This is a genomic window from Pigmentiphaga aceris (assembly GCF_008119665.1).
GTDB classification, from domain to species: domain Bacteria; phylum Pseudomonadota; class Gammaproteobacteria; order Burkholderiales; family Burkholderiaceae_B; genus Pigmentiphaga; species Pigmentiphaga aceris.
In genome coordinates, this window is sequence record NZ_CP043046.1 from 747184 (window position 1) to 804854 (window position 57671).

General features: G+C 61.3%; 31 protein-coding genes, 1 tRNA gene and 1 pseudogene (2 of these 33 only partly in view). 25 read left to right on the plus strand and 8 right to left on the minus strand.

Annotated elements, in window-relative coordinates; translation table 11 throughout:
• The 3 genes in view from FXN63_RS03155 to brxL are tightly spaced (at most 2 nt apart) and all read left to right on the plus strand, a layout consistent with a single transcriptional unit that may run on beyond the window.
• On the plus strand, window positions 1–409 hold the end of the coding sequence (locus FXN63_RS03155) for a DUF262 domain-containing protein (RefSeq protein WP_148812765.1). The gene continues 1280 nt to the left of window position 1, outside the view; 409 of the gene's 1689 nt are visible here — the last part of the coding sequence; its start codon lies off the left edge, out of view; it ends in the stop codon at window positions 407–409.
• Window positions 406–2739 carry a BREX-1 system phosphatase PglZ type B gene (pglZ, locus tag FXN63_RS03160; protein ID WP_148812767.1) on the plus strand — a complete coding sequence of 778 codons (2334 nt, stop codon included), beginning with the start codon at window positions 406–408 and terminating at the stop codon, window positions 2737–2739. The genes FXN63_RS03155 and pglZ overlap by 4 nt, the downstream gene beginning before the upstream one ends.
• Window positions 2740–2741: 2 nt before the next feature.
• Window positions 2742–4787, plus strand: a complete 2046-nt coding sequence (brxL, locus tag FXN63_RS03165) for a protease Lon-related BREX system protein BrxL (protein WP_148812769.1) — start codon at window positions 2742–2744, stop codon at window positions 4785–4787.
• A 309-nt stretch (window positions 4788–5096) separates the two neighbouring features.
• Here the strand turns inward: brxL and FXN63_RS03170 are convergent, their stop codons facing one another.
• From FXN63_RS03170 to FXN63_RS03180, 3 genes are all read right to left on the minus strand, one after another.
• Window positions 5097–5810: a DUF6088 family protein gene (locus FXN63_RS03170; protein ID WP_148812771.1), complete on the minus strand. Its 714-nt coding sequence runs from the start codon at window positions 5808–5810 to the stop codon at window positions 5097–5099.
• 235 nt (window positions 5811–6045) lie between these two features.
• Window positions 6046–7692 carry an acyl-CoA synthetase gene (locus tag FXN63_RS03175; protein WP_187395085.1) on the minus strand — a complete coding sequence of 549 codons (1647 nt, stop codon included), beginning with the start codon at window positions 7690–7692 and terminating at the stop codon, window positions 6046–6048.
• 100 nt (window positions 7693–7792) lie between these two features.
• Window positions 7793–8209 (minus strand): TIGR02594 family protein, encoded by a 417-nt coding sequence (locus FXN63_RS03180; RefSeq protein WP_148818872.1) that lies wholly within the window; start codon window positions 8207–8209, stop codon window positions 7793–7795.
• Window positions 8210–8574: 365 nt separating this feature from the next.
• On the opposite strand from FXN63_RS03180, the gene FXN63_RS03185 reads away from it, so the two are divergent.
• A complete protein-coding gene (locus FXN63_RS03185; protein WP_148812775.1) occupies window positions 8575–11250 on the plus strand; it encodes a DUF4214 domain-containing protein in 2676 nt (891 codons plus the stop codon).
• Between the two features lie 129 nt (window positions 11251–11379).
• On the opposite strand, the gene FXN63_RS03190 is transcribed toward FXN63_RS03185, so the two are convergent.
• Entirely contained in the window at window positions 11380–12036 is a 657-nt protein-coding gene (locus FXN63_RS03190; RefSeq protein ID WP_148812778.1) for an SMI1/KNR4 family protein, read from the minus strand.
• A 160-nt stretch (window positions 12037–12196) separates the two neighbouring features.
• On the opposite strand from FXN63_RS03190, the gene FXN63_RS03195 reads away from it, so the two are divergent.
• Window positions 12197–12460, plus strand: coding sequence for a hypothetical protein (locus FXN63_RS03195; RefSeq protein WP_148812780.1), 264 nt, complete (start codon window positions 12197–12199; stop codon window positions 12458–12460).
• A gap of 34 nt (window positions 12461–12494) precedes the next feature.
• Window positions 12495–13169: a histidine phosphatase family protein gene (locus FXN63_RS03200; RefSeq protein ID WP_187395086.1), complete on the plus strand. Its 675-nt coding sequence runs from the start codon at window positions 12495–12497 to the stop codon at window positions 13167–13169.
• A 19-nt stretch (window positions 13170–13188) separates the two neighbouring features.
• Here FXN63_RS03200 and FXN63_RS03205 read toward each other — a convergent pair whose 3' ends face one another.
• On the minus strand, window positions 13189–13809 hold the full coding sequence (locus tag FXN63_RS03205) for a 3'-5' exonuclease (RefSeq protein ID WP_187395087.1): 621 nt from the start codon (window positions 13807–13809) through the stop codon (window positions 13189–13191).
• 229 nt (window positions 13810–14038) lie between these two features.
• On the opposite strand from FXN63_RS03205, the gene FXN63_RS03210 reads away from it, so the two are divergent.
• On the plus strand, window positions 14039–18424 hold the full coding sequence (locus tag FXN63_RS03210) for a DUF4214 domain-containing protein (protein WP_148812786.1): 4386 nt from the start codon (window positions 14039–14041) through the stop codon (window positions 18422–18424).
• 57 nt (window positions 18425–18481) lie between these two features.
• On the opposite strand, the gene rtcR is transcribed toward FXN63_RS03210, so the two are convergent.
• The gene (gene rtcR / locus FXN63_RS03215; protein WP_148812788.1) at window positions 18482–20089 is read right to left on the minus strand and encodes an RNA repair transcriptional activator RtcR; all 1608 of its coding nucleotides are present in this window, start codon (window positions 20087–20089) and stop codon (window positions 18482–18484) included.
• 228 nt (window positions 20090–20317) lie between these two features.
• Here rtcR and FXN63_RS03220 point away from each other — a divergent pair, with 228 nt between their 5' ends.
• The 5 genes from FXN63_RS03220 (at window position 20318) to rtcA (ending at window position 25556) form a co-directional block, all read left to right on the plus strand.
• Entirely contained in the window at window positions 20318–21892 is a 1575-nt protein-coding gene (locus FXN63_RS03220) for a vWA domain-containing protein (protein WP_148812790.1), read from the plus strand.
• A 364-nt stretch (window positions 21893–22256) separates the two neighbouring features.
• Window positions 22257–22348 (plus strand) — tRNA-OTHER (locus FXN63_RS03225).
• A 74-nt stretch (window positions 22349–22422) separates the two neighbouring features.
• Window positions 22423–23661, plus strand: coding sequence for an RtcB family protein (locus FXN63_RS03230; RefSeq protein WP_148812792.1), 1239 nt, complete (start codon window positions 22423–22425; stop codon window positions 23659–23661).
• A gap of 19 nt (window positions 23662–23680) precedes the next feature.
• Window positions 23681–24508, plus strand: coding sequence for a nucleotidyltransferase domain-containing protein (locus FXN63_RS03235; RefSeq protein WP_148812794.1), 828 nt, complete (start codon window positions 23681–23683; stop codon window positions 24506–24508).
• Window positions 24509–24518: 10 nt separating this feature from the next.
• Window positions 24519–25556 carry an RNA 3'-terminal phosphate cyclase gene (gene rtcA, locus FXN63_RS03240; RefSeq protein ID WP_148812796.1) on the plus strand — a complete coding sequence of 346 codons (1038 nt, stop codon included), beginning with the start codon at window positions 24519–24521 and terminating at the stop codon, window positions 25554–25556.
• 18 nt (window positions 25557–25574) lie between these two features.
• On the opposite strand, the gene FXN63_RS03245 is transcribed toward rtcA, so the two are convergent.
• The gene (locus FXN63_RS03245) at window positions 25575–26258 is read right to left on the minus strand and encodes a metallophosphoesterase (protein ID WP_148812798.1); all 684 of its coding nucleotides are present in this window, start codon (window positions 26256–26258) and stop codon (window positions 25575–25577) included.
• Window positions 26259–26589: 331 nt separating this feature from the next.
• Between FXN63_RS03245 and FXN63_RS26980 the strand changes: the two are divergent.
• From FXN63_RS26980 to FXN63_RS03270, 5 genes and pseudogenes are all read left to right on the plus strand, one after another.
• A pseudogene (locus FXN63_RS26980) lies at window positions 26590–26921 on the plus strand (chloride channel protein); the annotation flags it as partial.
• A gap of 295 nt (window positions 26922–27216) precedes the next feature.
• Window positions 27217–28329 (plus strand): TIGR03032 family protein, encoded by a 1113-nt coding sequence (locus FXN63_RS03255; RefSeq protein ID WP_187395088.1) that lies wholly within the window; start codon window positions 27217–27219, stop codon window positions 28327–28329.
• A complete protein-coding gene (locus FXN63_RS03260) occupies window positions 28326–34361 on the plus strand; it encodes a Calx-beta domain-containing protein (RefSeq protein WP_148812802.1) in 6036 nt (2011 codons plus the stop codon). The genes FXN63_RS03255 and FXN63_RS03260 overlap by 4 nt, the downstream gene beginning before the upstream one ends.
• Before the next feature lie 243 nt (window positions 34362–34604).
• The gene (locus tag FXN63_RS03265; protein WP_148812804.1) at window positions 34605–41789 is read left to right on the plus strand and encodes a DUF4214 domain-containing protein; all 7185 of its coding nucleotides are present in this window, start codon (window positions 34605–34607) and stop codon (window positions 41787–41789) included.
• A gap of 312 nt (window positions 41790–42101) precedes the next feature.
• On the plus strand, window positions 42102–47117 hold the full coding sequence (locus FXN63_RS03270; protein WP_148812806.1) for a DUF4214 domain-containing protein: 5016 nt from the start codon (window positions 42102–42104) through the stop codon (window positions 47115–47117).
• Window positions 47118–47179: 62 nt separating this feature from the next.
• Here FXN63_RS03270 and FXN63_RS03275 read toward each other — a convergent pair whose 3' ends face one another.
• Complete coding sequence (locus tag FXN63_RS03275) at window positions 47180–47854, minus strand: GntR family transcriptional regulator (protein ID WP_148812808.1); 675 nt, start codon at window positions 47852–47854, stop codon at window positions 47180–47182.
• A gap of 148 nt (window positions 47855–48002) precedes the next feature.
• Between FXN63_RS03275 and FXN63_RS03280 the strand changes: the two genes are divergently transcribed.
• The 8 genes from FXN63_RS03280 to FXN63_RS03315 all read left to right on the plus strand — a co-directional run.
• On the plus strand, window positions 48003–49118 hold the full coding sequence (locus FXN63_RS03280; protein WP_187395089.1) for an ABC transporter substrate-binding protein: 1116 nt from the start codon (window positions 48003–48005) through the stop codon (window positions 49116–49118).
• Window positions 49119–49120: 2 nt separating this feature from the next.
• The gene (locus tag FXN63_RS03285; RefSeq protein WP_187395090.1) at window positions 49121–50017 is read left to right on the plus strand and encodes an ABC transporter permease; all 897 of its coding nucleotides are present in this window, start codon (window positions 49121–49123) and stop codon (window positions 50015–50017) included.
• A gap of 24 nt (window positions 50018–50041) precedes the next feature.
• Window positions 50042–50851, plus strand: a complete 810-nt coding sequence (locus FXN63_RS03290; RefSeq protein WP_148812812.1) for an ABC transporter permease — start codon at window positions 50042–50044, stop codon at window positions 50849–50851.
• Window positions 50852–50855: 4 nt separating this feature from the next.
• On the plus strand, window positions 50856–51965 hold the full coding sequence (locus tag FXN63_RS03295) for an ABC transporter ATP-binding protein (RefSeq protein ID WP_148812813.1): 1110 nt from the start codon (window positions 50856–50858) through the stop codon (window positions 51963–51965).
• Between the two features lie 15 nt (window positions 51966–51980).
• Window positions 51981–55451, plus strand: coding sequence for a molybdopterin-dependent oxidoreductase (locus tag FXN63_RS03300; RefSeq protein WP_246165016.1), 3471 nt, complete (start codon window positions 51981–51983; stop codon window positions 55449–55451).
• Window positions 55452–55684: 233 nt separating this feature from the next.
• Window positions 55685–56203 carry a sigma-70 family RNA polymerase sigma factor gene (locus FXN63_RS03305; RefSeq protein WP_148812815.1) on the plus strand — a complete coding sequence of 173 codons (519 nt, stop codon included), beginning with the start codon at window positions 55685–55687 and terminating at the stop codon, window positions 56201–56203.
• Window positions 56182–57195, plus strand: coding sequence for a FecR domain-containing protein (locus FXN63_RS03310; protein WP_148812817.1), 1014 nt, complete (start codon window positions 56182–56184; stop codon window positions 57193–57195). The genes FXN63_RS03305 and FXN63_RS03310 overlap by 22 nt, the downstream gene beginning before the upstream one ends.
• A gap of 93 nt (window positions 57196–57288) precedes the next feature.
• Window positions 57289–57671, plus strand: partial view of a TonB-dependent receptor gene (locus FXN63_RS03315; protein ID WP_246165017.1) — the start only. Its footprint extends 2173 nt past the window's final position; only the first 383 of its 2556 coding nucleotides appear in the window; its start codon is at window positions 57289–57291; its stop codon lies beyond the right edge, outside the window.

The following is a 57671-nucleotide window of genomic DNA, read 5'->3' on the forward strand; positions in this document are numbered from 1 at the left end:
CTACCTCATGGCAGCCCGGCGCAGGAGCTATCTCATTCTGCGTTTGGACTCATTTCTTTCAGACGGCGCAGCTACGTACAACCCTGCGGTGCTTACCATCGAACATGTCTTGCCTCAGACGGTGGCTGCGGGGGCGGGGTGGGCAACGCAGTGGCCAAACATCGCCGACCAAGTACATTGGCGGCATCGCTTGGCCAACCTAGTGCCTCTGACCCGGCGACGCAATTCGCAAGCGCAAAACCATGATTTCGAGCGCAAGAAGACGGCCTACTTTGGCGGAAAACAGAGCGTCTCGTCGTACGTACTCACCACTCAGGTGCTCAATACGCCGAGTTGGACGCCAGCAGTCGTTGAGCAACGCCAACGGGACCTGTTGGAAGTACTTTCCAATTCTTGGGATTTGAAATGAGCCGGGCGCCTCAGCGGTCGCCATCGACTGACTCAGTCGGCACCGCGCTTGCGACCATAGTGCGGTCCGCAGCAAAGGGCAACTCTCACGCCGCAGTACCTGCCGCCGCCATTCTGTGGCCGGATAAGGACGGCCACTGGCTTGCCGCAATGCCAGCGCTGAGCAAGCTGATGCCTAACCTGTGCATGCTCGGGGCATACGCGCCTGAACAGCGCAGCGGCCCGGCCATCTGGCTCAAATGTGCCATCGCCGGGCTGTTGCCCGAGGTCAAACTCGATGGCGTGCCGGTGGTCTACCTGCCGGGCGTCAGTCGCGCCGAGTTACGCGCCGTCGAAAGCTGCCCGCACTACCTGCAGCCGCTGGCTGAGTTGCAGTACCGCGGCGTGTTCTGGAGCCAGTCCAATGCCAAAGACTGGACGCCTGGGGCCTTCCTGGCATCGAAAAATGGTGGCTTGGGTCTGGACGTGACGCAGGACAAGGCGACCCAGGAAGCACTAGGTCAGGCACTGCAAGCCGGTGTGCTGCTGGCACATGGCGTGGCAGAACTTGAAGGCCGAGCCATCAATGCCGAGTGGTTGCTGGGCTTGATGGCACCCAACCCAACGCGCGACCTGCTTTTGTGGATGAACGAGCCCGAGGCGACCCGCCGTGAGTGGGGCGACGTGCTGTGGAACATTTTTGCCAAACGATGCAAGGCGGACTTCGGCTTCGACCCCATCGCCGACGGCGTGCTGGTGGCGGCCGAACGGCTTGCCAAGGCAGAAGGCAAGTGGTCTGCGGTCTCCCAACTCTACCGGGACTCGTTCAGCAGTTTTCCGAACGTCTTCGGGCTACTTGCGAAGGTGCAGCCACCGCAGTTGGGTTTGTTTCCAGACCAAAGCCGGTTGGCGGGGTATCCGCAGGTCAATGAGCAAAGCGAAGCCGCGCTGCGCTACGCCTTGTTTGCTTGCGCCAGCATGGATGCGCCTCAAGCCCGCGCGACTGTGCTGGCCGCGGAAGAGGAGCACGGCGTGCGGCGTGGGTGGCTATGGGCCCGGATGGGGCGTTCACCTTTGGTGGCGGCCTTGGCGCACTTGGCAAAGGTGGCGGAGCGAAGCGCCCTTGCGCCGATTGGCCAATCCCCGGCCGAGCTGGCCAGCAGTTACCGACACAACGGCTGGGAAGTGGACGACGCGGCGCTGAACGCGATGGGCTCCGTTCATGCCAAGGCGGATTCGGACGCAGTTAAAGCAACGTTGCGAGCGGTCTACCTGCCATGGCTGGAGGAAGCAGCACTTCGCCTGCAGGAGGCGGCTATGGCCGTAGGTGGCTTGCCTCCGCTCGCCAAGCAGGCCGACGAGCCTGTTGCTGGTAGCTGCACAGTTTTTGTCGATGGCCTACGGTATGACGTGGCAGCGCGGCTGAGTCAGCGCCTTGCGGCCCTTGGCAAGGTCGACCTGTCGGCCCACTGGACAAGCCTGCCGTCGGTGACGGCCTCAGGAAAGCCCTGGTGCTCACCGGTGTCCAGCTACGTCGTGGGCGCGGCGGACGCTGTCGACTTCGAGCCAATCTCCGGCCACAACTTCCGCAAGCTGCTGGCCGAGCATGGCGTGCAGCCCTTGGGCAAGCATGAGAAGGGTGACCCGCTCGGGAAGGCCTGGACCGAAGCCGGCGACCTGGACCACTATGGCCACGAGCACGGCGTGCGCTTGGCCCGTGACCTTGACACCCAGCTGAACCAGGTGGTCGAGCGTGTCGAAGAACTGATAGAAGCTGGTTGGAATAGCGTTCGTATCGTCACCGACCACGGCTGGCTGCTGATGCCAGGTGGGTTGCCGAAATCCGAACTGCCCAAACACCAGGCCGAAACTCGCTGGGGCCGCTGCGCAGTGCTGAAGGACAGCGCGCACGGCACCCCGCTGACGTTTGGCTGGGACTGGTGCAAGGATGTTCAGGTGGCGTATGCCCCGGGGGTTGCGTGCTTTAGTGCCGGCACCGAGTACGCCCACGGTGGCATCAGCCTCCAGGAGTGCTTGGTGCCGATGCTGCAGCTTCAGGTCGCTGGAGCCAGCGGCGAGGCTGCATCGGTCACGATTCGGTCCGTGGTGTGGAAAGGGCTTCGCTGTTCTGTCGTCGTGGAAGGAGCTGCACCGGGCCGGCGCGTGGACATTCGGACCAAGGCTGCATTGGCCTCCAGTTCGCTCGTGTCCAGCACCAAGGCTCTCGAAGGCGGCAAAGCCAGTCTGGCAGTGGCAGATGATGATCACATGGGCGCAGCGGCCGTGGTGGTGGTGCTCAGTGCCGACGGTGAGGTTCTGCAGAAGCGGGCGACCGCGGTGGGAGAAAACTAGACATGCAACTCGACGACCTGGACCGCAAGGCCACGCAAGCGTTTGAAGGCTATGTGGTGCGCAAGGACCTGGTGCGCACCTTTAGCCGCCAGTTTCCGGTGCCCACCTACGTCGTGGAATTCCTGCTGGGACGCTACTGCGCCACCACCGACGAATCTGAAATCCAGGAAGGGCTAGACATCGTTCAGCGCCAGCTGGGTTCACGCACAGTCAAGGCCGGCGAGGAAGAGCTTTTCAAAGCCAGGGCCCGCGAGTCGGGCTCCGTAAAAATCATCGACATCGTCACTGCGCGGCTCGACTCCAAGACGGATTCGTATGTGGCCACCTTGCCCAGCTTGCGCTTGAACGATGTGCGGTTGACCCCGGAAATGGTCAAGGACAACGAGCGGATGCTGACGGGTGGCTTCTACGCCGAGGTCACGCTAGGCTACGACGCTTCCATTGCCCAGGAAAAGGGTGGGCGACCGTTCGGGGTCGAAGCCTTGCGAGCCATCCAGCTTTCTAAACGCGAGGTGTTGGATGTTCTGGCCAAGGGCCGCGAGAGCTTTTCGACCGCCGAATGGCGAGACCTTCTACTGCGCAGCGTGGGCTTCGAGCCCGGAACGCTGTCCGAGCGGACCAAAGACGCGTTGCTGCTGCGGATGGTGCCGTTCGTAGAGCGCAACTACAACATGGTCGAGCTTGGCCCTCGCGGCACAGGCAAGTCGCACCTGTTCCAGCAGGTCTCGCCGTATGCCCACTTGATTTCGGGCGGCAAGGCCACTGTCGCGCGGATGTTCGTCAACAACTCGAGTGGTCAACGTGGCCTCGTGTGCCAGTACGACGTGGTGTGTTTCGACGAGGTGTCGGGCGTTTCCTTCGACCAGAAGGACGGCGTCAACATCATGAAGGGCTACATGGAGAGCGGCGAGTTCTCGCGTGGCAAGGAAAGCATCCGCGCCGATGGGTCCATCGTTCTAGTCGGCAACTTCGATGTCGATGTCGAGCATCAGCAGCGTGTTGGTCATCTTTTTGGACCCCTGCCGCCAGAAATGCGCAACGACACAGCCTTCATGGACCGCATTCATTGCTTCCTGCCAGGATGGGAAGTGCCTAAGCTGAATCCCGGGCTATTCACTGAGCACTTCGGCCTAGTGAGCGACTTCCTTTCCGAATGCTTCACCCAACTGCGTGGCCAAAGCCGCGTGTCGGCCTTGCAAGGGCGGGTTTACTGGGGCGGCGCGCTCAGCGGGCGGGACATCAACGGCGTGAACAAGACGGTGAGCGGGCTGCTCAAGCTGCTTTACCCAGACGCGGAGGCTCAGGTCAGCGAAGAGGACCTGGAATGGGCGGTTCGCTTGGCGTTGGAGGTGCGGCGGCGCGTCAAAGAACAGCAGAAACGCATCGGCGCCGCCGAGTTCCGTAACACGCATTTCAGCTACACGCTTGGCACCGAAGGGGTCGAGAAGTTTGTGTCGACGCCAGAGCTTCAGAGTCAAGGCGGAATCGGCGATGAGCCACTCGAGTGCGGACAGATTTGGACGCTGAGCCCTGGCGGTCAGGATGAGCATCCAGGCTTGTTCCGGCTCGAGGTTACGGAGGGGCCGGGTAGCGGTGTCCGGGTGCTCAACAACCCGGTGCCGTCCGCATTCAAGGAGTCCATCCGGTGCGCCGAGCAGAACTTGTATGCGCGGGCGCAGCAACTGGTCGGTGACCGAGACCCGAGGTCGCACGAATTTTCGGTGCAGCTTCGCGGGTTCGACGCTGCGAAGTCGGGCGCCAAGACCGGTATCGGCGCGTTGATTGCGCTGGCCGGCGCGTTGCTGAAGAAGTCTGTCCGCGGCGGCTTGGTAGTGGTCGGTGAGGTCACTCTCGGTGGCACCATTGAGCCGATTCACAACGCCGTGACGCTGGCTGAACTCGCAGTCGAGAAAGGGGCCAAGTCTCTGCTGCTGCCGGTGTCTTGCCGGCGCCAGCTGTTCGACCTGTCAGACGAAATGGCAACGAAGCTGGACATCGAGTTTTACCAGGACGGCCGCGACGCGCTGCTGAAGGCGCTGGTCGATTGACCAGTTCCGCCAATCAAACCAAGGGAGCGAGTGCGGGCAAACCGCACATGTTTCCTGCAATCCAGAAAACATGAATTTCCATGGATAAAGATCAACACAGTAAAGCCAGGAATCTAGAAGATTCTCGCATAAGTATTTGATTTATAATAAATTTTTATGCATTCATCGACATCAATCAACATACATACATGCGGATTGAGCATCCGCGTGTCGGTGGTTCGATTCCGCCCCAGACCACCAAGAATTCAGTAAAAAGCCCAGCTTCCGAGTTGGGCTTTTTGCATTGGATCTCAGCAAGAGGCTGGGTGTTCAAGCAGTCTCTCCAATCGTGTGGTTTGCACGGAGACGCTCTGCGCTCACCTCGGCGCTTCTGAGCAGCGTAGTGGCTGCGGTCTTGGGATCGCATCCCAGTAGTTCGCGCACGAAGCTTTGTAGCCAAGTCGGCAACGTGCTGAATCCCTCCATCAGGTCGTTGCGTATGGCTTCGCCGTGGATGGGATCTGCCAGCAGCTTGCCCAATTTTCCGAGGATTCTCTGCCGGTCGGTGGCTAGGGTGTCTTTCAGCCAGTGCAGGGCCTGCACCACACGCATGGCTGGCCGGTCGGCCCAATACAGACGGCTGGGGGCAGTCTGTTTGAACTCAATGACGAGCTTGTCCAGCCTGATGGACCGACGCCTGGCGTCGGTGTAAATCTTGACGCGAGCGGGTACTGCGTCGGTCAGACCGAGGTCGTTCGCCGCAGTCATGCAATCGACTAAAAGCCGCAGTTGATCTCGACGGGCGATGGCATCCACGACAGCGCGATAGTCCGGGCTGGTGTGGCGTTTGGTAAGGCTGTTTATCGCCGGTCTGTCGTAAAGGCCTCTTTCAATGCGCCGCAGCTCGCCGTCACGTACCAGGCGTTGCAGTGCCTTGTCGACCGCGGCGCGGTTGCCGAACGCAGCGAAGTCCGTCGGCACCCAGACGTGGCTGGCCGCGCCAGCGTTGACAAGAGATAGGATCGCGGATTTGAGGTTGGACATGGTTGTCCGATATTGTAGTTTTTTTGCGGATACTACGTAGAGAGGTGTCCGAAATATGTGGTTAGTTTCGGTCATCTTAGCTGCACCTCTTCTCGTTGTCCGAAATTTGTAGATTTTATCGGACTTCGTTCCTCGGAAAATGAAAGGCAAATTCAGCTGCCGCTAGCCGCCTGAACTGCGCTTGCAGCCAGGCGGATCTACGCTGGAAGGTCAGAGGATTAAAAAGCCAGGACACTCACTCGGGCACCTCTTCCGAACTGGCCTTGCTGCGGAGCTGGAACTTCTGAATCTTCCCGGTCGCTGTTTTGGGCAGCGCTTCGAATCGAACTTCGCGCGGGATTTTGTATTTCGCGAGCATCGTTCGGCAGTGGTCGATCAGCGCTTCCGCCGTGACCTCGGCACCGGGGCGTAACTCGACAAATGCCACTGGCGTCTCTCCCCATTTGGCATCGGGTTTTGCGACCACCGCGCATGCCAGGACCGCGGGATGGCGATACAGCACGTCCTCGACCTCGATGGAACTGATGTTCTCGCCACCAGAGATGATCACGTCCTTGCTGCGATCACGAATCCTGGCATAACCATCGGGCTCCAGCACCGCCAGGTCGCCCGTGTGAAACCAGCCGCCCTGAAATGCGGTTTGGGTCGCTGCCTCGTTTTTCAGGTAGCCCTTCATCACGATGTTCCCGCGAAACATGATTTCACCGATGGTCTTGCCGTCGGCAGGCACCTCCTGGAGGCTCTCCGGGTCGCGCACTGTCATGCCCTCCTGAAGCGGGTAGCGCACGCCTTGCCGTCCATTCAAGCGAACTTGCTCACCCAAGCTGGCCTCGTCCCAGGACGGCTTCTGGACGCAGACGGCTGCAGGCCCGTACACCTCGGTCAGCCCGTAGACATGGACGAGTTCGATGCCGAGGTGCGCCATGCCCTCGATCATCGAGGCAGGTGGTGCAGCGCCCGCCACCATCGCGCGCACCTTGTGCGAGATCCCGAGCCGTTCTTCGCTCGGCGCTGCGATCAACAGGTTGTGCACGATCGGCGCTGCACTGTAGTAACCCACCTCGTGGTCCCGGATGGCCGCAAAGATCGCCTTGGTCTCTACCTTGCGCAGGCACACATGCACCCCGCCAAGAAGCGCCACTGTCCAGGGAAAGCACCAGCCGTTGCAGTGAAACATCGGCAGCGTCCACAGATAGCGGGCGAAATGCGGCATCGTCCAGACCGTGACATTGCAAACCGCGTTCAGGTAGGCCCCGCGATGGTGGGTGACCACGCCCTTCGGATCGCCGGTGGTGCCCGAGGTATAGCTGATGGCGATGGCATCCCATTCATCCACGGGCCCTTGCAAGCGGGGCATCGGCGGGTGAGCGGCCAGGAGCGCCTCGTACTCGATCTGGCCGACGCATTCGTGCGGACCGGCATATTCGGGATCGCACACGTCGATCACGACCGGCGCGCGCTTGTAGACCTGCTTGAGCCTGGCCAGTGCTTCCCGCATGACCGGCGCGAACTCGCTGTCTGTGATCAGCACCTTGGCCTCGCAGTAATTCATCTGCCAGGCCAGCAGGTCCGCATCGAGCCGGGTGTTCAGCGTGTTCAGCACCGCATTGATGCCTGGCACCGCGTAGTGTGCTTCGATCATCTCCGGGGTGTTGGCAAGCATGACGCTGACCGTGTCGCCTCGTCCCACGCCCGCTTCGCGCAGTGCGGTCGCCAGCCGGGCCGATCGGTCTCGGCATTGCGACCACGTGAAGCGGCGGCTGCCGTGCACCACGGCGGGCATGTCCGCGAAAACCTCAGCGCTGCGTTCGACAAAACTGGTCGGCGAAAGCGGCGCGAAGTTCGCGCTGTTTCGGTCGAGTCCCTGCTCATAGATACTCATTGCGATTCCTGGTGCGGTCGACGGCTTCTGGACTTTTTACACTGCGCGTTCGGGCCTTGGGTGCTTGCCATATCTGGCGCAAGCGTAGCCCGTGTCTAACTCAATCGGTGGATTGCTTGGGCCAGCGATAGCCCAGCACGGATGACCTCGCGTAAAAGTGCTCGCGGACTTCATCCAACTGATTTCCGCCAAGCAGGTAAATGTTCTGCTCGTCATGACGCAGAAAGAACCCTACGTGACCTTTCCAGCCAGTCGGATCATCGCGCGTTGTTACCACGATGCACCCTGGGATCGGCGCTTCCAGAGGTTCTCCCCAGTTGAGCCAAGAACGTGCCAGCGCCGAGTTGGTGCCTGGGATCTCTACCTGCGCTAAAACCCAGTTTACGAAAGAAGAACACCATGACGCTTTATCGTCATATCCCGCGATGTTCGTGTGATTGTGATATTCCATGACTCGCGGGTTGCTCTGACCTGCGGGGTATGTGCTGACACCGACTTCAGAGAACGCAACGGACATCCACGGCGCATGATTCACGATCCACTCCACCCATCTGTAAACAGGATGGACAAGACGTTTTCTCAAATCATGTTTGATTGACGAATGTCCGCTTTCGGCTGATGGTACCCGCCCACGGCGCATCGTTCCGAGCCCGGGCCATCAGAATTCAACTGAAAAGCTCAGCTTCCGAGCTGGGTTTTTTGCATTGTGCGTCGAGCATGAGCGCTAGCCTGATTGACTACCCGTCATCACTTCAGGGTGACCAGCCATTGTTCTTCGGGGTGAGCTGCACAACCTTTGCCTGCCCACCCTAATATCCAAATGGAATTTATCCGCCTGACAGGTTACTGACATGCTCCAGTCACCTTCCGCGGAGCACTTCCATGGACGAGTCAATCGCCGCCCACCACGCCACCATTGCCAGGCTTTACGCGGTGTTGCTCGACCGTGCGCCAGATGCATCCGGGATGAGGTTCTGGGCAACCGCAGCCAGTAACGGCGCGAGCATCACCGACATCATTGCAGGCATGATGGGAGGCGCGGAGGCGAGTGCGATGTATCCGCCCGGACAGTCCGCGGTCGATTTTGTTTCGACGGTCTATCGGGTTTTGTTCGACCGCGAGCCGGACCCATCGGGGGTGGCGTTCTGGGCCAATGCCTTGTCCGCGCAGGGAGCACCAAGCGCTGCCGCAAATGCCTGGGTAATACAGCAAATTCTTGAAATATCCAGCCAGCCGCTGGGGCCGCGTCCAGATGGCATGAGCGAGAGCGCCTATGTGCAGACGCTTGCTGATCGTGCCATTCTGACGAACAAGGCCGAGGCGGGCGTGTACTTCGCCACGGTCTTGGGTAGCGACAATATTGCGTTGGCGCGCAGCATGCTTGCTGCGGTGACTGCGGATGCGGCATCGGTGCAGCGCGCCATGGATGTCGCAGCGGGTTTGTCGCCGGTCCAGCCGCCTGATCCTCAACCCGTTCAGCCTGCCGTACCTGCCATCACCAGTGCCGACAGCGTGTCGGTCATCCAGCAGAAGTTTGCTGGCTATGCGGGCACGAATGCACAGGTCGACGCCGCCGGGTTGACCGCTGCTCAGTGGAACGAAGTGGCCGCAGCCATCGGCAAGGTGGGCAGCAGCGGCATCACCGGCAACATGGTGTTGACCAACGCGGTGACGGGCGGCGATGCGCTGGCGCTGTTGGCCAAGTATTCGGGGACGACCGCGCAACTGGACGCCCGCCCGCATGATCTGGCCAACTTGCTGGTGCTGGCGGCGGATTCGCGTGTGCAAGGCCTGGCGAATATCACGCTGAACCTGCGCCACCAGGACGTCACCGAGACCGTGACCACCACCTTGCTTGCGCGCGCAGTCAATGCCGTGGTCAATGCAACCGGGGCGTCGACTGCAGAGCTTCGGGTATTGGGTGACTCGTTAAGCAAACTGGCTGATGGTGGCATCGTCGGTACCGTGGGAATCAACGAGAGCTTGAACGAGTCCCAGATCCTCACGCTGTTGGGCGTCAAGCTTAACGCCACCGCGCAGATTGTCGCGAATGTCACCAACGTCGTCGTGCCCGGGCTGAAGGCGCTGGTCTTGAAGGCCGAGCAATTGGCGGGCGGTGTGGTGACGGGGAGGTTGCAGTTGAACTCACAGCTGAGCGCCAGCGAGATCGGCACGCTGATCGACAAGTTTGGCGGCACCCTAATCGCAGCGGTTGCCACCGGCATGGATGCCGAGTCCGTCGCGAAGATGGCCCCCGCATTTGCAAAATTCTTCGCCAACGGCATCACTGGAGACTTGGTGATGGGGGGCGACTTGCCCATCGGCCAGGTCACGGGTCTGTTGTCGAAATACGGCGGCAACCAGGCCACAATCACAGCGCCGGCCTACACCATCGCAGAGTTGGACGGGCTTGCCAGTCATGCAGGTGTGCAGCTCCTCGTGTCCCCGACCGTGAAAATCCCGGCCGTGGACAATGACACGGCTGGTCGGCTCGGCCGCATTCTGGGCAAGAGCCAGGACGCCAGCGCCATCATCGAAAATGGTGTCGGTGACAGCAGGGTCCAGACCGTCTTGCTGGCCAATCTTGACAAGATCGCCGCCAATGGCTTGACGGGCACCTTCACGCTGACCAGCGCGTTGACGGACGCCCAACTGACGAGCTTGTTGGGCAAGACAGCGGTTGCGGCCACGGTGACGGTTGATGTGGGCGGGATGAACACTGCACAACTCGATGTCGTGAAAGCGCATCTGGACAAGGCCGACATCATCACTGGCCTGACGGTTGCTGCCAGTTCGCCCTTGCTGACCGACGTGACCAGTTTCACATCCCTGCTGGGCAAGGCCAGCGGCGCTGCGATCGACCTGCAAGGTGCGTCGCAGTCCTTGGTCGATGTCGTGATGGGCAAGTTGCCGAACTTCGTCAATGACGGTTTGCACAATGCCAACCTGACGCTGAGCGCGGCCACCTGGCAGCAGCTCGACGCGGCAGCGCTGAGCGCCAAGCTGACCAGCAACGCGGTGGTCAAGGTGCAAGGGACCTCGGGTGCCGACAATCTCGATTTCTCGCAGATGACACGACCGTTTACGGTCGAGGGCGGGGCGGGGGCCGATCAGATCCGGCTGGGTGGTGGCAATGCCACGGTATTGCTGGGTGGGCGCTCGGACAACAAGGCGGCGGATTTCAGTTCGAATACGGCACCGCCGCTTGGGATCGACAGCATTCTTGGCGTTCACAACGGTATCAAACTGCAGTTGTCGACCGCGATGGGGGCCTATGTCGATGAGTTGGCGCTGCAGCCCAACGCACAGATAAATAGGGACTCGGGGACGCTCACCTCAAACGTTGAGATTTCGTTCAATCAGCTTTATTGGGCTGCGAACGCACTAGGTGCACCGGCAACGACCGATAGCGAGGTGGTCTTACGGGTCATTGACTACATCGACGCTAACAACGTGACGCATAGCTACATCTTCGTCAATGACGGTACGCCAGGTATCGACGGGAATGACTTCGTTGTGCATGTCGTTGGCACCGGGACCATCACCGTGGCGATGTGAGCGTCAGCTTGGACGCGGTTTTGGCCCGCCTGTGAGCCATTGGTTGCGGCCCGCCGCGAGATCGGCACCCCGCCACTGCTTGAATGAGGCCTGCCCGAGGACTTCATGGATGGATGCGGTGGAGGTCGGCTACGCGTCGATCTCCCACCGCGGCACCACGCCGAATTCGACTGGTGCCGCCATCATGAATCCGGCTGCTCGCGACTCGGCATCTTCTTGCGCCAGCAGCGCGGGCACCATCTGAGGGCGTGCCTTGGGACCGGATTTGAACGGGCGCTGTGACACCTCTTCTTGTGCCGGTGTCAGCATGGCTTCTGTGTGCGCAGCAGGCAGCGCTGGCGTGCTGCGCACCAAGCTGGCGCGCACGAAAACCGACAGGGCATCGTCTGCTTTGCTTAGATGCGACAGGTCAGCGTAGCTTTCCAGATGCGTCGCCGCCACAAAATCGGCAAACGATGCATATTCAATACTGCTGGTGTCGCTGTCATGCCAGACTTGAGCCACGCCTTCACGTCCATCAGCAAGCTTCACCAGGCAATACGCATCACCTGCGCCTGATTCCGCGAATGGGAAAAAACGGTTGCCATGTTGCGCGGCCGGATTCAGCCATTCTTCCATGGTTTGCTGGGCGGACGCTGGTGAGATCCATTCAAAATCGTAGACCGGTGCCATGGCCCGGATATCGTCACTGTTTGTCATCCCCGCGCCATACCAGGCGGCCAGTGTATCGGGCAGTGTGAAACCGGCTTGGCGGGCGATATCGGTGAAGGTGTTCAGCAGCGTCAAACGAGTCTCCGAAAAGGGCCGTGCCGCATTCTATCGAGCGTGCATGGTTCGTCACTGGGCAGCGAGACGCTGAAATCGTCAAGAGTCGTTACCTCGGCAGCGTGAAGCATGCGGGCTACCGTGCAAGAATCGACCCCCCGATACTTCTTCTGGTGGTTTCATGGACCCTCAGTCTGACGACGATCTGGTCATTACGCCCATCCCGGCTCTGAGCCTGATTCTGCTGAATCTGGAAAAGCAGAAAGGCAGTCCGTTGACCGAGGATGAAGTCGTGGCGGCCCGCGATTCGGCGGTCTGCATGACCGTGTCGCGCAAGGTGCACGATGCCATGCAGGAGTCACGCGGTTATCGTGATCTGGATCTGGAAAACGTCTGGGAAGACTGGTTGGGTTTTCGGGCGTGGATGGCGCAAGCCGAGCAGTGATTCTTGTCTTTTCTCTTATTTTTTGAAGGTCAGCATGTCAGTTATCCACCTCGTCCGCCACGGTGAAAGCGAAGCGAATGCTGGCCTTGCTACCGATGACCCGGCGCTGATTGCGCTGACCGATACTGGCCGTCGCCAGGCCCGCGATCTGGCCGAGTGGTTCAGTGTGCAGCCTAACGCGGTGATGTCCTCGCATTACGAGCGCGCCAAAGACACCGCGCAGCCTTACGCCGAACGCTGGCAACTGCCCATTTCCCAGGATGCCATGCTGCACGAGTGCGTGACCTTGTCACCGCGCATCGTGGGCGGCACCGATGCCGCCGCGCGCAAACCGCTGGTCGACGCCTACTGGTCGGCTGCCGATCCGCTGATGCGCCACGGTGATGACTCAGAGTCGTTTGCGGAATTTGCCGCGCGGGTGGAAGACTTCCGGCAGCGGCTCGATACTGTGGCCGATGGCACGGTGATCTTTGGTCACGGCCTGTGGTTCGCGATGCTGCTATGGCAGTTGCAGGGCTTCACTTACGCCGATTCGCTGGCGATGTGTGCCTTCCGTCGTTGGCAAGTTGCGCTGCCAATGCCGAACTGCGGCGTGTATCGCCTGACTGGCAGTGGTGCCGACTGGGCGATTCGTTTCGACGATGCCTTGTATCGCCGCTTGCATCACGGTCAGACGCCGGTGGAAACGGATGTGATGGGCGGGGCGTGAAACCTGAGCGCGCAGATGCTTACGCGCCATTACTCAGGCGCTGTTTGCTCAGGGCGTGATAGATCAGCAAAGATGCATGCGCGTCATTGGCCGCATATTGCAGCTGTTGCGGCGTCAGCGTCTTGGCAGCCCAATTCGATGTCGTGGTCTTCTTCGACTTAGGCAGGCGTTGCCCCAGCACGATGGCCACGGCGGTCTTCAGGCCCACGGCGTCCTTGTAGCCTAGCGCGCGCAGCATGAAAGACACGTCGATTGTCTTGCCCAGTTGCAGGCCGAACTTGCGCAGCAGGCCGGGCCGGTCTGACGCGATGCCGACACCCACCTTGATGATCTCGTCGGACTCGATCACCACACGCAGAAAATCTTCCAGCCCCGGGGTGCTGGCCTGCACGATGAAGGCGTGATCGCGGGTGGCGAACTGCACCAGGTCCGGCCCGGTTTGCAGTTCACCCGTGACGAAAGTCGGCTTGCTCTCGGTATCAAAACCGATATGCGTGGCCGCCCGCAATTCGCGTTCGGCGAATTCAAGCTGGCTGGCGCTTTTCAACAGATGAATATTGCCTGGCGGCAGCGCCCGATAGACGGGCAGCGCGGCGATCTGTTCGCGGGTAGGGCGGGCGAGCGGTGGGGGTCGTTGCATGGAGGGGAGTATGCACCAGCAGGGCGTTTCCGACTTCATCGGCTCGGTGACCGACAAGATCATCGCCGACGCACGCGAATAACCGCTGCATCGCCGCATACACGGAAATACGGTCCGCCGCCAGGCATCGCCGTTCTCCAAACCTTTGATAGCCGGCCAATTGTCCAAATGGAACTTATCGCGTTGAGCGGTTACTCACTTGCTCCAGTCATCCTTCTCGGCGCATACCATGGACGAGTCAATCACCACCCACCAGCATACTGTTGCGTGGCTTTACGCGGCATTGCTCGACCGTGCGCCGGACGCGGGGGGGATGCAATTCTGGGCAGCCGCAATGGCGAACGGCGCGAGTCTGACGGACATCACTGCGGGAATCCTCGGGGGGGCCGAAGCGCGCTCGGTGTATCCACCCGGCCAGTCTGCCGTCGACTTCGTTTCCACCCTCTACCGTATACTTTTCGATCGTGAGCCAGACCCGTCGGGCGTGGCCTTCTGGGCCAATGCCCTGGCGGCACAAGGTGCGCCCGGCGCTGCAGCAAATGCCTGGCTGGTGAAGCAGATCCTCGACATCTCCAGCCAGCCCCTGGGCCCACGCCCCGACGGCATGAGCGAGGCCGATTACGCCCGGACGCTTGCCGATCGCGCGGTGCTGGCCAACAAGGCCGAGGCGGGTGTGTATTTCGCCACGGTGCTGGGCAGTGACGACATCGCACTGGCGAAGCAAATGCTGGCCAAGGTCACCGCCGACCCAGCGTCGGTCCAGGCCGCCATCGACATCGCAACGGGCACGCCGTCGCCCGAACAACCGCAGCCGCCGCTTCTCCCCGCTGCGCCGATCATCACCAGCCCGGCGCTGACCAAGGACGCAAACCCGGTGCTGAGCGGCGAGTCTGCCGCCGGCACCACCGTAAAAGTGATAGTGGGCGGCGCGACTTACCTCGTCGCGGCGGCCGACGGCACCTGGCATCTGGATCTGACGACGGCCGTGCCCACCGAAGGCACGCTGGCGCTGAACGCGAACGGCGACAACGTCGTCAGCGCCGTCGCCATGGGCGCAGGCGGTGAGTCGACCGCCACGACGCAGACCCTGGTCATCGACACCACACTGCCGCAGGCACCCGTCATCACCAGCGCCGCCGTGACGCACATCGAGGCACCGGTGATCACCGGCACGGCCGAGATCGGTGACGCCGTGATCGTCAGCGTCGGCGGCGCGACCTACGAGCTGGTGGCAGTCGATGGCACGTGGGAGGTGGATCTGGCGACGGCGTCGCCGATCAGCGGCACCCTTGCACTCGACAACCATGGTGCGAACCCCGTCAGCGTCATTGCGATCGATGCTGCCGGCAATGTGTCCTTGCCTGGTACGCAGTTGCTCGACATCGACCCGAACCACGCGCCGCAGCCAAGCATCACCCGTGCCGACAGCGTGGCGGATATCCAGCAGAAGTTCGCCGACTACGCGGGCACGATCGCGTTGGTCGACGCCGCCGGTTTGTCGTCCGAGCAGTGGAGCGCGGTGGCTGCCGCCATCGGCAAGGTGGGCAGCGGCAACATCACAGGGGCCATGGTGCTGGCCAGCGACGTGGCTTCCGGCGATGCGCTGGCGCTGCTGGCCAAGTACAGCGGCAGCGCCGCCACGCTGGATGCCAGCGTGCACAGCCTCGCGGTGGTGCAGACGCTGGCGGCCGACGCCCGGGTGGCGACGTTGACAGACCTGTCGTTCGCGCTGGCGGACGCTGCGCCGGGAAGCCTGGCGTCGCTCGTGACGAAAGCACCGGACGCCGTCATCGACGTGACTGCTGCATCGACCGGCGCGTTGAATTCGTTGGCCGACCTGATCACGTCCCCGGGCAGTCTTGCGTTGACCGGCACGCTGGCCCTTGCCGCCGCGGTCCCGGTCGATGCAATGGAAAGCCTGTTGTCGCGCTACACCGGGCAGGACATCCATATCGTCGGCACCGATACTTCCGCGGCGCAGCAGGCGCTGGTGAACAGTCACCTGGACCGGGTCGCCGATGGTTCCATTTCCGGCAGTTGGTCGCTGACAGCCGAGGCGGTGGATGCCGGTGCGGATGTGTTCTTCGCGAAGCTCGATCCGGCCGTCGCCCTGAGCATCCTGTTCGGCGATCTGTCTGCGGCGCAGCGCGAAAGCCTGGGTCTTCATCTGCGGACGCATACGGTGCCCGCCGCGACGACGCTGGTCAGCGCTGCGCCTGTCGTTGCCAGCGCGCTCAGCGCCGATGCGCTGGATGGATGGTTGAAGACGGGCAGCCTGGCCGTCGATGCAACGGACTTGAGCACAGACGGGTGGCGCGTGCTGGTCGATCGGATCGACAGCATTCCGGCAGCCGGACTGAGCGGGGCGATCAGTATTCCGACCGGCTTCTCGACCGACGCGATTCTGGCCCTGCTCGACCGCTATTCGGGCACCAGCGCGCAGGTCGACGTGGCTGGCATGGCTGCCGCCGACCTCGCCTTGCTGCAGCCCGTGCTGGGCAAGCTGTCCGGCAGCGGCCTGCTGAACCTGTCCTTGGATCTGGGCAATGCACTCATGACCGATAGTCTGAGCAGCGCCCTGTTTGCACGCGCGAGCGGGGTGCACGCCGACGCGACGAGTGCGACGATCGACGAGCTCCGCATGTTGGGCAATTCGCCGGAGAGGCTGGTCGATGGCGGTATCACCGGCACGGTGACCGTGAACAAGGACCTGAACCTCAACCAACAGCTCAATCTGCTGCGCGCCAAGCTCAGTGGCGACGCGCAGATCGCCGCAGAGGTGACCAACCTCGACGTGTCTGCGCTGAGGGCGCTGGTGCTCCGGGCCGACCAACTCGTTGGTGGGGTCATGACCGGGGGGATGCATCTGAATTCGCAGCTGACCGCCAGCGAGATCAAGGTGCTGATCGATCACTTCGGCGGCACCTTCATTTCGGCGCACGCCACCGGAATGAGCGCCGCCACCATCGCAGACATGGCAGCGTCATTCGAGAAATTCTTCGGCATCACGGGCACGCTGACGATGCCGGGCACGGTGCCGATCGAGCAGGTCGTCGGGCTGCTGTCAACATATACGGATGCCAACGCCACGATCGCGTCGCCGACATACGCGATCGCCGACCTGGACCAGCTCGCCAGCAACGCCAAGGTGTCGAGCCTGAGCGCTCCCTTAGTGAACATCGTGTCGGTGGATGGCAATACGTCAGCACAACTTGGGCGCATCCTGGCCAAGAGCCAGTCCGCCAAGCTCGACAATGCGTCGGGCGACAGCACAATCCTGCCGGTGCTGCTTGCCAACCTCGGTACGATCGCCACAGGCGGCATCACCAATTGGGGCGCATCCGACCGGATCGCGCTGGATCATGACACGCTGCTTCCCGCGAGCTTCACCACCTTCGTCGGGAAGCTGGCAACCGACATCAAGTTCTCGGTGAACGCTGCGCAGATGGATGCGGACCAGGTCGTCGCGCTGTTCCAGCAAAGTGGCAAGGTTGCGGCGCTCAGCAACCTGTCCGTGCCGGAAGGGGCGTTCGCCCGCATGCACGATGACGTGGCGCCCTTGTTCATGTTGCAGACCGGCATCCATGCCGATCTGACCGGTGCGCGCAATGCGCAGCTCAACAAGGTCTCGCAGTTCATCTTCCACCTTGCCGACAATGGCCTGACCGGGACATTCACGTTGACCGAGTCACTGGACGCGACGGCGCTAGATCGCCTGCTGAGCAAGTCCGCAGTCGCGGCCAACGTAACGGTCGACACGACGCGCATGGACAGCGCGCAGGTGAATGCGGTGTTGGCGCATCTGGACAAGGCCGACACCATCATCAGTTTGTCGGTCACCGCCGACTCGCCATTGTTGGCCGATCCGGATGTGCTCGCGTCGTTGCTGAGCGGGGGGAGCAATATCGCGGTCGATCTGCAAGGCGCATCTCAGGCCGTGATCGACGTCGTTCTGAACAATCTGCAGAGCGTTGCCGATGGCGGTTTGCAGCACGCCAATCTGACGATGAGCGCGGCGACGTGGCAAGGGCTCGACGCGGCGCAACTGAGCGCCAAGCTGAGCATAGACGCTGTCGTCCGCGTGCAGGGCAGCGCAGCGAACGAGACCCTCGACTTCACGCAGATGACGCGGCCTTTCACGGTGAATGCCGGGGCGGGGGCGGACACGATTCGCTTGGGCGGCGGGGTGTCGACCGTGGTTCTGGGTGGCCGGTCCGACACCAAGGCGGTGGACTTCAACTCCAATACCGCGCCGCCGACTGGCATCGACAGCCTGCTCGGCGTGCACAACGGCGTCAAAATGCAGTTGTCGCAGGAGGTGGGTGCCTATATCAATGGCGTGGCGCTGCAAGCTGGTGCTGTCGTCAAGCCGGCATGGTCTTCAATGACCGTATCGGCAGGCACGACGTTCGCGGACATCTATGCCCTCGCCACGAGCGTGAACGGATTGACCCCCGCTTCGACCGCCTCCGAGGTGATCGTGCGGGGCATTCAGTACACGCAGGGCGGGGTCGGGCACGCCATCATCTTCGTCAACGACGGTGTGGCCGGCATCGACGAGAACGACTTCTTCGTGCATGTGGTCGGCGGCGGACTCATGCAGTTGACGATGTGAACCCTCGTCGTTCCGGAAAGGGGTGATCGCGCTGACGCCTGCCGCCGAGCAGCGCGTTCACCTGGACTGCGTGACCGTCTCCCAGTTCAGCCCGAACTTCAGCAGGTACTTGCGCAGGCGGTCGGCGTCGTTGACGACCGCGCGTTGCGTGCGCGACTGGTTGAACAGCTTGCGGCCAGCGTCGGACAGCGTGCGTGATTCGCGGCAGTGGCGAACGACGGCTTCCAGTTGTACGCGATCAAACAGATCCAGGGATTCTGCAATGTCTGGCGGCAGCAGCGCATCAAGATCGATGTCGGATGTCTCCGCTGCCGTCCCCGTCTTTTCCCACAGCCAGTTCAATCGCTGAATTTCTGCATCGACCAATGCGGTCGAAATCCGGTCGCCGTCTGCCAGGGTGGCCATCCGTGTCACGCTGGCAAACAAGTCGCGGAAGTTGCCGCGCCATGGTGCCTGGGCTGACTTGGCGAATTGTAGATAACGCGTCTTCGCCTCCGCATTGAAGCGCACCGCGCGTCCGGTCTCGGTGGCCGCGCGGGCGATCAGGTAATCGACGTTCGGTTCGATGTCTTCGGGCCGTTGCGCCAGGCCCGGCAAGGTGTATGACCACAGGTTGATACGCGCAAACAAGTCTTCGCGGAAACGCCCTTGCGCGACGTTCACGCGCAGGTCGCAATTCGTGCCGGCAATCAGCTGAAATTCGCTGCTGACTTCTTTGTCACTGCCCACCGGCAAGAAGCGCTTTTCTTCCAGTGCGGTCAGCAGCATGGCCTGTTCATCCAGCCCCAGTTCTCCAATTTCATCCAGGAACAGTACGCCTTGGTGGGCAGTGCGAAGCAGGCCGGCGCGGTCAGCGGCCGCACCGGTGAATGCGCCTTTCTTGTGGCCGAACAGGGTGGACGCGGCACCGTCGCCACGCAAGGTGGCGCAATTCACTTCAACGAAGTCGCCTTGCACCTGGTGGCGGGATTTTTTCAGTTCGAACATGCGTCGCGCCAGATGCGACTTGCCTGCGCCCGTAGGACCGGTCAGCAGCACCGGGGCTTGGGAACGCAAGGCCACACGTTCGATTTCTTCGATCAGCGCGTTGAAGCGCTTGTTGCGGGTGGCGATGCCGCTTTTCAGGAATTCCAGCGCGTCGGTATGGGCTTGGCCGAAGCGCTGGGCCAGGCTGTCGTAACGCGACAGGTCCAGGTCGATCAAGGTGTAGCTGCCGGGGTGGCCGGCAGTCTGCTTTCTGGGTGGTGCAGTTTGCAGCAGCACGCCAGGAATCAAGCGCGATTCCACCAGCAGGAACATGCAGATCTGGGCAACGTGGGTGCCGGTCGTGATGTGCGCCCAATACTGTTCGTGCGCCGGGTCAAAGTGGTAGCTGTGCGCCCAGTCATACAGCGCCGCGTACATCTCGCCGAAATCCCAGGGGTCTTTCACGTCCATGGGAATCAGGTTCACGACGGTGTCGGGTGACACGGTGGCGATGTCTTCCACCAGCACCTGGGCCAGCGTCTTGTAGCGGGTCGGGTAGAACAGCTCCAGCCTGTCGATCAGCGTGTCTTCATGCTGGGTAAGCGACAGCGTCGGCCGCCACTTCTCCCAGCGGCCTGCACCCCCGCCCGAATCCAGCTTGGTACCCATGAACCCCACGACGACGTTTTTCTTTTCCATATCTGTGTAGATAAAAGACTAGCGAAAATTATAGTAAATCCTGGGTCGGGCGATACGGGTCATTTGGTGTCGATTTGGTACGCATTTGCGAATAACCCCGATATATCAGGCTTTCGAACCTATGGGTATGCGCCGTCGACCGAGCTGGCACACCCTTTGCAAAGTAGAAGGCAAGAGCAAGACAGAACAACACAAGAACAACAGTCGATATCGACGCGGAGAACAAGCATGGTCAATACGCAACTCTTTCAGACCCTTCGTGGGGTGATGCTGCCCGCCACGACTGCGCGCAATGCAGAGCAGGCACCGGCCTATGCGTTCGACGCGCGTCATCAACTGGCGCAGTTCGCGGCCACCGGTTGCCTGAACCAGACCTTCTACGCATCGGCCGATGCGCAACTGGATGCGGTGCAGGCGCTGGCGCAGGAAGTCGATGCCAGCTTCGTCGCAAAGACCGCCATCCATGCCCGTGAGCGCGGGCACATGAAAGACATGCCAGCCTTGCTGGCAGCCGGGTTGGCCGTGCGCGATGTGGCCTTGCTGAGCCAGGTGTTCCCGCGGGTGATTGACGACGGCAAGATGCTGCGCAACTTCGTGCAGATCCTGCGCAGCGGTGCGGTGGGCCGCAAGTCGCTGGGCACGCGGCCGAAGAAGCTGGTGCAACAGTGGTTGCTGACCGCAAACGAAAAGCAATTGCTGCATGCCGCAGTGGGCAACGCGCCTTCCTTGGCCGACGTGGTCAAGATGGTGCACCCCAAGCCCACGCAAGCATGGCGCGCGTCTTGGTTCGCATGGCTGATCGGTCAGGCGGTTGATGAAGCTGCTTTGCCACCGATTACGCAGGCCTTCGAGCGCTTCAAACGCGACATCGCAACAGGCGTAGTGGGCGAGGTGCCGGACGTGCCGTTTCAGATGCTGAGCGCGCTGAATCTGAGCGCAGAACAGTGGGCAGGCATCGCGCGCAAAGGCTCATGGCAGATGGTGCGTCAGAACCTGAACACCTTTGCGCGTCACGGTGTGTTCGAGATCCCGGGCATGGCTGAAGTAATCGCTGCCAAGCTGCGCGATCCGCAGGCAGTGAGCAAGGCGCGTGTGATGCCGTACCAGTTGATGGCCGCGTTCAAGACGGCGGGTGAATCGGTGCCGGCTGTGGTGCGCGACGCGTTGCAAGATGCGATGGAACTGGCGCTGGTCAAGGTGCCGACATTTGCGGGGAACGTGGTGGTGTGCCCGGACGTCTCTGGCTCCATGGGTTCGCCGGTGACGGGATACCGTGACTCGGCAACGTCGGCCATGCGCTGCATCGACGTGGCTGCGCTGGTGGCAGCGGCCGTGCTGCGCAAGCATCCGCAGGCTCGTGTCGTGCCGTTTGCCGAGTCGGTAAGGAAGTTTGCGATGAACCCGCGCGACTCGGTGATGACCAATGCGCAAGCCTTGGCCAGCTTGGGTGGTGGTGGCACGAATTGCAGCGCGCCGCTGGCAGAACTGAATCGCCAGCGTGCCGCCGTCGACTTGCTGATCCTGGTCTCGGACAACGAGTCCTGGGTCGATGCCAACGGGCGTGGCGCAACGCAGACCATGCGCGAATGGGAACTGCTGAAACAACGCAACCCGAACGCCCGCATGGTGTGCATCGACGTCCAGCCCAATGCGAGTACGCAGGCGGCAGAGCGCCACGACATCCTGAATGTCGGTGGTTTCTCGGACGCGGTGTTCACCACCATGGCGACCTTTGCCAGCGGCAAGATGAACGCCGACCACTGGGTCGGTGAGATAGAAAACGTGTCGCTGACTGCGCAATAGCGCAACTGCGATATCGAGCACGGGTCGTCGTGCGACGAATGCCGGTGGGACTACATTGAAGGTCTCACCAACGCCTTGTCGCTGCACGCCGATAGCAGTCCGCGCGAATGCGGGCAGGACTACATCGGGGATCTGGAGGCGCAATCCTTGCGCCGGGAAACCGGCACAGATCGAGTCCTGCCGACTTTAGTCGCGCACCTACTTTTTCGATGTCCTGCTGCGAATGCAGGTGGAACTACAGACATCACTCTCGGGGTCGCGGGTTCGAATCCCGCCGGTATTGAAAGATGCCGTAGCTCAGTGGATAGAGCACGATGTTTCACCACTTTTGTCGCAGCAGGGCATCACCCGTTTTCGCGGTGAATGCAGATGGAATTACAGGTAGACGCACGCAGCTTCGGCTGCGGGTCCGGCGAAGAATCGCCGGACGCCCGGGTTCAAATCCCGGTCCAGCAATGGATGGCGGAGCAACACTTTCATCGATTCTTGTCACCGCACTTTTAATCGCACGATCAACAAGAGGCAAATAAATGTCCAAACAAGTATCCAAGCAGCACTACAACATTGAAGAAGTCCCCGGCGGTGTGTCGGTGAAGATGTGGACCAAGGGCGTCCCGGTGGACGACAAGGCCCGCGAACAGCTTGCCAACGCGGCGCGGCTGCCGGTGGTGTTCAAGCACATCGCGGTCATGCCGGACGTGCACGTGGGCATCGGCGCCACCATCGGCTCGGTAATCCCGACCATCCGCGCCATCATTCCGGCGGCAGTCGGTGTGGACCTGGGCTGCGGCATGATGGCCGCCAAGACCACGCTGCGCGCGGAAGACTTGCCCGACAACCTGGGGCCTCTGCGCTCGGCGATTGAGGCGGCCGTGCCGCACGGGTTTTCTCCGAATCGCAACCGTCGTGACCCGGGCAGCTGGGACACGCCGCCCGATTCTGTAGACAAGGTCTGGGGCACGCTGGTCGATGAATTCGAAGCCTTGTGCGAGCTGCATCCGCGCTTGGAAAAAACCAACAACCGCAAGCACTTGGGCACGCTGGGTACCGGCAATCACTTCATTGAAGTCTGCCTGGATGAAGCAGGTTTCGTGTGGTTCATGCTGCACTCGGGCTCGCGTGGTGTGGGCAATGCCATCGGCACGCACTTCATTGAACTCGCCAAGAAAGACGCTGAGCGCAATCAGCGCAATCTGCCCGACAAAGACCTGGCGTACTTCGAGGAAGGTGCGCAGTACTTCGGTGACTACGTGCGCGGCGTGTCGTGGGCGCAGAAGTTTGCGCTGCGCAATCGGGAAGTGATGATGGCGAACCTGATCGCCACGGTGCGCAAGGTAATCGCCAAGCCGTTCGAATCACATGTGGAAGCGGTGAATTGCCACCACAACTACGTGCAGAAGGAACGTCACTTCGGCGAAGACGTGTTCATTACCCGCAAGGGTGCAGTCAGCGCCAAGCGCGGTGAACTCGGCATCATTCCCGGCAGCATGGGGGCGCGCAGCTACATCGTGCGTGGCCTGGGCAACCCGGAGAGTTTCGACAGCTGCAGCCACGGCGCAGGCCGGGTAATGAGCCGCACGCAGGCAAAGAAAGCGTTTACGGTGGCCGACCAGATCAAAGCGACTGCGGGTGTGGAATGCCGTAAAGACGTCAATGTGATCGACGAAATTCCGATGGCCTACAAGGACATCGACGCGGTGATGGCAGCGCAGAAAGACCTGGTGGAAGTGGTGCACACCTTGAAGCAGATCGTGTGTGTGAAGGGATAGAAAAAAAGTAGATCAGACCATGAACGAAGAAGTGCTGGTAAGTGCGCATCCAGTCTCTGACGAGATGCGTGCCGTCGTGTTGAAGCACCTGGCCGAGCTGGAAACGCAGCACCAGGTAACAGTGCTGTTTGCCTGCGAGTCAGGCAGCCGGGGCTGGGGGTTTGCGTCGCCCGACAGCGACTACGACGTGCGCTTCGTCTACGTGAATCGTCTGCCCTGGTATCTGACGGTCGACCCTGGTCGTGATGTGATCGAGTTGCCGATCAGTGGTGAACTGGACATCAATGGTTGGGACTTGCGCAAGGCCTTGACGCTGCTGCGCGCATCGAACCCGACCTTGCTGGAATGGCTGCGATCGCCGGTGGTGTACCAGCGCGCCGACCCGTGGTTTGATCGTCTGCGGCTGCTCGCCGAGACACATTTTTCGCCGGTGCGCGGTTATCACCACTACGTGTCGATGGCCAGAAAGAACCTGCGCGAACACCTTTATGGTGACGTGGTCCGGTACAAGAAATACCTGTATGTGTTGCGCCCGCTGCTGGCAGCGCGCTGGATACGCGAGGCACGTGGCGTGCCGCCGATGCGCTTTGCAGAATTGGCGGCGCAGACGCTGACCGACCCTGCGCTGCTCGATGAAATCAACGCCTTGTTGAAGGTGAAAATGAGCACCGGCGAAGCGGGCACCAGTCCACGCTGGGTGGGCATCCACGACTTCATCGAGCGTGAGTTGGCGGTGGCGATGGCCCACGTTGTCAGCGATGATCGCGAAGCAGATACCCAGGCGCTTGACCAATACCTGCACGATGCCGTGCTGCACGTCGATGCCCGGCACCGCAATAAAGATTGAAAGGCAAGCAATGATAGAAATAGATGGTTCCACAGGCGAAGGGGGCGGGCAGATACTGCGCACGTCCCTGGCCCTGTCCATGTGTACGGGCCAGCCCTTTACGCTGACGCGCATTCGGGCTGGCCGCAGCAAGCCGGGTTTGATGCGCCAGCATCTGACCTGCGTGATGGCAGCGGCTGAAGTAAGCGGAGCCGAGGTGCAAGGTGCCGCGCTCAACTCGCAGTCGCTGACGTTCGTACCGGGCAAGCCGCGCGCGGGTGACTACAGCTTCAGCGTGGGCACGGCCGGTAGCTGCACCCTGGTGTTGCAAACCGTCTGGCCGGCACTGTTGTTTGCCGAGGGTCCCAGCCGCTTGCTGCTCAAAGGGGGCACGCACAACCCCATGGCACCGCCTTTTCATTTCCTGGCGCGCAGCTATGTGCCACTGATGCGCAGGCTGGGTGCCGATTCAGAACTGAGCTTGCGTCGCCTGGGCTTTTATCCGGCAGGCGGCGGAGAAATCGTGGCAACCATTTCGTCTGCCAACGACACGCTGCATCCCTTCGACCTGATCGACCGGGGCGCGGCACAAGACGCGTACGCCGAGTGCTTCGCACCGGCCTTGCCATCAACGATTGCACGACGCGAACTGGATGCGCTGGGGGCCTTGCTGGGATGGCAGGGCGACCAACTGCGCGTAGGAGCCGCGCGTCAGCACGAAGGGCCGGGTAATGCCTTGCTGGCCACCCTGGCGTTCGAGCACCTGACGGAAGTGTTCACGCAATTCGGCGAGAAGGGTTTGAACGCCGAAAAGGTGGCAGGTGATCTGGCGCTGGAAGTGAGCACGTATCAGGCAAGCACCGCAGCGCTAGGTGAGCACTTGGCCGACCAATGGGCCTTGCCGCTGGCCTTGGCCGTGTGGAAACGCCAGCGTGCTGCGTCCTACACCTGCACGGCACTGACCGCGCATGCAAAGACCAACTTCGAGATGATTGCGCGGTTCTTGCCAGTCAGGTTTTCTTCCACACAGATAGACAGCGGGTGGCTGGTGAAGCTCGAACCCAACTGATTGGCAACCTGCGGCTGCTTAGCGGCGCGCAGCCTTCAGCGTATGCAAGTTCAGCAAGCTCAGGCTTCCCTGACCATTCAATCCGCTGGTGTCGATGAAAAACACGTTGCCCAGCGTCACCGTCTTTTGCACGGGCGTATGGCCGTGGATCAGCGCACGTAGGCCGCGCACCCGACCTGCATATTTGGTGTCGAAGCGAGCGCGTGACCACAGGCAGCAATGCACGTCGTCATCGCTCAGGCGTCCTGCGCGCATGGGTGCCCAATCGTCATACGGATAATCGGCATGCACCATGCCTACCGGTCCGTCCGGGGTGTCGATTTCAAAGGCCAGCGGCAAGGCCTGCAGCCGTTGACCGATCTCAAGCTGTTGTTCCGCAGAGCACGCATCCAGCCACCGGCCGCCATGCACCTGATGATCCACGCCAGGAAACGGATTGCCCAGCGCGCGTCGCCATGTCAGCAGTTCGTGATTGCCACCCACCGCGTGAAACCACGGGTGTGCGAGCCATTGCAGCACCTCGGCCGACTCTGGGCCACGGTCCACCATGTCGCCGACTGAAAACAGGCGATCTCGTGTGGTGTCGAAGCGAATGGACAGCAGCGCACTGGCCAGCGCCGAGAAGCGACCGTGGATGTCGCCGACCGCGATGTCGCGGCCGCGTGTGTTCAGGGCGTGGTGTTGAAGCGTCTTGGTGACCATGCCTGGATTTTAGTGTTTGACCGGCAGCTACGCTGGCCATCCCGGCCCAGTGGCAACAATGCACTGCCACGACCATGTCGTCTGCGGTCGCCATGCAAAAAAACCAGCTCGCCTTTCCTGATCTGCTGACTCGCCAATACCGAGCGAACCAGATTTTTTCTAGAACCTGCGTGCCGAAATTTCCAATGGGCAGGGTCGGGCATTCCGCAGTTCATCGCCGCACTCGATCCTGCAACGCCTGCATCGGCGCGCAGTCGTTTTGTTTCCTTGCGAATCAGTATTGCCAAGATCCTGCTGGCTGCTAATTGACTGGCCGCATGATCGGGAGGGGCCGGGCGGTATCTTCTCCCCCACGCTGTCCATTGGTGGCTGGGTGGTTACGACATGACATTGATGTCAAGCAGTCTGTACATTGCGTCTGCCTTGATCGTCTGGGCATGGCGGCATTTCTGGCGGCGGTCACGCAGGTGCCGCTGACTGCTTTCATCATCGTCATGGAAATTGTGGATGACACTCCAGGGTCTTGAACCCGATGGCCGCAGCCATGTTGCCAGCCTGTTGTTCCGTATGGTGGCGCGTCCGCTGTATGAAACTTTGGTTGATGCAAAGGCTGGAGGGGCAGTGGCAGACATCCAGGTATTTGCGACAAGCACAAAGTCCTGAACCTGCTGAAAATCCTTCGATTTTTCAGGTCATTTCCCTCTTGTGACTTGTTCTCTGCCAGCTATCGCATCAGGTGTGCGCTACGTCACACCGCTTACCAAAAAGAGTGTCGGTTAGGCACAACTGGTTGAGAAAAACCCTCTTTTTGCCGGACCGGCGAATATAAGTAGTTCCCACAATACTTGTCTTGCACACACTGCCATGTCTTATCGAGACCTGACAGATGACGCGGCGCAAGTGCTGTGTGCGGATCACTGAATATTTTGCCAGCGGGACAGACATGCCAGGTGAGGCTTTGGATTTACATATCGATGCTGGCTTCCTGGCATTGTTGGCGAGTCATAACTTGGCGGTTGCTGCAACGGTGGGGCCAGACGGGTTGATCGTCATCGGCCGTGATCGTGTCGGTCGGCCCGCCATCGAACATCGGGTGATTCACAATGCATTTGCATTGGCTGTCAGCGGATCTCGCCTGGCGGTGTCCCACAAGTACGGCATCACGGTCTACAACGATTGCCGAGCGCTGGCCGCGGAGCACCCCACCGCACCCGGTCGATACGACGCGTATTACGCGCCCTTGGTGACCTTCCACACCGGCGATTGCCTGGTGCACGACATGGTTGCCACCCGCAAGGGTCTGGTCGTGGCGAACACGCGTTTTTCTACCGTGGATTTGATCGACGGCCGCTACAACGCCAATCCGATCTGGCGTCCCCCCTTCATTTCGGTACCCATGCCTGAAGACCGTTGTCATCTGAACGGTTTGGCGCTTGACGGTGAAACGCTGAAGTATGTGACGGCTTTCGGACCCTTCGATACGGCCGGCGGGTGGCGCAGCCATCCGCAATTCCACGGTGTGCTGATCGACGCGGTGACGGGGCGTTGCATCGCCGAGAAGCTGAGCGTGCCGCACTCGCCGCGCATCATCGATGGCCATCTGTACGTATGCGAATCAGGTCACGGCACCTTGTTGCGTGTTGATCCCAGCACCGGCCAACGAACCGTGGTCTGCGAGTTGCCCGGCTTGCCGCGCGGTCTGGCCGCCCATGCGGGCATTGCATTCATCGGCCTGTCCTCGCAACGCCATTCCAGCAGTCTGCCGACGTTGCCCATCTTGGCGCGTCACGCCACACCAATCGCTGGCATCGCCGCCGTTGACTTGGCCACCGGCAACCTGCTTGGCATGGCGCGAATCCAGAATCCTGGCCGGGAAATCCTGGACGTGAAGCTCATTCCGAATTGCATGCTGCCTGGCGTTGGCGAACGCAACGACCACCACGAATTCCATCTGACAGAAAGCCCGGCAGGCGCCTATTGGCTGAAGTCTGCCAGCCGTCCCAAGACCGTGCCGGTTGCTGCACCCGCAGCACAGGCCAATTCCAATGACTCCTCGACGGAGCAAGCATGAGCTACAGCACCCAAACCGGAAATTTCCAGATCGAGAATCTGGGGACGAACCTGTTCGTCTCTGACGTGAGTGGTCTGACGGGGGGCGGGACGGCAGTGCTGCTCAGTCGTTACGCCAACTCACAGTCGTACTTCTATCTTGAGATGTATGACAGCGCAGGTGCGCAACTGGGCACGCAGTTGGATCTGAATGCGCTGGCGCTTTACGAGGCGTCCAAGAGCAACGAGTTCCGGGTGATGGGGCTGTCCAACGGCAATGTGCTGGTCACCTATAACAAGAGTGACACCAACGCCGCTAACGTCGGTGCCAACAACGCGTACTTCTTCGTGCTGGACCAGACTGGTCAGAAGGTCGTCAACGATGTTCAGATCAACACCAGTTCGGGGTCGAGCCTGACGCGTGCCGTTGATCCGATTGAGCTGGAAAACGGAAATATTGCGTTTTCATTCCAGCGCGCGGACAACGGCAGTTTCGGCACGCGTGTCTTTACGCCAAGTGGTAGCGCAGTGGCAGGCGAAAGCTTGGTTGCCAGTGTCAATGGGGTAACCAGCGCGATTGCGGCCAATACCGACGGCAGCTATATCGTGACCTACAATTACAACCTGTACGGTCCCGGAAATGCCTACTACAACCCGAAGGTTGACTACAAGATCTACTCCAGTACAGGCGTCGAACAGTCGTCCGGAAATTTGTATAGCGGCTCGCAGAACACCAACGGCCCCAGTACGGAAGTCATCGGACTGTCGAATGGGACTTACCTGTTCAACTACGGCAGTTATGGCAGCACAAATTCAAGTGCCAAGATTCTGACGGCCGCTGGCATCACGACCAGCACCATCAGCATTGCCGGCGGCGGCGTCGGCAATCTGGTGCCGGTCAAGAACTCCGATGGCACGGACGGTTTCATCACATACAGCGTGGTGGACACGCCACCGTTTGCCTGGGGTAACGATGGCCAAGGTCAGTCGCAGGTCACGCTGAACTATTACAACAATGCCGGTACGCTGGTGTCGTCTACGCCAAATGTGGCGTCGGGCCAGTATTTCTACGAAAACTACGACTCGTTCAGCTACCAATACGCCTTCGCGCCAAGCTTCCGGCTATATGCCGGACATGATCAGGGAACGGGGCTGATAATCACCGATTCGCCGAATGCGATCAGCTCCGGTGGCACGGACGGGCGCTACAACATTGGCGCTGTGCTGTTCGATCAGGCGAGCACGCCCCTGGTCACGTTGACGACCAACAACATCGCGATTGCAGAAGCTGCGGGCGTGGCAACCATCACCGCCACCATCAGCGCGGCTGCCGCCACGGACACCATCGTGACGCTGTCGTTGGCGGGCACCGCCAGCGGCGCAGGTGTCGATTACACGGCAGCGGCACCCACCATCACCATTCAGGCTGGGCAACTGACTGGCACCACCACGCTGACCGCCGTCCAGGACACGCTGGACGAGTTCGACGAAACCATCATCGTCGGCATTCAGTCGATTTCGGGCGGTGACAACGCGCGTGCCGACACTGGCACCGTTCAAGTCACCATCACTGACGACGATGCACCGCCCGTCATGTCGATCGCACCTGCCAGCGTGACCGAGGGCAATAGCGGTACCACGGCGATGGTGTTCACCGTGACGCTGGATGCCGTGTCGGGCAAGACGGTTACCGTCAATTACGCCACCAGTGATGGCACCGCCACCGCGGGCAGCGATTACATCGCCAAGTCGGGCACGCTGAGCTTCGCGCCGGGCGAAACCACCAAGCAGATCACGGTTCTGGTGACTGGCGATACGGTGACGGAGTCCGATGAGACCCTGACAGTGATGCTCGCCGGGGCATCCAACGCCAGCCTGGGCACGGCTAGCGCCGTCGGTACGATCATCGATGACGAGAATCCGCCGCCCGTGCTGACGACGCCGTCGCCAATCGCATTCACGGATACCGCTGCGGCTGACGCCTTCACCGCGGTGACCGGCAACCTGAGTGCCAGCGATGCCGACGGCATTGCCAGTTATGGCGTCAGCGGGGCCATGTCCGTCAACACGGTGATCGGTGGCACGACTTACGACCTGAGCCGCGTGGGCACCTACGGCACGCTGTACATGGCAAGCGCCACGGGAGCCTACGTGTATGTGCCCAATGACGCAGCCATCAACGCCCTTGGCGCCGGCTCACAGTCTGAAAGCTTCACCGTGTCGGCCACGGATGGCCATGCCGCGCCCGCGACTGCCACGGCTCCGCTGGTCATCAATGTGACCGGCGCCAACGATGCGCCGACTGCTTTGACGCTGGGCAACACCACTATCGCACAAAGCCTGGGTGTCAACGCCACGGTAGGCAGCTTGGGCACGACCGACGCGGAATCTGGTCAGAGCCATACCTACAGTCTGGTCGCGGGCGATGGCGTCAACGACGTCGCCAATGCAAGCTTCTCGATTTCCGGCAATACTCTGCGCGCCAATGACGCGGCTTCGCTGGCCGCAGGCGACTACCGCATCTTCGTGCGCACCAGCGATGGCCAGGGCGGCAGCTTCGACAAGGCCTTCACGATCACCGTGGTCGATGACGTGCCGCCGACGACCACCATCTCTGGCCTCCAATTCAGCAACGATACCGGTGCTGGCCAGGCAGACTTCATTACCAAGACAGCCGCGCAAGATATTTCCGCCACCCTGAGTCAGCCTCTGGCTGCGGGAGAGCGCGTGCTGGGCTCGATTGACGGTGGCGCGTTCTGGAGCGACCTGACCAATGGGGTGTTCAATACTCAAGTGACCTGGGCTGGCGTGGTGCTCTCGTTGGGAACATCGACCTTGAAACTCAAGGTAGTCGATTCTGCCAACAATGACGGACCGGTCGCCGAGCAGTCCTACACCGTGGATACGAGCGGACCTGGTGCGCCGGTCGTCACGTCCGCCGCGTTGACGAACAATGCTCTTCCTGTGCTTGCAGGGACTGCGGAGGCCGATTCTGCGATCACCGTGCAGGTTGGTGGCGCAACCTACCTGACGCAGGCTGCGGGCGGCAATTGGTCAATCGACCTGAACGCCACCTCGCCCAACAACGGGACGCTCACGCTCGACGCCAATGGCAACAACCTTGTTTCGGTCACTGCGGAAGATCTTGCAGGCAACGTATCGGCCGCAGGTACCCAGACGCTGGTGATCGACACGACGTCACCTGCGGCACCGATCCTGAACTCGCCCTCGCTGACCAACGCGGTCAAGCCCGTCATACAGGGCAGCGCCGAAGCCGGTGCTAGCATCACGGTGCTGGTGGGCACGGCCACTTATGAAACCGTCGCCACGGGCGGCACCTGGTCCATCGACCTGAGCAGTGCAACGCCTGTCGATGGAACGCTGTTCCTTGACCTCAACGGCGACAATGCGATTTCCGCGACGGCCACCGATGCCGTCGGCAACGTGTCGGATGCAGGCACGCAGACCCTGACGATCGACACCACGCCGCCGACGACGGTGTTCAGCCAGCCAGGCTTCAGCGGGGATGTAGGCACCAGCACGACTGACTTTATTACCAACCAGCCGGTACAGACCATCACAGCGACGCTGAGCGCGACGCCCAGTGTCGGCGACAAGTTCTTTGGCTCAGTCGATGGATTGTCCTGGACCGACGTCACAACTAGCATCAGCGGCACGACGCTGACCTGGACAGGTGTGACGCTGAGCAATGGCACGGGATCGTTGCGCTTCAAGGTCACCGACGCTGCCGGCAACAACAGCAACGTATTCAGTCAGCCCTACACCCTGGACACCACTGACCCGACCACGATTGCGCCTGCGGTGAACTATGGCTTGTCGGACGATACCGGCGTGGATGCCACCGACCTGATCACCCAGACCGCTCAGCAAACCTTCAGTGGTGTGCTCAATGCGCCCTTGCTGAGCGACGAAGTGGTCGAGGTGTCCGTCGACGGCGGCACGAACTGGATGCTTGCACAGACGAACATTGGCAGCAGCGCTTGGTCGGCCGACCTGACGCTGCTGGCAGGCAGCAACAGCTTGTCGGTGCGCGTGTCAGACGTCGCCGGCAATCATGGCACCGTCACGTCTCGCACGTATGTGCTGGACGCAGGCGCGCCGCAATTTAGCGCCGCGCGGGTCAATGGTGCCAGCCTGGTGTTGAGCTTTACCGACACGACGCCGCTCGATGCCGTCAACCTGCCGACGTCCGGTGCGTTTGCCGTAACCGTGGGGGGCAGCACGGTCGTCGTGAGCAACGTGGTCGTCAATGCTGCGGCAAAAACTGTCACCTTGACCTTGGCCAGTGCGGTGACGGCTGGTCAGGCGGTGACTGTCGCGTATACGGACCCTGACGCGGGCGACGATATCAATGCCATCCAGGATGCTGCCGGCAACGACTTGGCCACGCTGGCAGCAGTCCTTGTCACCAACGACACGCCGTCCGTGCCGACGGTTCCGACCAACCCGCCCAACTCGATCGATGGGGTGCCGGTACAGGTCAGCACTGGTCCCGATGGTCTGCCGCAGACCACCGTTCCGGTGGTGACGGCAGGACGCAACGAGGACAACAGCACGGCCAACAGTCAACTGGCCGACATTCCTCTGGTCAAGGATGCCAGCGGAACCACTTTGCTGGCGGTGGCGGTGCCGGTTGGCACGGGCCTGGTCGCCAGCGGGCCGGGCACGACCTTGACCGGCCTGGCCGCGCAGACCCAACTCGACAGCCGTATCGGCGGCGCAACCACTGACCCGGCATTGACGGCCGCCGGGCAGTCCTTCCTCGGCAGCCTGCCCGTCGGCACAGAGGTGCTGATCCAGACCATCACCATCAGCGCCCAGGCAAGCACTGGCGGACCGCTGGTGATCAGCGTCGGCAACCTGGGCGATGGTCATCGCACGGCCTTGGTAATCGGTACCAGTGCGCTGCCTGCCGATACCTTGATCGACCTGGAAAACGTCGATTTCGCGATCATCGTGGGCAATGCCCGGGTGACAGGTGGGGCCGGTGCCAATGTGGTGTATGGAGATGACAGCCGACAGTTCATCGTGCTGGGCGAGGGCGACGACGTGCTGCATGGCGGTGGCGACAACGATACGGTGGGCAGCCTGCGCGGCAATGACCAGACCTTCGGCGATGCTGGCGACGACATCGTCTATGGCGGAACCGGCAACGACATCCTGCACGGCGGTGCGGGCAGCGACAGGATGAACGGCGGGTTCGGCCTGGACACGGGCGTGCAGACCGGCGTGCTGGCTGACTACACCGTGACGCTGGATGGCGTGACGGTGGTGTTGACGCACAAAGTGTCTGGCGAAGTCGATCGTTTCCTGGATGTCGAGCACATTGCCTTCGACAGCGGAACATCGATCATCGTCGCCCACGAAGCCAACGATGTGGCGGCATTGAGCGCCCAGTTCGCGGGCGCGCAATTGATCGAACTGAGCGCCAACCGGGCCGTCACCGGCACGGCTGTCAACGACGAGGTCACGCCCACCCTGGGCATGGGCTTGAACGTTGACCTGGGCGACGGCATCGACATCGTGCGTTTGGCCGGTGGCCGCAGCGACGTGCATATCGACGTCGAAGCTGGCGAACGCGCTGAACTGACCCGTCTGGAAGACGGCGCCATGCTCGCCTTCAACCAAGTAGAAATGCTGGCCTTTGCCAACGGTGACGTGACAGTCCTGGCCCATAACCATGATGAAGTCGTGATTGGACGGAGCTATGAACTGCTGCTGGGCCGCAATGTCGACACCGACGGTTATACCTTCTGGATCACAGGTACCCGGGCAGGTGTGTCCTTGAAAGACACCCTGGCGGAAATGATGAAGGCACCCGAATACACCGGTGCCGACATGACAAACAGCGCATTCGTGGAGTTGCTATATACCAACGGCTTTGGCCGCAGCGCCGATGCTGACGGCAAGGCGTTCTGGGTTGGTGCGTTGGACGCGGGTGCCAGCCGTGCCCAGGTCCTGGAAGGTTTCGCTGGATCGTCCGAGGCCGCCACGGTTATCGGCAGCACGATCGACATCACGCTGGTGTCTTAGCTTACGTAATTGGGTGTGCAGCCCCGCACGGGCTGTCGCAAGCCGGCCACTGAAAAGTGGTCGGCTTTGTCTTTTGCGGCGTCCTGATGTGACGCAATACCGCCCCGACGCAGAAAAACCGTCTGGCAAAACATTCAGTCGCTCTGCAAAAACACGGTTACAGGAAGTCACAGTACTTATGGGTGGAGCTAAGCTCGTCCGTGCAGCCAATTCCGGGCACGGCGTCGTTCGGATCCAGGACTCATGCAGAACGTTTTCACTACTGACGATGCGGTCGTCATGCTCGGCCTTCCCAACCAGGCACCGGTCTTTACTGGCCGGACGACCTACTCACACCTTCAAATTGGCGGTCATGCGCCGAACACGCCGGGTGTGAGGGACGTGTCCCTGGGCGTCACAAGCAGTGGTGACATGTACCTGGCCTACGCAGACGGCGGCAACGTCAATGTGTTGACCCGTATCGGCAATGCCTGGAGTCCAATCAGCAACAGCCTGTTCTCCAGCAGCGGCAATGTCGACTTGGTGATGTCTCCCACCGATGAACCCTACGTCAGTTTCGTACAGGGCTCGGACGCGTCTTTCACCGTGCAGAAATGGGTGGGCAATAGCTGGCAGGACGTCGGCAGTGCCTCGCTGCCGAATGTCGATCGTGAGCAGTCGAAACTCTCCTTCGCTGCCGATGGCACGCCGTATCTGGCAGTGGTGGATCGGGAATCGGGTGTACTCGGCGTGTTGCGCTACGACAGCGGCAGCACGACCTGGCAGCGGGTCGGCGCATCTGGCGTGGGCACGCTGGGCATGGGCGGTTTCGACCTGAAGATCGGCGCAAGCGGTACGCCGTATGTCAGTTTTTCCAATGGCGACATGACGGACGCATTCGATGTACAGGCATTCAAGAACGGCGTCTGGACGTCACTGGGCGCACCCGCGCCGGTACCTCGTGAAATCAGTGTTCCGTATCTGGTGGAAGACAACAGCGGCACGGTTTATGTGGCCTATCAGGATGCGGAGCGCTCTATGGTGGTCGCGCGTTTCGACGGCGCGCAATGGGATGTTTCTCCGACTGATGCATTGCCGACTCGGCTGACCTCGCCGATCGATCTGCTCCTGGGCAGCGACGGCAGCATTCAGTTGGCCGCATCGGGCGGGTTTGGATATCCGAACCCGCTTCATGTGCTGAGTTTCGATGGCATGCAGTGGACGCAAAGCAGCGATCCGATCTTTGCCCTGTCCGAAAGCGCCATGGCGACTACGCCGGACGGCAGCATTTTCATCGCCACCATGGACCCGGAGAACATGGCCAAGGTCGTGGTCCAGAAGTTCTCCATCGCGCTGGCGGCTGGGGGAATCACGACCAGCACTGCGCTTGAGGGCTTCAGTTTCACGGACGCGGAGGACGACCCGGTCAGTTTCTCAATCACGGGTGGTGCAGACGCCGCCATGTTCGTCGTTCGTGGTGGTGACGTCCGCTTCGAGCGCACGCCCGCGGTGGGCACCTACCAAGTCGAGGTCACTGTCAGCGATGGCTTCAATGACCTGACGAAGACCGTCGTGGTGTCGGTGACTGCCGCCGACGTCAATCATGCCCCGGTGCTCGACGTGTCGGCCTCGCCCAAGCTGGCCAATGTCGTGGCAGGCAGCGGTACGCCAAGCGGGGCGGTAGGCAGTTTGGTCAGCGCATTGGTCGATGACGGCAGCGATGTCGACGGCAATGCACTGGGGATCGCGTTGACCGGCAAGGCGGCTGGCGTTGATGTGTATTACTCGCTGAACAACGGCACTACCTGGATTGCTGTTGGCGCCTTGAGTGAAAGCAGCGCGGTGCTGCTGGACCAGCATGCACGTGTATATGTCAGCGCGGCGACATCTGGCGTGGTGGCAGACGCGTTGAGCTTCAAGCTTTGGGATCAGACACACGGCAGCACGGGCAACACCAACGTGGATACGCACCTGGACCCCGTTGTTGCAAGTTTCCCCCTGGGTACCTATAACGCGCAGGATATCGTGCTGAGCGGATCCGTCGCGTTTGTTGTCGATTCGCAGAACACCGCAGCGGGACTGGTGATCGTCGACGTGTCCGATGCTGCCCACCCGGTCGCGTTGAGCAGCCTGAGTTTTGAAGAGGCCTATGAGGTCGCGGTACAGGGTGATTTCGCCTATGTGGCGATGCGCGACGGCCTGGCCATCGTGAACGTCAGCAATCTTCAGAATCCGACACTGGTGCACACCATTAATGTCGGCCGTGCGGCAGGCGTATTGGTCGATGGCGACCTTGCCTACATCACTGGCATATCGGGTGGTCTGCAGATTTTCGACATCAGCAGCCCGACTGCGCCCGTGCTCCAGGGCACTGCCGCCCTGGGCGGTGACCCCTTGTACGAAAGCGTGTTGCGCGACGGTTTTCTGTACGTGGCGGATCGCAACAGCGGCTTGCACATTTTCGATGTTCGCGATCCACAGAACCCCGTCTGGAAAGGAGAAGCAACGACGTTGACCAACTGGGCGATCGATGTCGCGCTCAACGGGAATATCGCCTACACGGCCGCGGTCAACAGTGGTTTGGCCATCATCGATGTGACCGATCCCGAGAATCCTGTCGTGCAAAGCTATTTGCGCGAAGGTGCCGAGAACGTCATGTCGGTGACCCGCGACGGCGACCTGCTGTATGTCGGCATTGAAGGACGTGGCATCCGTGTCTACGACATTACCAATGCCGCCGCGCCGATTCCCGTACGCTTCATCGATACGCAGGGCTATGCGGACACGTCGGTGGTCGATGGCGGACATCTGCATATTGCGTCCGGCAACCAGCTGACGGTGGTCGATCTGAACAATAGCGGCGCCTTCTCGGCCGACACCGACACCATCAGTCAGACCCTCGCCGCAAATGCCGCGCCGGTTTTCGACAAGGTGCGCTACCAGCAGAGCGTTCTCAACACTGAGCTGGACAAGATGCCCTTCGACAAGATGCCGCTGGTCAAAGGCGCAGACGGATCACTGTACGTGGCTTTCGTCAGCGACACCGGCGTGGTGACTGCGCATCAGCAGGGTGATGACTGGCAGACCATTCCCTACGATTTCTTCGGCAATGGCCGTGACGTACAGATGACGACGGACGCTCAAGGCGTACCCTATCTGGTCTTCACGCAGACGGTCTACGATCTGGGTGGTGGGGGGCCGGAAGAGGTCAGCAAGGTCACCGTGTTGACCTTGCAGAACGGGCAATGGCAAGCGGTTGGAAGTAACTGGCTCGATATCGAGAATCCGATGACGCCGCGTTTGTCCATCGGTGCCGACAACACGCTGTACGTGACTTATACCGACCTGAATAACGGCGCTCTGGGCGTGCGCCACTTCGTCGACGGCACGTGGGAAGACCTGGGCCAATCAACCGTGCCGGGATTGATGGGTGACGCCTACAAGGTGCTGATCGGAGTCGATGGCAAGCCAACCATTGCATTTGCCGATGCCAACGCCAACAACCGGCTGACGGTGATGACGTTCGATGGCAATGTCTGGTCCGTCGTCCCCAACCCGCAACACGCCGACGTGCCTGCTTATCAGACCGAGCTTGCGTCGGACGGCAAGGGCTTTTATGTGGCCTACGGCGACGCCCAGAATGAATTGTTCGTCGAATATTTCGACGGCAGCGACTGGACCATGCTGCCACTGCCGCGCACCGCCGGCATGCTCGGGTCGTCGCCGCTTCCCTACGATCTTGCGGTGGGCAGTGACGGCGCACTGTATCTATTGGCCAGCCCCTATAACTCGCGGAACGATTTCTATGTGATGCGTTATGCCGAGGGGGCCTGGACGATCGTCTCGGACCTGATTGACGGCGCGCGCAACACCAGTATTGTGTTGGGTGACGAAGGCCAGGTATATGTCACGGCGCAAGATCGGGACACGGGGCTTGCTGTTGTCCACGAAATCGACCCGGTTGCGCAAGCCACCGCACTGACCACCGGCACTGCCGTCAAGCTGGGTGCGCACGACCCGGAGGGCAGCGCGCTGACGTACACGATCACGGGCGGCACGCATCAAGCCTTGTTCGAGGTGACAGCCGACGGCATTCGCTTCATTGAACAGCCGACTGCCGCAGGCAAGTATTCCGTCCTGGTCACCATTGACGATGGCCTCACCCATGTCACCCGCATGGTCAGCGTGACCGTCACGGTCCCGCCCAACAGCGCGCCAGTGCTGGACGTGAGTGCATCGCCCAAGCTGCCCGATGCCGAACTGGGCGGTTTGTCGCCTGAAGGTGCCGTGGGCATCAAGGTGTCCGAGCTGCTTGGCGACAGCGCGAGCGATGCCGATGGCAACGACATCGGCATGGCCGTCACCGAGATCAAGGGCGGCACGCTGCATTACTCGGTGGACGGCGGCACGACCTGGGTTGCCGTCACCGCTATCGTCAGCAAGGCCCACGCCTTGGCGCTGACGGCCGAGACGTTGGTGTATTTCGAAGCGGCAAGTGGCACCACCGGCACCGTCAACGATGCGCTGCAGTTCCATGCCTGGGACGGCACGGATGGCGTGACGGGCACTTGGCTGGACCTGAGCGGCAAGCTTGATCCGGTGCTGTCTGCGCCGGGCACTGGCTTGGCCGACATGATTACCTTCAAGGGTCTGGCGGTCCAGATCGCATCGACCGGCCTGGTGGTGTATGACTCGACCAATCCGGGCGTCGTCCTGGGCACCGTCGCAACGTCGATTGCTGATGCCGATTTCGTGGCAGCGGGCGACGACTTTGTCTACGCGGTCAGCCAGTCCGAGCAGGAAATGTATGTGATCTCGCTGGCCACGCCAACCGCACCGGTGGTGGTTCAAACGATCGGCCTGGCCGATTTCATGATGCGGCCCGATGGCGTAAAGGCGTACGGAAACACGGTACTGGTCGCAAGCAGGGACGACGGTGTGCAGGCCTTCACGGTAGCCGCGGACGGCACTGCGACGCCTGTCAACGAGCGCATCCCCGCAGCTGTCCCTACGGCATTGGCGCTGGATGACACGCGCTATGTGGTGGGCAATAGCACAATCGGTCTGATGCTGGTCGACCGGCATGATGACGCGTTTACAGAACTGAAATTCGCCGATTTCCCCGTCGTCGGCTTCGCTGCAGCGCGCGACGTGGTCATCAGCGGTGACTACGCCTACGTGGCGACAAGCGGCGCCGGCTTGATGATTGCCGACATTTCGGATCTGAGTGCCCCCAAATGGGTCGGTCAGCTTGTGCTCGGAAGCGTGGCCGAGCGGCTCGTGGTCGTTGAACGCCAGGCATTCGTGCTGACCTCTAACGGCGTCTATCGCGTCGATCTGAGCGATCCTGAACACCCGGTTCTTGGTGAGTCCTTCCCGGTCTCTCACGCCAACAGCATCGCCGTGGTCGGCAAGCAGTTGTTGGTCACGACGGACACCGAAATCACCGTACTGTCCGGTATTGTCCCCGGCAGCGTGTCCCACGACAGCGATACCGTGGCGGTCGATGTGCGCGACACGATTGCACCCACGCTGACGCTGCCCGCCGACCATGCCGCGCATTTGCGTGGCGATGACCTGAGTATCGAGAGCAGCGAGGCCGGCATCGTGTATCTGGTGAAGGCCGGTGCCCATGCGGGCACGCCAAGCGCCAGCGAACTGATCACGCTCGAAGGAGCCGGTAACGCGGTTGCCATGACGGTCATCGATGGCAAGGCTGTATTCGATACCACTGCGTTGCTTGGAAATTATCTTGTCTACGCAGTCGATGTGGCGGGAAATGTGTCGAGCGGTGCAGGCAACACGGTGACGATTCGTACCGTGGAGACACCGCCGCCGACGCCCACCACGCCGCCCGTTGTGCCGAGCACGCCGATGGACGGCGTGCCGGTGGAGGTCAGCACGGGCAACGACGGTCAACAGCAGATCAAGATACCGGTGGTGACCAACGACCGCGATGAAGACACCAGTACGCCCAACAGCAAGCTGGCCGACATCACGCTGGTGAAGACGGCAGCGGGTACGCCGCTGCTCAACCTTGGCATTCCAGTCGGTACCGGCGTGACCGCCAACGGCCCGGGCACGCCGGTGTCGGGAATCACGGCACAGACGGTACTCGATGGCCGCATTACGGCGGCCGATGGATCGGCAGCGCAAAAAACCGCTGCGCAAGGTTTCCTGTCGTCGCTTGACGCCGGTACGCAGGTGGTGGTGCAAACCATCACGATCAGCGCCCAAGCAACCAGCGGCGGCCCGCTGGTCATCAGCGCTGGCAACACGCAGGACGGCCATAGAACGGCTGTGGTCATCGACACCCGCGCTTTGCCGGCGGGTACCTTGATCGACCTGGAGAACGTCGACTTCGCGATCATCATTGGCGATGCGCGTGTGACGGGTGGTGCGGGTGCCAATATCGCCTACGGCGACGATGCGAATCAGTTCATCGTGCTGGGCGAAGGTGACGACATTCTGCACGGGCTTGGCGGTGACGACACGGTCGGTAGCCTGCGTGGTAACGACCAGGTGTTCGGCGACGACGGCAACGATATCGTCTACGGTGGAACCGGCGACGACATCATGCATGGGGGCGCAGGTAACGACCGCATGAATGGTGGCTTCGGTTTCGACACCGGCGTGCAAACCGATGTGTTGGCCGATTACACCGTGACGCTGGAAGGTCACGAGGTGGTGTTGACGCATAAGACGAGCGGCGAAGTGGACCGCTTCCTGGATGTGGAGCACATCACCTTCGACAGCGGCCCATCGATCATCGTGGCGCATGAAGCGGGCGACGTGGCGGGCTTGCAGGCGCGTTTTGCCGGTGCCCAACTCATCGAGTTGAACGCCAACCGTACCGTGACTGGCACGCAAGCCAACGACGAAGTCACGCCGGAACTAGGCATTGGGCTGAATATCGACCTGGGCGACGGCATCGACATCGTGCGTTTGGCCGGTGGCCGCAGCGACGTGCACATCGACGTCGAAACTGGACAACGTGCCGAGCTGACCCGCTTGGAAGACGGCGCGATGCTGGCGTTCAACAACGTGGAACTGTTGGCGTTTGCCAACGGCGACGTGACTGTTCTGGCGCACAACCACGAGGAAGCTGTCGTAGGTCGTGCGTACGAACTGCTGCTGGGCCGCAATGTGGACACGGACGGCTTCACGTTCTGGATGGAAGGCATCGATAAGGGCGCATCGCTGCATGCCACGCTGACTGCCATGATGCAGTCGCCGGAGTTCAGCGGTGCTGTCTTGTCGAACAGCGCATTCCTCGACCTGTTGTATACGACGGGCTTCGATCGCACGGCGGATGCCGCAGGCAAGGTATTTTGGCTGGCAGCACTGGACAGTGGCGTGAGCCGTGCCCAGGTGCTGGAAGGCTTCGCCGCATCGACTGAAGCTGCCACGATCATTGGCAGCACCATCGATGTGACCTTGGTGTCGTGATCCGCAGACGCCATTGATCACCCGCGCAGCCCCTGACCGGGCTGTGGCAAGCCGGCCGCTGAAAGGTGGTCGGCTTTTTTATTATTCACAGCGCCTTAATACAAACATCTAACCAAATTTTCATATCGCGAAAATATTTTCTTGAGCGTCTAAAAAACCCGGCAATCAATACTTTTTTACGGTTATTCATAACAAATGAAAGCAAACTTGACATTCAATGGGTTCACTTTTCTTCAGCTGCTTGGAATCTGCACGCTGAAACCAGACCCACCCGGCGGTACTTAGCCGCACTGCCTCGCCTTGGACCTGACGATGAACACCAGACCTGAACTCGATCCCAGCCTATCTCCCGCGCTGCCAGCAACCAGCCCTGGCGCAGCCGCACCCACAGGTGCAGTGGGCGCGGTTGTCTCTTCCTTGATCGGTGCTGGGGTTTCCGATGTGGACAACGATGCTGTCGGCATAGCCGTCACGGCCATTCAGGGTGGCACGCTGTATTACTCCAACGATGACGGCGTGAACTGGATTCAGGCTGCTTCTGTTAGCTCTGGCAAGGCGCTTCTGCTGTCGGACACTGCGCGTGTGTATTTTTCCCCGTTTTCGGGCACCAGCAGCGCAATCAGCGATGCACTGACGTTCAGGGCATGGGATGGCACTGCGGGTTCAAGTGGGAACATAGTCAAGCTCAATGGCGATGCTGTGCTGCTGACACAAGGGGCAAATGGCGGACGCACGGTAGCCAGCACAAACGACTACGCGATCGTTGCGGGAGGTTCGTCAATCAAAGTCATCGATCTGAGCGACGCATCGCTGCCTGTCGTGGGCAATGTGCCGATTTCAATGGGTGCAATGGTCACCGCATCCGCCGCACACAACGGCCGCTTTTATGTAATGACCCAAGATATGTCTACAGGGTCGAAACTAAGTACCTTCACGATCTCGGGAGATGGAACACCCTCCGCGATGACATCGATCGCGTTGCCGCAAGGTTCGAGTGCAATGTATGCAATCGTGATACGCGATGGAATGCTCTATGCATCGACGACCGGTGGCGTGCGGGCATATTCCTTGAATGATCCTGCTGCGCCAGTCTTCCAGTCCGTGGTCAGCAGCCAGCTTGGCTACGGCCTAGCGGTGGACGACCGCGTATATGTGCAGGGTGGCTTTAACGGTGAGTTGATCGTTACTGACCGCACCGACAATAGTGTCATTACACTTCCTGTTGTTGCCGAAGGCAGCTTTGCGAAGCAGATCAATGGCATTGTGCTGTCCGGCAACTACGCATTCGTTGCCACGCAGCGTGTGGGCTTGCAGGTAGCCGACCTGTCCGACCCCGATGCGCCGGTGTGGGTCAAGCACATCCCCTCTACCGTTGTTGGTCAGCTTTCCGGGCTGACCATCGCGGGCGATCGGATCTTCCTGGCGGGCGATCCGAACGTATCGTTCTACGATATTTCGGACCCGTCCAATCCCGTACTTGAAACCAGCCTGGCCGCAGGGTCATCTCCCTCGGTAAGCGTAGCTGGCGATCATTTTGTGCTGGCGACCGACCTCAGCTCGGCAATCTTTTCCGGGGCAGGCCTCGGCGATAGTTTCTCCACTGACACCGACACCATCTCGATTGACATCGCCGACCTGACGCCGCCCGTCATCGCAATCGACGGAAGCACCGAATTGCTGCGCGGCGACACGCTCACGATCACCAGCAACGAAGCGGGCACGGCGTATCTGGTCAAGCGTGATCTGCTGCCCAACACCTTCGACGGCGATACGCTTGCGCAACTGGAGCAGGACGGTGACGCGATTGCCGTCACGATCGTCAATGGCAAGGCGCAGTTCGCCACGACAGGCTTGTTGGGCGAATACGTCGTGCTGGCCACCGACGCGGCTGGCAATGTGACCAACGCCGACGAGGTGTTGACGATCATCACCAAGCCCGTCATCGGCGGGCTGTCTGGAAACCTGAACTTCACCGAAGGCGACGCGGCGATTGCGGTGGCCGCCAATCTGACGCTGACCGACGACGACAGTGTCGATACTGGATTGGCATCGGCGCAGGTGAAACTTGGATCGGTCGCGCTGGACGCTGCCGAATCACTTTCTCTGACCATCACTCCGGTGAGCATGGGCGCACTCACGGCGACTTACGTGGCCGCAACCGGAACGCTTTCCATCACGGGTACGGCAACCCTGGCGCAGTGGCAAGCTGCGCTGCGCGCTGTGACGTACAGCAATGAATCTGCTGACCCGGTTGCCTCGCGCAGCGTCAGCATCACCGTGGTCGACGTCAACGGCAACCACAATGATACGGACGACGTAGAGATCGACATCGAAGCCGTGGACAACCCGCCCGTCTTCAATGGTGCGCCCGGTACACCGGTGAATATGAAAGTCGGAAGCACGACTGCGTTGCCGGGATTGACCATCGTCGACCCCGACACCGGCTCCATCACTATCACGGTAAAAGCCACTGAGGGTGACTTGTCGGGCATGAGCGCATTCACGCCGACGGTGGATGGCTATACGTTCACCGGCACCGTCGCGCAGGTAAATACCGCGCTTGCGCAGGTTCGTTTCACGCTGACCGGCGCTGACGGCAAGGTGGAGCTGTCGGCCAGCTATCCTGATAACGACGACGTCACGCTGGATTACCTGTTCCAGGACCATACGGCACCTGTCGTCACGATTTCCAGCAATAACGACGATTTCAATCAGGGCACATCCATCTCGGTGTCCAGCGACGAAGACGGTGCGGTGTACCTGGTGCGTGCCGATGCGCTGACAGGAACGCTCGATGTACTTGCGCTCGCTGCATTGGTCAGCGACGGCAAGGCGGTCAAACTTGACCTGGTCGAGGGTGAAGCAACGTTTTCCACCGATACGCTGCTGGGCGACTACAAGGTGGTCGGCGTCGATGGTGCAGGCAATGTGTCGGCTGCATCGCGCACACTGAGCGTGGTGACCGCCCCCGAGATCGGGCTGATCGAGACAACGCTGCCATTTACCGAAGGCGGTCCGGCGCTCGCGGTGGCGGCTGCGCTGACGCTGACCGATGCCGATGATGTGGATGCAGGTCTGGCCGTGGCGTACGTGCGCATCAAGGCACCAACCATTTTGATCGGCGGTTCGCCCGTGATTAATCTCGATGCCGCCGAGTCGCTGGCGCTGGAGGCGACCATTCCTGGTCTGTCCGCGGCTTACGATGCTGACACCGGCATTCTCGAAATTACCGGAACGGCGGCCTTGGCCCAATGGCAAGCCGCCCTGCGTGCCGTGGTGTATCGCAATACGTCGAAAGACCCGGTCGCCACCCGCGAGATCGAGATCTTGGTGGCCGATGGGCGCGAGCATGTCAGCACGATCGAAGTGACTGTCGATATCACTGCTGTCAATAACGAGCCGGTCTTCGTCGGCGTGCCGGGGACACCCACGCGCATCGCGGTGGGCACGCCGGTTGTGCTTGAGGGGCTGAGCGTGGAGGACCCGGATTCGTCCTCGATCACGGTCACCGTCAATGCCGTCAATGGAACGCTGGGCAATCTGGAAGACTGGGTGGAAACGCCCGACGGTTATACCTATACGGGTAGTGCCAGCGCGGTGTCTGAAGCGCTGGCCAAGCTCAGCTTCACGTTGACGGGTTCCGCCGAAGGGTATGTATCGCTGAGCGGCTCTGACGGGTCTGTCACGCTGGGTACCGCACGTTATGTGTTTTTGCCGCCGGTCGCACCTGCGCCAGGCGGGTCTACCACGCCGGTCGATGGCGTGCCGGTGCAGATCGGCACGGGCAGCGACGGCCAGCAACAGATCGTCGTGCCGGTGGTCACCGATGACCGCAATGAGGACACCAGCACAGCCAACAGCAAGCTGGCCGACATCACACTGGTGAAGACCGTATCGGGTACATCGCTGCTCAATCTGGGCATCCCGGTTGGTACCGGCGTGACCGCCAACGGCCCGGGCACGCCGGTGTCGGGAAGCACGGCACAGACGGTACTCGATGGCCGCATTACGGCGGCCGATGGATCGGCAGCGCAAAAAACCGCTGCGCAAGGTTTCCTGTCGTCGCTTGACGCCGGTACGCAGGTGGTGGTGCAAACCATCACGATCAGCGCCCAAGCAACCAGCGGCGGCCCGCTGGTCATCAGCGCTGGCAACACGCAGGACGGCCATAGAACGGCCGTGATTATCGACACCCGCGCTTTGCCGGCGGGTACCTTGATCGACCTGGAGAACGTTGACTTCGCGATCATCGTCGGTGATGCGCGGGTAACGGGCGGTGCAGGTGCCAACATCGCTTACGGCGATGACAACAACCAGTTCATCGTGCTGGGTGAGGGCGATGACATCCTGCATGGCCTGGGCGGTAACGACACCGTCGGCAGCTTGCGTGGCAACGACCAGACCTTTGGTGACGATGGCGACGACGTGGTCTACGGCGGCACGGGCGACGACATCCTGCACGGCGGTAACGGCAACGACCGCATGAACGGTGGCTTTGGTTTCGACACCGGTGTGCAGTCAGGCGTGCTAGCCGACTACACCGTGACGCTGGATGATCACACTGTTGTGTTGACTCACAAGACCAGCGGCGAAGTGGACCGCTTCCTGGACGTCGAACACATCACCTTCGACAGCGGAACGTCGATTGTCGTGGCGCACGAAGCCAGCGACGTGGCGGCGCTGACGGCGCGCTTTGCGGATGCGCAGTTGATCGAACTTAACGCCAACCGTGCGGTTGCCGGCACCCAAGCCGACGACGAGATCACCCCGGAACTCGGCATCGCCCTGAACATTGACCTGGGCGATGGCATCGACATCGTTCGCCTGGCTGGCGGTCGCAGCGACGTGCACATCGACGTGGAAGCAGGTCAACGTGCCGAGCTGACCCGCCTGGAAGACGGCGCGATGCTGGCGTTCAACAACGTGGAACTGTTGGCGTTTGCCAACGGCGACGTAACTGTTCTGGCGCACAACCACGAGGAAGCCGTCGTGGGCCGTGCCTACGAATTGCTGCTGGGTCGCAACGTGGACACAGGCGGCTACAAGTTCTGGATCGAAGGCATCGATCAGGGCGTGTCGCTGAACGCGACCTTGACCGCAATGATGCAATCGCCGGAATTCACGGGTGCGTCACTGACGAACAGTGCCTTCCTTGACCTGCTCTACACGACGGGCTTTGACCGCACGGCCGATGCGTCGGGCAAGGCATTCTGGCTGGCAGCGCTGGACAGCGGCGTCAGCCGTGCGCAGGTGCTTGAGGGTTTCGCGGCGTCCGGTGAAGCGGTTGCTGTCATTGGCAGCACTATCGACGTAACCGTCGTTTCCTGACGCGGTTGCGCTGGCCACCCTGGCGTGTGGAAGCGCCAGGGTGCTGCGCGGGTACGAGCCGCTTACCCAAGCGCCGCAATCCCCTCGACAAAAATCGGCTCCCAATCGAGCACATGCCGGCGCATCAAGGTCATGGCTTCGTCGGTCTTCGACGCCGCCAGCAACTCCACCAACTGGTAATGCTGCGGCACTGACAACTGCTGACGCTCCAGGCCCGCAACGGACTCGATGCCGTACAGCCGCATGTTGTCGCGCAGATTCATGATCATCTTCACCAGGTGCTGATTGCCCGCCAGGCTGATCAGGTGCAGGTGATAGGCGCGGTCAGTCTCAAGGTAGCGCAGCGTGTCGCCGTCTTCCACCGCCTGTTCGATCGCCTGCGCTTTCTGCATTAAGGGGATGCGGTCTTCCTCACGCATGTTGGTGATGCAACTGAGCGCATAGCACTCCAGCTGGGCGCGAATCGCAAACAGTTGCCTCAGGTCGGTCACCGTCAGGCGTTTCACCATGAAGCCGCGATTGCGTCGGGCTTCCAGCAAACCATCGTTGGCGAGTTCCAGCAGGATCTCGCGCACGGGCGTGGTCGACATGCCCCAGGCCTTGGCCAGCGTGGGCACCGTCAGCAATTCGTCCGGGCCGATCTGGCCCGAGACGATCTTCATGCGCAGTTGTTCCAGGTATGAATTGCGTGCGCCCTCATCTGGTGCGTTGTCGCCGTTCCAGCTTGTTTCGACCACGTTCCTGTCATCCCAAAAAAATCTGTGTCGCCCCCTTACATGATAAAGCGTCACGCGCTACCATGACTTCAAGAGTAGCGTGTGACGCGCTACTCTATAAATGAACTGATGCTTGATCCGTCAAGCCAGTCGAAAAATGGAGACTGTCATGCGCTTTCTGATCGATCGAGACCTGTCGGGCCAACCACTGTCCGACGAGGTGCAGCCGGAAAATATCGGACGCCGTCAGTTCATCCGCGGCACCGGCGCGCTGTTGGGTGTTGGGCTGGGGGCCGGGCTGTTGGGCCATTCATCTGCCTGGGCACAGCAGCCTGGTGGCGAGTTGCTGGTGTCCAACTGGGGCGGGGACTGGAACAACAACGTGATCAACGCGTTGGAACAGCCCGAACTGGAAAGCAAGGGCATCAAGATCCTGCGTGACCTGGCGGCTGCCCCCGCACGCAAGACCAAGATCCTGGCCGAACGCAATCTGCCGCGTGGCTCGGTCGACGTGGCGCACTTCACTGACGCGGATGCCTTCGAGCTGAATCAGCAAGGCGTGCTGGAAGAACTGGACTATTCCAAGATTCCCAACGCTTCCCACCTGCTGCCGGGCGTGCAGAAGCCGTATTTCATCCCGTTCTATATCAGTGGCGTGGTCCTGATCTACAACAAGAACAAGATCAAGACGCCGCCGACCTCGTTCGCCGATCTGATGAACCCGGAATACGCCGGCAAGGTCGGGCTGATCGATCAGATCTACTTCAATTATTTCCTGGCCATGGGCTTGCTCAATGGCGGGTCGATGTCGAATGCCGAACCGGCGCTGGAAAAACTGCGTCAGCTGAAGAAGGCGGTTCAGCCGCGCATCTACCCGTCGCACCAGCAGGCCGCTGCCGCGATGGCGTCCGAAGAAATCTGGATCACTGCCAACTACAACGCGCGTGCCGCGCAGTGGAAGGCGGAAGGCTTGCCGGTGGAGGCGGCCTACCCGAAGGAAGGGGCGATCGGTTTCGAGGGCGGTGTCTGTATGCCCAAGCGTGCTCGCAACAAGGACAACGCGTACCGGTATCTGAACGCCATGCTGTTGCCCTCCGTGGCGCAGAAGATCGCCAAGGCAACGTACTACGCGGTGCCGATCGACAACGCCGCCTTGCCGCCCGAGATGGCAGCGATTGATTTCACGCCGGAACAGCGCAGCCGCATCAACCGTGTCGACCTCGGCTACACCGCCAAGAATCAGGCCGCGTGGCTTGACTGGTGGAACAAGGAAATCAAGGTCTGACCATGAGCGGACCGCTGCAACTCGGGCCCTTGCGCCCCAATGGCAAGGGCGTGTCGATGTTGCTGTCGCCCTCGCTGCTGTTCATCGTCGTACTGCTGCTGGGCCCGCTGGTGCTGTTGGGGCGTTACAGCCTCAATCACTTCGAGCCTGGCCAGTTCATGGTCCAAGGGTTCACGGCCGAGAACTACGGCCGTTTCTTCAGCGATCCGTTCTATCGCGGTGTGCTGTTTCGCACGATCTGGATTGCGGTGCTCAGCACCATCATCTGTCTGGTGCTGGGCATCTTGCCGGCGTATTTCATTGCGCGCGTGCAATCGGCCAAGTGGAAAAGCCTGCTGCTGATCATGGTGATCCTGCCGCTGTTCATGGGCAATGCCGTGCGCGTGGCGGGCTGGATGGTGTTGCTGGCCGACCGGGGCTTGATCAACGCCTTCATGCAGGCAGTGGGGCTGACGCAGGAACCGGTGCAGATGCTGTACACCGGCACCGCAGTGCTGGTGGGCATCATCTCGGTGAACCTGCCGTTCATGATCATCACCTTGCAAAGTGTCATCGAAGGCATCGATCGCCCGCTGGAAGAGGCGGGCCTGAATCTGGGTGCCAATCACTTCCAGATGTTCAGGCGCGTATTGCTGCCGCTGATGATGCCGGGCGTGATCACCGGCACGGTGCTGTGCTTCATTCTGGCCATGAACGCCTACGCCACGCCCTTGCTGATCGGCGGTCCGAAATTCCAGATGATGGCGCCTGCCGTGTATGAGCAGATCACGCGTTCCAGCAACTGGCCGTTCGGTGCGGCACTGGCCTTCGTGCTGATGGCATCCACGCTGTTCCTGACGGTGTTTTCCTCGTGGGCAATGGGGCGCAAAAGCCCTGCACCTGCCAAGGCGCACGCGTGAAGGCACACCCATGAAGGCACACCCATGAAATCCTTCCAGATATCGAGCGCGCTGTATCGCTTCGTGGTGTTTGCCACGCTGCTGTTTGTCATCACGCCCCTGATCGCGGTGATCTGGGTCAGTGGCTTCAGCAACAAGGTGATCAGCTTCCCGCCGCAGGGCTATTCCTTCGACTGGTACCTGAACGCCTGGCGTCTGGATACCTTCCGCGAAGGCTTCTGGCTGAGCCTGAAAGTCAGCCTGATGTCGACCGCAATCGGCATGCTGGTGGGCGTGCCTGCGGCCCTGGCGATGGTGCGGGGGAATTTCCCCGGCAAGGCCTTCGTCAGCACCTTGCTGATGTCGCCGATGATGATTCCCGGCGTGGTGGCCGGTAGCGCACTGTATGTGTACTTCATTCAGTTCGAACTGCTCAGCACGGTCCAGGTAGCCGCCACCTTGCCCGGGCTGATCGCTGCTCATTCGGTGTTGACCATTCCGTGGATCGTGCGCCTGGTGGTGGCCTCGCTGATTTCCAATGGCAATCAGATCGAAGAAGCCGCGCTCAACCTGGGTGCAACGCCGTGGACGGTGATCCGTCGGGTCACGCTGCCGATGGCGCGTCCGGGCCTGGTGGCAGGTGGCCTGTTCAGCTTCATCGTGTCTTTCACCGACCTGGAGAAATCCATTTTCCTGGTGGGACCGGGCAGCACGACCTTGCCGATTGCGATCGTCAATTACCTGGAATGGAACCTGGACCCGACCGTCTCGGCGGTGGCCACCATTCAGATCCTCATGATCGGTGCCGCTCTGGTGTTCTCCGATCGTTACGTCAAGCTCAGCCGCGCTTTCTGATCCTATGAATTCCTATCTTGATTTCGACGGCGTGGCCAAGCGCTACGGTGCATTCCAGGCAGTCAGCGACTTCACCCTGCCGATTCACGAGGGCGAACTGGTGGCCTTGCTCGGTCCCAGCGGCTGCGGCAAGACTACCTCGCTGCGCATGCTGGCAGGCTTCGTGCAGGTCTCGGAAGGCAGCATTCGCCTGGCTGGCAAGGACATCACGCAGCTGCCTTCCTATCGGCGCAACGTTGGCATGGTGTTTCAGGGTTATGCGCTGTTTCCGCATCTGACGGTGGAAGAGAACGTGGCCTTCGGACTGGAAATGCGCAAGATGAAACCCGCCGAGATCGGCCCGCGTGTGCAGAAGGCATTGGCGCGCGTGCGGCTGGAATCGCTGGCCAAACGCTTGCCGCGCGAGCTGTCGGGTGGACAGCAGCAGCGGGTGGCACTGGCGCGTGCAATGGCTATCGACCCGGCGGTGCTGCTGCTGGACGAACCGCTGTCGGCGCTGGACGCGCGCCTGCGTCACGAAGTGCGTGCCGAGATTCGCCAACTGCAGAAAGACTCTGGCTTGACCACCTTGATGGTGACGCACGACCAGGACGAGGCGCTGAGCATGGCGGATCGGCTGGTGATCATGAATCAGGGCCGCATCGAACAGATCGGCACGCCCGACGAGGTGTACGAGCGTCCGATCAACCGCTTTGTGGCCGAGTTCATGGGCAAGTCCAACTTCCTCGACGGCAAGATGGGGGGAGAAGGGCGTTTCGATTCAAAGCTTGGGCAGGTGTTTGCAGGGCATGCCGCCGATGCCGGTCGAACAGGTGCCCCGGCCCTGATGAGCTTCCGACCCGAACGCGTGCAATTGCGCCGGGTCGACACGCCGGTGGCCGATGGCTGTAACGGCGTGCAGGGGCGGATCGTGCGCATCACCTATCTGGGGCCCTTGATCGAGTACCGCATCGCGTTGAAGGACGACACCGAGATCACCGCCTTGCTGCCCAATACGGGTGAACTGGGGTATGTCGGTGGCGACGCCAGCAGCGATGAATCCGTCTACACCGCACCTGGCAGTCCGGTCAGCGTGCAATGGCAGGCCAGAGATTCGCGCCTGCTTCCCGCCTGACAGGCAACAAGGCTGATGGCTGCCGACACCATGACTGCTACCGACATCAAGGGCTATTGCACGCTGTGCCGCTCGCGTTGCGGCACCATCAATCAGGTCGATCAGGACAGGTTGATCTCCGTCCGACCCGACCCGGATCACCCCAACGGCAGCGCCATGTGCATGAAGGGCAAGGCAGCCCCGGAGATCGTGCACAGCCCGTTCCGGCTGACGCACCCGATGAAGCGTACGCGCCCGAAAACCGACCCGGACCCGGGCTGGGTGCGCATCAGTTGGGAAGAGGCCCTGAGCACCACTGCCAGCCGCTTGGCGGCCGTGCGTGCAGAGTCGGGTGCGGAAGCGGTGGCCTTTGCGGTGACCACGCCAAGTGGCACGCCCTTGTCCGACAGCATCGACTGGATCGAACGCTTTGTGCGCCTGTTCGGCAGTCCGAACACGGTATATGCGACCGAGGTATGCAACTGGCACAAAGACCACGCGCACGTGTTCACCTTTGGCTGTGGTTTGCAGCCGCCCGATTACGCCAACGCCGACACCATCGTGCTGTGGGGGCACAACCCCACCAATACCTGGTTGGCACAGGCCAACAAGATCGGCATCGGCCGCGCGCGTGGTGCAAAACTGGTAGTGGTGGACCCGCGCCCCACGGCCTTGGCCAAGGAAGCCGACCTGTGGTTGCAGGTGCGGCCTGGCACCGACACTGTGCTGGCCATGGCCATCAGTCAGCGGCTGATCGATGCAGGTCTGTACGACAACGCGTTTGTCCGCTGCTGGACCAACAGCCCGTTTCTGGTGCGCGTAGATACCGGCGAATTCCTGCGCGAAAACATGCTGTGGCCCGATGTGGAAACCGATCGGAACTTGGTGTGGGACAGCCACCAGGCTGCGCCCGTGCCCTATGACCCGGCACGCGCATTGAGCGAGGGGCAGGCAGCCAGCTTGTTGCTCGACGGTCGGGTAACAGTGCCCTGTTCGACGGGCGGCAAGGCCATTGAGTGTGAAACCGCGTTCAGTGCTTTCCGCCGTCAGACCAGGCAGTACAGCGCAGAGCAGGTCACCGAGATTACCGGCGTGCCCGCCGACAAGATCGATGCAGCGGTGGCGTTTTTCGCGGGTGATAAACGGATCGCGTATTACTCGTGGAACGGCGTGGGGCAGCACACCAATGCCACGCAAACTGACCGTGCACTGGCCACGCTGTATGCCTTGAATGGCAGCTTCGACAAGATCGGCGGAAACCGCGTGCGCCACGGGCCGCCAACGGCGTCGCTGGCGCCCATGTCTTTGTTGTCCGATACGCAACGCGCCAAGGCGCTGGGCATCGATGCGCGCCCGATTGGCCCGCCGTCGCAGGGCTGGGTCATGGCGCGCGATGTGTACCAGGCCGTGCTGGAAGCCAAGCCCTATGCCATCCGCGCGATGATGGCCTTCGGCACCAACGTGCGGCTGTCTCACAGCGATACGGACATTGCGCGTCAGGCACTGGAAAAGCTGGAATTCCACGTTCACCTGGACTTGTTCGAAACGCCTTCCTTGCGTTACGCCGATATCGTGTTGCCGGTGAACAGCCCCTGGGAACATGAAGGCTTGCGCATGGGCTTCGAGATCGATGACGATGCGGCGTCGCACATGCAGTTTCGTCCGCGTATGGTCAGCCCGCGCGGGGAGTCCCGTTCCGATAACGAAATTGTGTTTGACCTGGCAACGCGCCTGGGCATGGCGGACGAGTTCTTTGGCGGTGACTTGCGTGCAGGCTGGGCCCACTACCTGGCCCCGTCCGGCATCGATCTGGAACAGCTTGCTTGTGCACCGGGCGGGTTGCGCATGCCGGTGGATGCGGCAGAGCGCAAATATGGTCGGCCTGATCCTGCACGGGGTGGTGCGGTGCCAGGGTTCGATACGCCGACCGGGCGAGTGGAAATCTATTCGGAACGCTTGCTCAAGCATGGCCAGCCAGCCGTGCCCACCTACCTGCCGGGGGCCGAAGACAGGCGCGAGCGTCAGCAACGCGGCGCAAGTGAATTCCCGCTGCTGCTCAGTTCCGCGAAGAACGGTTATTACTGCCATTCGCAGCATCGTGGTCTGGCGTCGCTGCGCAAGCGCGCACCCGATCCCACGGCTGAAATCAGTCCGCGTCTGGCAGCCTCGCGTGGCCTGAAAGACGGCGACTGGATGCAGATTTCCAGCCGTGTTGGCCAGGCGCGTTTTGTGGTGAAAATTACCCCTGGGCTGGCCGACGACATGGTGGTGGCCGAGTACGGCTGGTGGGAAGCCTGCACCGCCTTGGCCCGCGATGCCTTGCCCATCGGCGGTGCGCTGTCCAGCAACTTCAACAGCTTGATCTCGGCCGACCAGCATGACCCCGTCAGCGGCTCGATTGCCATGCGGTCCTTCCGCTGCGAGATCGCGCCAGACCCCGCCACCTTGGCTGGCCAGCGCGGATGGGAAGGGTGGCGCGACTTCAAGGTGTCCGCCCTGGTTCAAGAAGCAGCTGGGGTGTTGGGCATTCACCTTGAACCAGCCGAGGCTGGCCCCCTGCCCGATTTCCTGCCAGGCCAGCACGTGCAAATTCGTGTGCACGACGGCTTGCAGACGCTGGGGCGGGCGTATTCGTTGACGGGGCCGGCAGTGTGGCCGGGGCGTCGCGGCTACAGCATTGCAGTGCGGCATCAGAAAGGCCGCGACATCAACGGCCGTGAATTCGAGGGCGCGGTCTCCAGCTACCTGCATCGCCACTTGGCCTTGGGGCACAAGATCGAACTGATGGCTCCGTCGGGCAGCTTCATGCTGCCGGTGCGCTCGGAACAGCCGCTGGTGCTGCTGGCTGGCGGCATCGGTATCACGCCCTTCATCAACTTGCTGGAAACCTTGCCCGATGGCGATCCGCTGGAGATGTGGCTGTACTACGCCAACCTCAACAGCCGCAGCCACGCGTTTCGCCAGCGCATTGCCGAACACCGCAAACGCCTGCCTGGCCTGAAGGTGCTTGATGTTTACGCCAGCCCGCTCGATACCGATGTCGCAGGCGTGGATTACGCCAGCACGGGTTTCATCACCGCCGATGTGGTCAGCGACGCGTTGATCGCCCGGCGTGCACGCGTCTACATGTGCGGGCCACCGGCGATGATGGACAGCTTTGCCAACGGCCTGATCGTGCGTGGCGTACCGCGCTTCGACATTTTCCGAGAGGTGTTCCGCTCGCCACCGGGGCCGGTGGAAGACGATGGGCGGACCTTCTCGGTGCGGTTTGCCCGTTCCTTGCAGGACAGCACGGTCTGGGCGGCCAAGGATGGATGTCTGTTGCCCTTTGGTGAAACGCTTGGTGCAAAGCTGCCCAGCGGCTGCCGCGTGGGGCAGTGCGAAAGCTGTGCCGTGCGCATCGTGTCGGGCAAGGTGCGACACCTGCATGGCGTCGAGCCGGACGAGGCAGACGTTTGTCTGACGTGTCAGGCGGTGCCGGTGAGTGATCTGGTGCTGGACGCTTGATCGGGAGGGGGCAGGTTGTGGTGTGGCTTCCCTGGTGTGCCCGCAAAGGTCGGGACTTGGTGCTGTCCACTCGGTGCCGTCCCTTTGTGCCACCCACGCATCTACCCGGCAGGTTTTTCTAGACGACCGCCTGAATGAGAATTATTATTGTCTGCCTTGCGGGCAGGCAATGAAGCGTTGCGCGCATTCGATGGCAAATCTGCCCCTTCGCCTGCTTCTGTCGCGACGCTGCCATGTCTCACACACTTTCCACGTTTCCCGTCGCCGAGGCCCCCGCCATCGAGGCGCTGTATCGAGCGCATCACTCCTGGTTGCTGGGGCGATTGAAGCGGCGTCTGTCCAACAGCGCAGACGCGGAAGACGTAACCGCAGAGACCTTTGTGCAGGTGGTGGAGCAGGGCAGCACCAGCGATATCCGCGAACCGAAAGCGTTTCTGACGACCATCGCCAAGCGGGTGCTGTTCCACTTGTGGCGACGCCAGGACCTGGAGCGCGCCTACCTTCAGACCTTGATGCACCAGCCCGAGGCGGCAAGCTTGTCGGTTGAAGAATCTGCGTTGCTGGTCGAAGCCATCACGCAGATCGACCGGGCGCTCGACACCTTGCCCTTGCCGGTGAAAACCGCGTTTCTGTACAGCCGACTGGATGGCCTGAGTTATCCGGAGATTGCCAAGCTGCTGGGTGTGTCGTTGGCCACGGTCGAACGCCACATGAAGCGTGCGCTGCTGCATTGTCTGACAGCATCGCTGTGAACATGGGGGCAGGTGGCGCTGGGTTGTCGGTGTCTGACGAGCGCGTGTTGCAGGCCGCAGTGCATTGGCAGGTGCGCCTGGAATCCGGTGCGGCAACGGACAAGGACCGTCTGGCCTTCGAGCGTTGGTGTGCGGCCGATGCCCGCCATCAGGCCGCCTGGCGACGCGTAGCGGGATTGCTCGACAGCCCCTTGTCGGTCGTGCGTGAACTGGGCAACCGCGCGCCCGAACAGATTCATGCCGCCCAACACGCCTTGCTGCATACCCGCCGCCGCAATTTGTTGCGCGGCGCGCTTGCCGTGGCAGGCGTTGGCAGCGCTACTGCCTTGATTGCCGATCGTCTGGCTCCGCTTGGTCAGGTAACGGCGGACCTGCGTACCGGCACAGGCGAACGTCGCCACTTTGCATTGAGTGACGGCAGTGATGTGGAGCTGAATGCCCGGTCTGCTGCCGATGTGCGCTTCGATGACGCCGCGCGCGTGCTGCGGTTGCGGGCAGGCGCGTTGATCGCCACCGTGGCGCGTGATGTTGCCCGGCCGTTTTCAGTGCAGACCACGCACGGCGAAGCGCGTGCGCTTGGCACCCGTTTTCTGACGCAATTGCGAGATACCCACACCCAGGTAGTGGTGCTGGAACATCAGGTCGAGATCGCCACGCGTAGCGGCCAACGCATTACCTTGCAGGCAGGCGAGGGCGCGACCTTCACAACAGAAAGCATCAACCGCATGGGCGGCGCAGTACAAAGCGCCGCCGCATGGTCTGGCGGCATGCTGGCGGTGGATGACGCACCCTTGTCCGAGGTGATCGAAGATGTACGCGCGTATCACCGGGGCTTCATTCGTGTGTCGCTCGCCGCCGCCCCGCTTCGGGTGTTCGGTGTGTTCCCGCTGGGCGATACCGAACAAATTCTGCAAGCGCTGGCGCACAGCTTGCCGCTGAATGTGCAGCGTGTCGGTGGCTGGGTGATCAGCATCGATGTCAGGCAGGCGTAGCGGTATCTACGGGTGCTGGCAGGTACCAGCAAAAAAATTGCAGAAATCGTGAGGGGTTTTTCAGGCTCGTTCCACATGGGTAGTGGAAGCCTCATGAAAGGAACCCGCTCCATGCATCACGACACGTTTTCGCGCCCGGCGTTTGCCGCGGTGGTCTGCACCCCCGTCACCGCCATCACGATTGCGGTCGCGATGCTGGGTGCCTCGTTCAGCATATCGGCCCGCGCTGCCGATGCAGGGCTTGCCACTTCAGCTGCCACGTCACCTGCCGCCTCAACCGCTGCCGTTGCGCTGGACATCCCCGCCGGCCCGCTGGCCACGACGCTGACACGCATTGGCCAACAGCAAGGACGCGCCATCGTCGCAGACCCGGCCCTGATCGCAGGCCGCCAGGCACCCGCCATCCGGGGTGTATTGTCGGCCGACGATGCCGTGCGTCAGGCCTTGGGCAATAGCGACCTGACGGTGGACGTGTC

Coding starts and splice junctions, on each gene's coding strand:
- pglZ (WP_148812767.1), top strand. CDS start 406: ATGAGCCGGGCGCCTCAGCGGTCGCCATCGACTGACTCAGTCGGCACC.
- brxL (WP_148812769.1), top strand. CDS start 2,742: ATGCAACTCGACGACCTGGACCGCAAGGCCACGCAAGCGTTTGAAGGC.
- FXN63_RS03170 (WP_148812771.1), bottom strand. CDS start 5,810: ATGTCCAACCTCAAATCCGCGATCCTATCTCTTGTCAACGCTGGCGCG.
- FXN63_RS03175 (WP_187395085.1), bottom strand. CDS start 7,692: ATGAGTATCTATGAGCAGGGACTCGACCGAAACAGCGCGAACTTCGCG.
- FXN63_RS03180 (WP_148818872.1), bottom strand. CDS start 8,209: ATGTCCGTTGCGTTCTCTGAAGTCGGTGTCAGCACATACCCCGCAGGT.
- FXN63_RS03185 (WP_148812775.1), top strand. CDS start 8,575: ATGGACGAGTCAATCGCCGCCCACCACGCCACCATTGCCAGGCTTTAC.
- FXN63_RS03195 (WP_148812780.1), top strand. CDS start 12,197: ATGGACCCTCAGTCTGACGACGATCTGGTCATTACGCCCATCCCGGCT.
- FXN63_RS03200 (WP_187395086.1), top strand. CDS start 12,495: ATGTCAGTTATCCACCTCGTCCGCCACGGTGAAAGCGAAGCGAATGCT.
- FXN63_RS03205 (WP_187395087.1), bottom strand. CDS start 13,809: ATGCAACGACCCCCACCGCTCGCCCGCCCTACCCGCGAACAGATCGCC.
- FXN63_RS03210 (WP_148812786.1), top strand. CDS start 14,039: ATGGACGAGTCAATCACCACCCACCAGCATACTGTTGCGTGGCTTTAC.
- rtcR (WP_148812788.1), bottom strand. CDS start 20,089: ATGGAAAAGAAAAACGTCGTCGTGGGGTTCATGGGTACCAAGCTGGAT.
- FXN63_RS03220 (WP_148812790.1), top strand. CDS start 20,318: ATGGTCAATACGCAACTCTTTCAGACCCTTCGTGGGGTGATGCTGCCC.
- FXN63_RS03230 (WP_148812792.1), top strand. CDS start 22,423: ATGTCCAAACAAGTATCCAAGCAGCACTACAACATTGAAGAAGTCCCC.
- FXN63_RS03235 (WP_148812794.1), top strand. CDS start 23,681: ATGAACGAAGAAGTGCTGGTAAGTGCGCATCCAGTCTCTGACGAGATG.
- rtcA (WP_148812796.1), top strand. CDS start 24,519: ATGATAGAAATAGATGGTTCCACAGGCGAAGGGGGCGGGCAGATACTG.
- FXN63_RS03245 (WP_148812798.1), bottom strand. CDS start 26,258: ATGGTCACCAAGACGCTTCAACACCACGCCCTGAACACACGCGGCCGC.
- FXN63_RS03260 (WP_148812802.1), top strand. CDS start 28,326: ATGAGCTACAGCACCCAAACCGGAAATTTCCAGATCGAGAATCTGGGG.
- FXN63_RS03265 (WP_148812804.1), top strand. CDS start 34,605: ATGCAGAACGTTTTCACTACTGACGATGCGGTCGTCATGCTCGGCCTT.
- FXN63_RS03270 (WP_148812806.1), top strand. CDS start 42,102: ATGAACACCAGACCTGAACTCGATCCCAGCCTATCTCCCGCGCTGCCA.
- FXN63_RS03280 (WP_187395089.1), top strand. CDS start 48,003: ATGCGCTTTCTGATCGATCGAGACCTGTCGGGCCAACCACTGTCCGAC.
- FXN63_RS03285 (WP_187395090.1), top strand. CDS start 49,121: ATGAGCGGACCGCTGCAACTCGGGCCCTTGCGCCCCAATGGCAAGGGC.
- FXN63_RS03290 (WP_148812812.1), top strand. CDS start 50,042: ATGAAATCCTTCCAGATATCGAGCGCGCTGTATCGCTTCGTGGTGTTT.
- FXN63_RS03295 (WP_148812813.1), top strand. CDS start 50,856: ATGAATTCCTATCTTGATTTCGACGGCGTGGCCAAGCGCTACGGTGCA.
- FXN63_RS03300 (WP_246165016.1), top strand. CDS start 51,981: ATGGCTGCCGACACCATGACTGCTACCGACATCAAGGGCTATTGCACG.
- FXN63_RS03305 (WP_148812815.1), top strand. CDS start 55,685: ATGTCTCACACACTTTCCACGTTTCCCGTCGCCGAGGCCCCCGCCATC.